This is a genomic window from Roseinatronobacter monicus (genome assembly GCF_006716865.1).
GTDB lineage: Bacteria > Pseudomonadota > Alphaproteobacteria > Rhodobacterales > Rhodobacteraceae > Roseinatronobacter > Roseinatronobacter monicus.
Genome location: NZ_VFPT01000003.1, coordinates 55,506 through 112,852, shown reverse-complemented (window position 1 = coordinate 112,852; position 57,347 = coordinate 55,506). Strand labels below are relative to the sequence as shown.

Below are 57,347 nucleotides of genomic sequence, written 5' to 3'. Positions count from 1 at the left end.
AGAGCGACCAATCGCATCGCCGCCATAGGCCGAGATCGTCACAGTTTGATTGTCCGGCAGGATGATGCGCTCCCAGGCGATCATGGCGCGGTATTGCCCGATGCTGACATTGGCGGAATAGCGACCCGTAAGACGGCTGCCGCGCGGGATCAGAATGCGCGTGCCATCATAGGAATGCACATCCTGCGTGACGACCGCGCGAATGGGTCCGGGCAGGCTGGAATCGATCGCAGTCTCCAGCGAGGCCTGGATCACGCTGCCTTGCGTGACAGTGTTGGCGGGATTCACGATCACGTTGGCGCGCTCGACAGGTGCGGGTCGACCGACATTGCGCACAAACTCTTCGTTGTCATCAAGACGGCTTGCGTCCTGCGCGCTCTCCGCCCCGCCACTACCGCCCTCGCGCCCGCCAATGGCCAGCATCGGCGAGTTGAGGCGCGCAAGGCGGGCCTCCTCGGCGGCCGCGCGGCGACGCTCCAACTCTTCGCGCTCCAGATCGCGGGTATCGCCTGCGATCTGGGCGGGCGGTTGCGAGAGCCGCGCCATCTGCAACTCGCTTTCCAGCCGGGTGATTTCGCGGTTGCGCTCGGAAAGCTCCCGATCAAGCCGGCGCGCGGCTTCTTGCGCCTCACGCCCGGCCTGATCTGCAGCGGCCTGCATGTCGCGGATCTGGCGCTGCAGATCGGACAGCTCACTGGCGCGCCCGTCATCTGCTGGCGCGGGTGTGTCCCGCAGGGCTGCCAATTCCGCCTGCATTGCAGAGAGTTGCTCCAGAAGGGCTGTCATTTCGCTTGGACGTTCTGGCGCGGGTTCTGGTGCCGTTGCAGTGGGCGGTGGCGCAACAGGCGGCGGGTCACGCCGCACCATATCCATATCGCCAAAAGCCGAGCCACCGATCTGGAAATCCCGCGCGCTTTGCGTGGCCATGCGCGGGGTGGTCTCGGGACCACTCAGGGCAAAATAGACGCCCGCGCCGACAATGGCCGCTGCGCCCAGAATGCCGAATATCAGCAAGGGCGAATTGGTCCTTGCCGCTTTGGGGGCTACAAAATCATCCTCGAGTGCCTTCAGGCGGGTGGAAAGGTCAGAAGGGTCGCTCATTGCCGCGCTCCCAGATTGGCGATGGCGGTCTCGATCTGGCCCAGCCGCAAGACCCAATAAGGGCTGGTGCCGCTCACGCGGACCGTGCCATCGCGCTGGACCTGGCCATTGGCGATCCGCTCCATCCCGTCGGAGATCACGAAGATCGTGGGCAGCTCGCGTGCGGTCGCAAAGCGGAAATAGGTGAAGGTCCCGTCATCCCAGACCTCTTCGGGCGTGATCGCGGTCATGGCATTGCCGCCATAGCGGGTGTTGATCACGCGGTGCTCGGGCACGCGCGCGCCGCGTTCGCGGGTCTGATCCGCAGGCACTGTGAAACGCACCGAATAAAAGGCCGTGTTCCGGGAGGCCGAGGCCACGAAATAATAGGTCCGCCGGTTGGTGAAGACAGTGATATTGGTGCGTGCGCCTGAGCGTTTGGGCTTGATGACAAAGGCCCTCCCCCCGGGGACCGCGTCGAAATCGAAGCTTTGCGTGTCACCGGCCACGACCGAGACGATCTCTTCGCCGCGCGGCAGCTCCACTGTGGTGACGCGCTCGAGCATCAGGACGAGGTTATAGACCTGCCCATCGACATAGATGGCATCGCGCACGCGGGCATCATGCGGGCCCGCGCGCGGGGTGATCTCGGCGGCCAGCGGGCCCATGAGGAGCAGAAGGCCAATGGCTGTGCCGGCCGCGAGTTTTATTGGCGCGCGCGTCGGGGCGCTCAGTGTCCGGGGTGCAAATCTCATATCAAAATCCTCATTCGAACCGGTCGGAGGTGATAGCGTATTCGCGGACCTTGAAGCCGAAGGGATTGGCCCAGACATCGGCGATCTCGCGGACTTCCGCGGGCTCGAACTCATAGGCCAGCGTGACGGTGAAATTCCCGATCTGATCGCCTTCCTTGGAGCGCAGGCGTTTGCGGAGCCGGATCTGTGCGCGGTTGCCCGAGAGGGGGGCAATCGAGATGATCTCGACATCCATGCGGGCAGACCCATAGCGCGTTGGCGGAAAATTCGGGTTTGCACTGCTCCAGAGGCTGCGCATGCTGGCCGCCGCATCACCGCTGGAGCGGCTCATCACCGAACGCACGCGCAGATCATTGTCGAGCTGATTAAAAGTCTCGCGGTCGCGCACGTAAGAAAAGATCATGGAATCAGTGACCGCGCGCTCTTCATGCAGCGATATCGCGCGCACCTCCGCCCAGGGCACGGCGGCGCCGGTTGCCGTGTCAAAGGGCACCAGTTGCGGCGCGGGCATCTCGTGCTTGATGGCGACCAGCATCATGCCAAGACCCATCACGGCACCAAAGCCTGTGGCGCTGAGTGCGATGACCTGCCAGAGCCGTTCGCGGCGCAGCGCCCCGAACACCAGCTCTTCGGTGACAGTCTCGCCGATATCGGGGAGTGCTGGCGCGCGGCGCGCAAACCCCCTCATGGCTGCACCTGCAAGGGCGGCATGGTCAGATCGGAAAACGCCTGTTCTTCGGCCTGCTGGGCGGCGGTTGCAACCCCCGCCACGCCATCGGCCATGGTCTGGGCGGCCTGCAGCTCGAGCATCTGCAACAGGATGATGCCAATCTCTGCTGTGACCAGCGTGTTGTGATCGACGGATTCCTTGATCCCTTGGGTATTGCCGATCTCGCCCACCATGATCTCGATGCGCCGGACGCTCGTGTTCGAGCGCTCATGCGCGCTTTGCGCCGCTGCACTCGACATCGCCGCGGCTGAGGCCTGCTGGCCCAATCTGCGCGCGCCCGTGACGTCGGATTGCGAGAGTTGCTGGACAATGGCAGGTGAGAGGCCTGTGCTGGTCAGTACCTGTTCGACGGAAGCGGCCATATCTCCACAGCCCGCCGAGAGCGCCCCAATGAAATCGCCTTGCGAGAGGCTGCTGACCACGCCGGTGAGGCTCGCGAAATCCTGCTGCAACAGGCAATCGAGATCGCCGCCCATCAGGAGCGACATCGGGTTCTGGCTGGTCAGAATGCCGTAGATGTCCTGCAACTGGGACAACTGGTCCCCGAGCAGGTTGACCTGTTCCAAAAGCGCGTCGAGCTGGTCAGTCTGAATGCCGAGATCATTGAGCATATGCTGAAGCTGGCGGATCTGGTTGGTCAGGCTTTGGGCATCGAATGTCGGCACGCCTTGGGCGAGAACAGCTGTGGGCGCGAGGGCTGTGAGGGGTGCAAGGGCAAGACCCAGCACCGCTGCCACAGCAAAACGGCTGGTTCGCGCGCGTGCGGTCATGGCCGTTCTCGGACGGGCTGCGATCAGGGATGACATATACGCAGGGCGCATCTCAGAACTCCTCAAGGGTCAAATCGGAAAAACGTTTCTCATCGGCCATCTGGGCGATGACCATCAGCTGCTGCGCGCTCAAAGGCTGGGCGCGCGCGGCCTGCATGCGCATGGAAAGAACCAGAAGCCGCCCGATCTCGGCGCGGGCATAGGTGTTGAGCGCCTGGGCCTCGGCCCAATCCTCCCCCTGCCCCACTTGTGTAACGATCGCGGCCAGCCGTTCGGCCGCATGCCGAATATTGGCGTGACCGAGTTCCGCGTAGCCGATGGCGGCCATGCCGCGCAGGCCCAGTTCGGCATTGGCCATATGCGCGGCCGAGATCGTGCCAAGCGCGTCTTCGCCGCCGATGAGGCGCAAGTATTCGTTGTATTTGCGCGGGATCACCTGGACGTAATTCTGCGTCTCGGCAAAGGGCGGCACACCGCCATATTGCTGCACGCGGCCCAGCCCCGCGTTATAGGCGGCCAGCGCCAGGATGATGTCGCCCCCGAGCTGATCGAGGCGGCGCGCGAGATAGCGCCCGCCGCCTTGCACCTGCAAGAGCGGATCCGTGCGGTAGGCCGGGTTGATGCCCAGATCACTGGCCGTACCGGGCATGATCTGGGTGAGCCCGTAGGCCCCGACAGGGCTTTGCGCGGCCGGGTTGAAGCGGCTTTCCTGCCAGATCAGCGCTTGCAAGAGCGCGCGCCATTGCACGGGTGAGAGCCCTGCGCGGGCCACTCCAGGGTGGTGATAGGTGTCACGCGCGCCTTGAATGATGATTTCCTCAACATTCTGGCGCGCATCGCCAAAGAGCTGCCGGGCGGGCAGGCTGGTCTCAGTGTCGGGAAAGACGCTGGTCGCGGCACTCTCTGCCCCCTGCCCGGCCTCAAGGCTCTGGATCGTGGTGCCCATGCTTTGCGCCGAGATCGTGGAGCTCTCGATAATCGCATCGAGCTGCGCCAGTTGCTGGCGCTTGATCTCCTCGATGCTGGCGCGCTGGTCGCCCTTGCCGATCTGCAGCGCCTCATCTTGCAGCCGCTCGGCAAACTGGCGGGCCTGTTCCATGGCCTGGGCGGCATCAAAGATCGGCACACCTTGCGCATGCGCGGGTTGACCCGCCCCTGCGCCCAAGCCCGCAATGAGGACAAGATGCGCGAGAGCTGCTGCGCGCGTGGAGGGCCTGTCACGCATCGCGCGCAGCCTCGCGCGCCCAAAGCTCGGGCAGCGGCGTGAACTTGCACCGCGCGGTGCCATCCGCGCGAAAGCACTCCGAGCGCACAGGCGCGGAAGGTGTGCTGGCACATCCTGCCAGGACCGAGGCAAGGATCAGCAAGAATACGGCAGCTTTCATGTCGCCCGTCTCCAGAATTCAGGGGTATTGCGGTAATCCGTGCCGACCACGGCCTCGCCGGATTTGAGGCCACCGAGCACGGCGAGATAATCGCCCAGCGGGGCGAGGCCTGCGTCGACGATATGTGCACCTTGATCATCGCGGATGAGTGCGAGATGCGAGGCGGGCAGCGCGTTCATCATCACATCGAGCTCTTTGTCGCTGAGCGCGAGAGGGCCGTAATCGCCAGGCTTGGCGCGGGAATTGGGCAAGAGGATCTGTGTCGGCAGCGCCTGAATGATCGTGCTGCCCACGCGCGACTTGTCGAGCTGCGAGGCGAACTGCGTCATCATCACGACGACCGTGTTCTGTTTGCGCGCGGTCACCAGCCAGTCTTCGAGCTTGTTCGCGAAATAGCTGTTGTCGAAGGCCTTCCAGGCCTCATCGATCAGCACGATGGTGGGGCGGCGATCCTCGATCTTGCGCTCGATGCGCCGGAAGATGTAACTCAGCACCGCCATGCGCGCGGTTTCGTTGTCGGCGTCCAGAAGCCCCGTGAGATCAAACCCCACCACATCGCCGTCCAATGTGAACCGGTCCTCTAGGGTTGTGCCAAAGACCCAGCCAAAGCGCCCCTGCGGGGTCCATTCCCGCACGCGCTCGGCCAGATCGCCACCATCATCGACCGAGCGGAACTGGCCTGCGAATTCCGTCCAGTTGCGAAGGGAGGGATCACTGGCCTCGGCATTGCGGCGCACGATGGCCTGCACGGCATGCGTCTGCTGGGGGGTGAGCTGCGCGCCGCGCGATTCAAGAAGGCTGATCAGCGCATCGGTCAGCCATTCGCGCCCTGCCGCATCGGTTTCCACCCAGAGCGGGTTCAGACCTGTGGCCTCGCCGGCCTTGATCGATTGATAGCTGCCCCCGAGCGCGCGCAGGCCCATCTCGAGCCCGTAGCGGTAATCGAACGCAAATATCCGCGCACCCGTGCGCCGGGCCTGCGCCATCAGAAACGTCGCCAGCACCGATTTGCCCGAGCCTGAGCGCCCGAGAATGATCGTATGTCCGCTGGTGGGTTCAGAGGCGGGGCTGCCCTTCTCATGAAACGAGAACCGATAGGCCGAGCGCTCGGGTGTGGGGAACATCGTGATCGGCGTGTCCCAGGGGGTGCGCGCGCGCGATTTGCCCAAATGCGTGCGGTGGAGTGCGGCCATATCGGCGAAATTGAGATTGGTGATCGTGGCGCGGCGCGCGCGGTAGCTGGCATTGCCGGGGCTTTGGGCAAAATAGCTCGCGCGGGCCGAGTATGCCTCCATCATCAGCTTCACGCCGACGGAGGCTGCGATATTGCGGATTTCGGCCGCGATACTGTCGAGTTTTTGCTCACTCTCGGCGAAGGTTGCCACACTCATATGGTGATCGCCAAAGATCAGGCGTTCAGAGGCCAGATCATCGGCGGCCTGCACCAGATCGTTTTGCAGCGAGATGGCAGCATCATCGCCTGCGCGCATCATCCGGATCTGGCGCTTGATGCGGTCGCCCATCACGCCCGAGTTCACCGGCGTGAAGCTGTGGGTCACGACCATGTCGATGGGCAGCGCCAGATCATCGAACATGGAGCACCAGGTCTGGCTGGGGTAGTTCTTGACCGTAAAAATCTGCCCGATGCGGTCTTCGCCCGAGCCCCCAGAGATCAGGAACTTGTCGCCGCGAAACGTGACGCGCCTGTTGGCGACATCATCGGCGATGGTGGAGGGAAACCCGCGCGGATAGGTCGGTGCCTCGATCCCCGTGTTCAGCGATTCCAGAAACCCCAGCAGCTCGCCCGAAGAGGCGGTCAAAAGCCGCGCTTCCATCTCGGTCAGGCTTTGGGTGAGAAACTCCACCACCTCTTTGAGCCGTGCGATCTGGCGGCGGCTTTGATCGCTCCCCTGCCCCGCGCGCGCTTTGCGCATGAGCGGCAGGCGCTCGAGCACTGTGGGGCGTTTGACCACCGTGATGGTCAGGGTGCGGTCGCGCAAGCCCGCCTCGCGCAGATGCGCTTGCCAGCGCGCGTCGAGTGCTTCGGCAAAACCGCCCCCATGGAAGGGCTTCAGCTCCACCGGCACGCGGGCCGAGACCTTGTGGACATAAAAGGAAAACCCCGCCCCGCTTTGCGCGATCACCGCCGCAATGATCGCGCGGGTCTTGTCGAGGCGGCCATCGGGGGCCGTGAAGCTGTTGGCCCCGCTGACCCGGATGCATTGCATGTATTCGCCGCCGCGCGTGAGGATCGTGTGATCATCGATGAGTTTGACGTAAGGCAGATGATGCGCAAGGCGGGCCTCGTCCCCGGCCCAAGCTGGCAGGATGTGCGTGGCGGCCGCGCCTGCGCAGAGATCACGGGGCATAGGAATCTCCGTTCCAGATTTTGCGGTTCTTTGTGGGCCGCGTGTGCTCAGAGACCACGCGAATGACCTCGACGAAGGCCGGGTCCCATTGCGCAGCCAACCAGAGTGCGGGATAGGCGGCAGCCGCGAGGGCAAAGGCCCAGAGCGACTGCGACCAGATGAGCATCAGCACTGAGCCAAAAATCCAGAGCACCGCATAGAGGATGGGCAAGCCCAGCATTTGCGCAGGCCGCACGAGACCCAGAAACAAGGTGGAGCGCTCACACATCATCTGCGCCCGTCACGTCTGCCAGATGGCGCTGACAATGGTCGCGGCACTGGCCACGATGGCGATGGCGATCACCACGAACATTGCTTGCCGAAAATCGATGATCCCGAAAAACCACGAGAGACCAATGCCCACCACGGCCAGTGTGGCGATCGCGATGCCCAGAGGGCCGGTGATCGTGTCGATGATGCCTTGCAGAAGGCTGGTCACCGGGTTGAGATCGATGGATTGCGCGAGTGCGGGGCTGGCTGCCAGCATCACGGCGATAATGCCGAGGCTTGCGGCAATGGCCCAGGGCCGGGTGGTCGGTGTCTTGGTCATAGTGTCTCTCCTTGGAGGCGGTCAAAAACAGCCATGACCTTGCGGACATGACCAATGGTCTCAGGGTAAGGGGGAATGCCGTCATGGCGGATCACGGCTGCCGCTCCGGCATTGTAGGCCGCAAGCGCCAGCTCTAGGCTGCCGAACTGCCCCAGTCGCATCAGCAGATAGCGCGCAGAGCCGTCGAGGTTCTGGGCGATGTCATGGGGATCGACGCCAAGGCTGCGCGCCGTGTCGGGCATCAGCTGCCCCAGCCCGATCGCGCCCGCATGCGAGAGGGCATTCGGGTTATAGGCGCTCTCGATTTCGATATTGGATTGAAACAGCGCGGCCCATTCGGAGGCGCTGAGGCCTGTTGCGCGCAAGGCCTCGTGGCCTGCATAGCGCGCCGCTGTCTCGGCAATCAGCGCGAGGATTTCTGGGCGGGCGCGCGGTGCGGCCCGTGCAGTCGTCCGATCAGAATGCGACCCCTCGCTTGTGTCCGGCATAAGTGCGGCCTCGCGCAAGGGCGCGATCAGCTCACCGCCTGAATAGTGCTTGGCAAAGCTGCGCGAGGTCTGGGACGGGCCAAAGCTGCCATCGTCTCCAAAGCGCAGGATCAGCCCGTCGCCCGCAAGTGCCGGGGTGGCGAGGCTCAAGGTCAGAGACAACGCTGCCGACATGATCGCGGGCAAGAGCACAGACGAAATCACGGGCCGGATCACAGTCGGGACCACTGCCCCGGGACTAGCTTTTACGCGCACCAAAATTCACACTCCACAACCTGCAGTTCGCAGGGGCAAAGCCGCGCATGATCCTGATGCTGCTCGACACCCCAGCGCCGCTATCGGCACAGCCGCTCTCCTGCCGCGCAACAGGGATTGCGCGGCCTTGGATCGAGGGGTGTTTCGCGTGCCGCACACCCGAAATCACCCGCCCTCTGACGACAGATTGTCTGAACAGCCCCTCAAGGATCACGGGGGCTCATGGATTGAAACAAAACACCTTCGGGTTGAACCCTTTGAGATGCAATTCGGGCAGCATGCAGACAGGCGAAACCCGCGCTGTCACGGCAGCACTGCAGTCTGATTATCGATGTATTCTAATACCTTATACCCTCTTTTGCACTTGCAGAAAAATCGCTCCTCCGACATAGGCAGGCGGGCATTTGATGCACGCTGTAGTCGATGGGGTGGGTTTACTGCTCCGCTATCAGTTGTGTCGGCGCGCTGTTTAGACACCTAATTATTGAGGGGCAACCCAGAAAATACAACCATGAGAAGATTTCTGTTTACCTTGTATTCTGGCCTGTTTCGCAGGGCTTCCGCACCAATGCAGCTGCAGCATTTTGCAGGGTTGGCGGGCCGTTGGGGCGACGCTGCAACGGCGCTTCACAAGCGGTATCCGCGCCGGTTTTGCGCCCGCGACTCACCCCCGAATCAGGTCGCCCGCGACGATATCGGGCGGGGGCGATTCGCGGCTCGCGTGTGGATCTGGTCCAGGCGGTCGGTCATCCGGGCGGGTTTTGGACTGGTGATGCTGTGCGCCGCCGCCTCCCCGCCCCTGGCCCAGAGCGATGCCGGGTTCTGCCTCCCGCTCTTCCCGCCGCTCTTGCCGAGCGACGCCCGGCTGATGCGGGAATTCGCCGATCTCCTGCGCGACGAGTTCGAGCAATACCTCTCGGAGGTGACCGGGTATTTCCGCTGCCTTGATGCAGAGCGCGACCGTGCCTGGCGCGAGGCGGCCGAGGTCACAGCGCAATATGGCGCGTTTCTCGAGGCGCTGCGCGCCGCACCGCCGTGAGGACAGCCCGCACATTCTTCGCAACGCCAGGCCTCATGCGCCCGGCACTTTCGTCACACTCACACCCAAGAACAGGAAGACTGATCATGTTCACATCGCGCGCGGCGACCCTGCTGTTTGCACTCACGGCCACCGCACTTCCTGCGCCCAAGGCGCAGGCCTATCCGATCGATTGTGCGATCCTTCTTTGCCTTGCGGGCGGGTTTCCTGCGAGCGCGGAATGCATGGCCGCCAAAGCCACGATGATCCGGCGCATCACGCCCTGGCCGGTCACACCGCCTTTGCAGCTTTGGAACTGCCCGCTTGGCTTGCCTGCAGGGTTTGTGCCCGCTCCCGGCACCCCGGACATCCGCCTTGGTCCGGACGGGTTGACCGATGAAGTGCGCGGCTACCGCGATGCGATCGAGATCTATCATATCCGCACATCACCGCCCATGAGCAGTGATGATCCGCCAGGGTCGTGGCGCGATCACACGCAGCGCGGCGTCTATCTGGAAGATGGCAGCCATCGCTGGGTCAATGCCAGCCTGCGTCATGGGCCGGAATGGCTGGCCGGTTCTGATCGCATCCGGCGTGTGCCGATCCAGGTCTGCGTGCGCGAGACCGATAATGGCTGCTGGGAGTGGCGCGTCTCGCATTATGAGAATTGGCCCGGTGGCGGGTTCTGGGGCGGATACGGGCGCGTGGTCGCCATCCGCTATGAGGACCATGAAGGCCGCAAGCACACCGAGTTCGTGAACTACTGAGCCCCGCAGGCCTGCGCGCATCCCCTGCCCGGGTCCGACACGCCCCACGAGAGAAGGCACCATCTCACCGAATACGTAAAACCCCCGCAGGAAACCTACGGGGGAGATACAGGCTCAACAAAATCCAAGGTGCCTGCCTTGGAAAGCGCAACAAAACCAGCGCCTTGTTAGCCTGACATCTCCTCAACCGCAAGTGGAAAAACGCATTTTGTGCGAACGATCCCCTGCGGCCGGTTTCTTGCCTCTCACCAGAAGCAAGACCCATGACCAACACCCCAAAGCCGCTCAAACCTTCATCCGCAAGTTTCCGCACCTATCTCGAGGAGGTCGTGCGCCCGCTGCTCGCCTCCCATGTCAGCCGCGCGCAAGTCTCGGTCCTGATCGATCTTCTGGGGTTTCTCGAACAGCAGCGCTATGATTTCTCGGCCGGGCGCGCGTTTCAGACCCGGCCCTTGGCGAATGCCGCACTGGCGGAACGCTTCAGCGTCACCGTGCGCTCGATCCGGCGCTGGTTGGCCGATCTCGAAGCCCTCGGCCTCATCGCCCGCGAATACCGCAAGAACCCACATCATCGGTACAAGAACCTGCTCAACCGGGTCCGGTTCTCGGGCTTCTGCGACTGGTTCAAGCGCAAGCTGCAAGCTGCCCCGGACAGCCCCTGTCCGCCCAAGAAGAAAGATTTACAAGATAAATCAATTACCCCTGAAAATCATCAAGATCAGAAGAGCGCACCGCCATTTCCGGCCTCTGGTGTCATCACCTACGACACCTTCTGGGCCGATCTGGCCCGCAGGCATCTCCCCAGCGGGCGATCGCGGCCCTGCATGAACCGAATTGCCGAGAAATTCAGGGGCAATCTCACCCGCTATGACGTTCGATTTGACCATCCGTCCGTCAAAAGCCGATGGGTGAATTTCTGCAAGGCCGCAAGGCCAGTTAGGTGAGAGGCGAGGCAGAGTATCGAGAGGGGGCTTTAGTTGGTGGCCATAAGCACCCGCTCTTGCGCAAGCTGGCCAGGGGCCGCATGGCGCTCGCACCCGCCTTCCTTCAGCGGAATGCTGGCTGTCGTGCAGCCCATTTCGGCCAGGAAGCTCACAAGACCGACAATCGTCTTGAACTCGCGGGTCTTGAGAATGCTGCGACTGGTCACAAGCCGCATGGCATGGCGTCCATCCTCCGTCACAGCGCGCGCCATCCAGACGCCATACCATGTGTTGTGACGCTTCTCGGCGGTTTGGGTGCAAGCCACCTCCAGCAAATACCCATTCGCCAAAACACCACGCAGCACTTCCTCGGTTACCACATTGGGCTGGTCATCGCGCGCCTCTATCATTTCGGATCCTTTCTTGACCGTGCAAAACTTATCGATGGTGGGGCATAGGGCATCTCGCAGGGCATAACAACAAGAATGATAACAAAGAGCCTTGATAGTGTCTTACATGTGGTATTGTATGCCGGTCAGCCTATGGACAAATCGGCATACCCAGCGGCACCTTGAGGTCATGATGACGGCCAAGCGTTGCGGTCGCACGCAGCCATCGCGCCCGCGATCAAATGCCTGCGCCTCTGGCACCTTTGCGATCCCGCCGCTATGGTCGACGGAACTATATTCCCCTCCGATCATGGCCAACGTCGCGCAGGCGAGGGCTGTGATTTCTTGTGAAAACATTTTTTTGGAGAGAGAAAATGCGCATTTTGACGATCATCGCCGCCCTGTTCTGGGCATCGCTGGCCCAAGCCGAGCCGCTGCGGATCGCAAGCTGGAACATCGAGCATCTGGTTGCCAGCACTGACAGCGGCTGTCGGCCGCGCAGCGAGGCGGATTTTCAGCGGGTGCGCGATGTCATCGCAGACGTCGATGCCGATATCTGGCTCTTGCAGGAAATCGAAGGAGAAGCCGCCCTTGCCCGGGTCTTTGACACAGATGACTGGGTTGTCCATGTCGAGGACCGCCGCCCGCGCCGCTCCTATCCCGAATGCCGGCACACACCTGGTCAGCACCTGTCCATGCAGGCCACCGCGATTGTGCTGCGCGCGGGCATCGCGCATCGCCGCCTGCCCGATCTCAAAGCACTCGATGTCTCAGGGCGCGGATCCCTGCGTCACGGTGTTCTGATCGAGCTGACAGGGCCCCGCCCTCTCACCATTCTCAACACCCATCTGAAATCCGGCTGCTTTGAAGGCGCAGGACGTCAAGCCTGCGGTGATCTGTTCGCGCAACTGCCAGTATTGCGTGACTGGTATGACGCGCAAAACGGGCCCGTCCTCATCGGCGGGGACCTGAACCGCCGCCTCGAGGTTCCAAATGATACCTTCTGGGCCGTTCTCAACGAATACAACGATCTGCACATCGCCGGAGCCGGTATCCGGCCCAACTGCCTGCCCCAGTACCGGGAGTTCATAGATTTTCTGATACTGAACGATGACGCGGTCGGTGCGAAGCTGCAGGGCTCGTTCGCCGAGACGACCTTCAGCGGGCCAATCGCCGACTACCCGTCGGATCACTGCCCGGTCGCGATCGATATCGACCTGGGAAAATTGTGATCGCATGAGCTTCAGTACTGATCAGAATGGGCGAGGGCGGAGCGGAATTTCAGACACTGTGACCATGTGACGTGCTCGTCGCGACTTGGTTTCGGAACCTGTGTGAACCATTGAAGCTGCGCGGATCTGATTGGTCTGATCGTGGATACGGAGTGCCTTTGCCTGGGAAACGGGGTAGCAGCTCCATTAGCTTTGGGGTGACGCCTTCGGCAGTGCCCCCAACTGCCGTTGCCCCGCCCGGGAAACCCACCAGCGCTGGATTCAGAACTCCGTGACCGTGAAAATCAACGGCGCGTGATCCGAATAGCGCGCGATCCAGTCGTCCTGCGCGGCCACATCATCCAGTTCCGCCCAGCCGGCGACACGCACCTCCGCCCCATCGCCCTGATCGGCAAATTGCATGTGCTGTGCGGCGATTACATGGTCCAGATCAGACGGCCCCAGCGACGAGCCCGACCCTTTGTTGAAACTTGCCGGATGGGACTTGCGCAACAACCGCATCCCCGATCGCTCGAACCGGCGGGCGGTGCGCGCGATCTCTTCTTCCTGGCTCACCCCGACTGGGCTGAACGACAGGTGCATCCCCATCAGGTTCAGGTCGCCCGCGATCACGAAAGGAACCTGCGCGTCCGGCTCAGTTCCTGTCGGCCCGCTTAGCAGCGCGCGCCACAGGCTGTTGGCGCGCTCGATCATGGCTGTGCGCAGCCCGAACCCCTCTGGGTCGGGCATGGATTTGAGATGATTGAACAGGATCGGCAGGTTGCGGCCTGGCTCGGGCGACAGCGTGACCAACATCCCCGGACGCAGCGCGGGATTGTTGCGCTTGAATTCGCTGCGCTGAGTAATAAAGCTGCGGAGCCCCGCGCGCACCCCGACCAGTATCTCCATGGTCTGGGGACCTTCGGTAATGGTGATATTGTAGTCAGGAAGCTTCTGGGAAAACGCCTCGAATACCGCGCGCCCAGTGACCTCCTGAATGGCGAAGACATCGGGCGACTCCTCGCGGATAACATCGGCAACGCGTCGCACCCTGTCGGCGCGCGGACCCTGCTGATGGGTGCCGCTGAAATGCTCGACGTTCCAGCAAAGCACCTTGATCGCCATTGCGACATCCGCCTTAAACCACAACCATAAGAAGAGCGTAGCAGGCGAGATCATCTACGTCAATTTTCTAGCCCGACCGCGCTGCTCAGCGCACCCGCCGCGAACTGCACAGAATCCAGACGATGAACCCGAAAACGGGAAAGGAGAACGCGCCGACGATCCAGAGCGTGGTGGGCCGAGAGATGATCACCAAAATGATGATGAGCACCACAGCAATCAGATGCCAGCCTGCCGGACGCGAGTACCACACCGCGCCCTCGCGGGAAGGGCTGGCGCGCTTTCCCATGATGCCGCAATGACGTGGACATCACCTATGGCGTGGATTGAGCCACCGCGGTTTTCAGTTCACAACACCTGCGCCCGAGGTCGTCGGAATTATATAACCTCTGTTTGCACCGAGAATACATGCGCGGCCGCTGCAGGAATCGGTGTATCGCTCCTATTGTCCAAACGGGCGACGCGCGTCGCAGACGGCCGGCTCATAGAACGGACCGTTGCCGGAAGGCAGATCAACATCGCACATGCACGGATAGACGTTTGCGTCAGCATGTCCGATGCGCCGAAGCGCATCAACCGCAGTGCGGGCGCGTACGAACCCGCGGGCGAGGTCTGGTTCGCGCTGGCTTACAGCTATGCAAAAGCTCCAAACATGCATAGTATCACCTTGACCGAAAAGGGTTAACGAAGGGTGAATGGAGCAAAGTCGATGGACGCGGACGATCCAGATACCGCCTTGCGCCTCGCCGCTTTTTCCCATGTTCGCAAGCTGGGAATGCTCCATGACGCTCTGACGTCAGAACATCTTTTGGCAGGTTTCACTTTCGAGGGCGAAAGGGTTCCACTGGTCAATCCGCAGCGCGGCATTTTCAAGCCGAAACGCATGCCGTACCTCCTCTCGATACGGACAGTCTTTCCGAGAGCCGGCCGCCGTGTGTGGTATGATGATCAGCGCGAAGTCCATGCACAGATCTACGGCGGCCATGAGGCGGTCGACTATGCATTCATGGGCGATAACCCTGATTCCGCCGACAACCAGTGGCTGCGAGAGGCCTGGGAGCGACAGATCCCCATTATCTATTTCCTGGGTATCGCCCCGAAGCGGTATCACGCCATCCTACCGGCTTTCATCGGAGGCTGGGACGCTCGGAGCCTCAAGGCCCAGGTGGTCTTCGGCGAGGCCGCGTCCAGTGAGATGGCTCCGCCAGAAAACGCCGCCGAACGGCGCTATGGGCTGCGCGTAGTCAAGCAGCGGCTGCATCAGGCTCAGTTCCGCGCCGCCGTCATTGCGGCTTATGGAGGTCGCTGCGCGCTGTCGCGCCTGCCCGAAGCTCGGCTTCTGGATGCCGCACATATCGTCGCTGATGCTGACGAGCGGTTCGGCCAGCCGGTCGTGCCCAACGGCTTGCCTCTCTCGAAGATCCACCATGCTGCCTTCGATGCCCATTTGATCGGCATCGATCCGGATTACCGCCTGTATGTGTCTGAACAACTCCTCTCCCAACAGGACGGCCCGGTCCTCGAGGCGTTAAAATCTCTCAACGGCGAGGTCATACACCTGCCGAGCCGGGAACGGGATCGCCCCGACAGAGACAGGCTCGCCTCACGTTTCGAGATATTCCGGTCGGTGGCGTGAGATTCATGGGAATGTCGACGCGGGGATATGAAGGAGAGGCCGGACGCGCCCTTGCTGAACGCTATGAGACCGTTGATCCAGCGGTGCTCCATCAGGCACTGGTTCCGCATTTGCCGCCGGCGCCTGCCGCCATCCTCGATGTGGGTGCCGGTTCAGGGCGCGACGCAGCCTGGCTGGCCAAGTTGGGACACAGCGTGCTTGCGGTTGAGCCCTCAGGCACGATGCGCGCAGAAGGCCAGCGACGACACCCGTTGCCTGGCATTGCTTGGGTGACCGACAGCCTGCCGGGGCTCGAATCGGTATTCCGTCTCAGCACAGCGTTTGATGTAATCCTTCTTTCGGCAGTCTGGATGCACATTCCGCCCTGTGACCGCCCCCGCGCTTTTCGCAAACTGGTCACGCTTCTCAAGCCCGGCGGCACGCTGACCATCACTCTCCGGCTCGGACCGCCAGCGCCCGACCGCGACATGCATCCAGTAGATGTCGCTGAGATCGAAGCGCTTTCGCGGGCCCACGGAGTGGCTGTCTTAAACGTGGATCATACCCCCGATCGCCTCGGAAGAGGCGAGGTCTCTTGGGCACAGTTGGTTTTGCGTCTTCCAGACGACGGGACGGGCGCGCTTCCTCTTCTGCGCCACGTCATTCTCAACGACGCCAAATCAGCAACCTACAAGCTTGCTCTGTTGCGTGCTGTGGCTCGTGCCGCCGATGGCGCCCAAGGTATGGCCCGGCCGATCGACGACAATACTATAGCCTTGCCGCTCGGGCTCATCGCACTGAACTGGTTGCGGCTTTATAAACCCCTGATCGACGCCGACCTTCCGCAAATGCCACGCAATCGCGGGCCCGTGGGGCTCGGGTTCATCAAGGACGGGTGGCACGGGATCGCTGAGCTCTCAGCATCCGATCTACGGGTGGGAGCGCAGTTTAGCGGCATGCGAGCTGCAGCGCTCCACGCTGCGCTACGCGACGCGGCTGTTACGATCGCGCGGATGCCGGCCACCTACATGACCTTCCCCGGATCGCAGGCACCGGTGCTGCCAACACGCACTGGACGTGCGGGTATAGCGCCTTCGCGGCTCTTCGTAGATGCCGGGTATCTCTGGGACTTCGGTGAACTTCGGGTGCCACTCCATCTATGGCGTGCAATGGTGCGTCATGACGCCTGGATCGAGCCGGCGCTGGTGGCAGAGTGGGTGCGCCTGATGGAAGGTTATGCCCGGGGCCAAGGACGCGATCTCGATCCAGCCTTGGTAGCCCGTTCTATGCGCTGGCACGAGCCCAGCCGGGACGTCGCTTTTGCCCGCAAAACTGCTGCACTGTTGATAAGTGACAGCGCCGTATTCTGTGTCTGGACGGGTCGGAAACTCACAGAAAGACGACTCGACATCGACCATTGCCTGCCCTGGGCGGCATGGCCCTGCGAGGACCTCTGGAACCTCCTGCCATCCGATCCGACCGTCAACCGCCATAGCAAGCGCGACCGGTTGCCTGCTGCCGAGGTGCTGGACAGCAGCATGGATCGAATCTTCGATTGGTGGGAACGAGCATGGCTGCACCAGCGCAACACCGCTGAGAGATTTCACGTCGAAGCGCGTGCTTCGCTACCGATCTGCGAGGACACAGCAGACGGCCCGGCGCCGATCTTCGCAGGTCTTCAGGCTCGTCGGTTTGCGTTGTGGGCTGACCAGCAAGTGCCAGAATGGCGGCCATAACGCCCCCTTTCTGCCGATCGCTACACCTGCGCAGAAATTCTTCGCACTTGCGGCATCACCGAAGTGGAGCGTGATGCGCGGACATTGAACTCTTATCGCAACGGCCGCAGAAAATGACGAAGCAGACGATCATAGTCGCCACTGTGTCCTGCTTTTATTAGGCTTTACGAAGTAGCGGCCACCATCTCTAAGGGCGCGCACTGTGCGCGCTGCCATCCACCGAGTAAGAGCGCCGCAGCCATGCATGTGGCCGCAGTCGGGTACAAAATTGAAAGAAAGCGGCTCGATCTACCCAGCTTCGAATATGCTCGCAACGGTGGACGACCTTGGCGTTGTTACAGAACTCCCGCCGCGCGGGATTCACATCACGAATCCATGCGGTTAGACGGGCGGCACAAGTAAGCCCAAGCCAGCCCACTACCGCACGACGAACTGGTCTGACTACAACACCCGCCGCTGCCACAGCGCCATTAGCGCGCGCGGCCGTACCGCGATCATCCCGACCCGCAAGAATGGTCGACCGTGGAAGGAGAATTGCCCGGCCGCCAAGGCACGCAACGAAACCCTGCGCGCCACGCGCCACTACGGCAGGGCGTTCTGGAAGAGGTGGACCGGATACCACACCCGCAGCCGCGCCGAGGCCAAGATGCGGGGCCTCAAGTCCTTCGGCGAGCGCATCGCCGCGAGAGACCCCGACCGCCAAACCGCCGAAATCCACATCCGCGTCGCGCTCATGAATCGCTTCAATGCCCTCGGCACCGCCGAGATCGTTCGCCTGGCATGAACCTCAGGGGAAAGGGAGCCCTCACGTCTCAGGCCGCCTTTCTGCAACAATACCGACGACCTTCAAGACACAAAACACTTGAACCGGAGGCCGATTCAGACGAACTTAACTTTGAAACAACTTGGCGCTTGGTGGGTGTCGGTTAATCCTGCTCAAATTTCGCGTACGAAACACCGGAGTCGAAATATTAGTGCCCAAAGAAACAACAGCCGTAGCAAGTGAGGTCAAATTATTGAGGGACGTTAAAATGCAACCTTGGATCGTTGATGCAAAAGATATTACCGACCTATCGACCATAACTCAGTTTGACAAAGGTCTACTTATCTCGTCACCTGCAATTCAATCGTTTCTTTCTCCCGCTGGAATGCAGACAAATATAGTCTCGGGCCCAAAAGGATTTGGCAAGACTCTTCTCCTTAAATTGAAGCGACAATCGCTTATTGAACGTGGTTACTCTTACATCCCAGAAGATCAGCTAGTCGATAAGCCAGTTGGTGTTCCAACTATTGTTTCCAGAAAATCTCTCGGGCCACTTCTGAATTCCACACAGTATTGGAAACAGGTTTGGGAGGTAGCCATATCTATTGCTGTTTTGAAGAAGGAAGGAACTTCGGTTTCAGGACTTAAGTGTTCTGTCTTAAGCGAAATATTTATAGACAATTTACTCACCAGTCCATGCGATATATTCGATTGTGTTCTATCTTTAACCAGAAAACAATTCTCTCTTGCTCTGGAGGATCTGAGACGAGTTCTCGTACCAAATATTAGAAATATATCCTCACAGTTTGCTTTGTTCATCGACAACGTTGATGAGTACTTTGAAAGCGCCGCAAGTTATGCGGAAACTGAAAGCTTGCTCGCCACCGGCGACATCCAACTCTGGGTGTTTGCGCAGTGCGGGCTTGTTTCGGCAGCAAGAGAAATAAACGGGGTAAATAACCACATAAAATGCTGGGTGAGCATCCGGTCCGAGGCGATGGAATACCTGATTGCTAACGACCCCATGGCGGCGCAAGTTGGGGGGTCGACGGTCTCACTTCGGTATAGCAAGACAGATCTTGTTAAAATTCTCCAGAAGAACATCGCAAATGAAGAGGATAATAGACTATTTCAAATTGGAACTGACGAATTTGAGAGATTCTTCGGTCTAGATGCTATGGAAATAGAAAATACTTATGTAGCGGAAAGTGAAGCGATTGTCGACTATGTGCTGCGGCACACCCTGTCACGGCCTAGAGACATCGCAATCATTGGGAAGGCGATCTCGGATATCCCGCCATCCCGCCGAACTGAAGAACACGTTTCTCAAACAATTAATGAGCGAGCGACATTTATTGCCCAAACCTACTTGGCAGAGGCGCGAGTTCATACGCCTGGATTCCGTCCAGATATCTTGTTCAGTCTAATTACATCGAATACGCTAACGCTGAAAGATTTATCTCGGATTTCCTACGAATATGATGCCGTACTTAACCAATTTTCAGGAGAAACCGTTCAAAGACATCCGTTCTGTACACTCTATCGGCTCGGTTTGCTCGGGATTGTAAAGAAGCTGGGAGGTAACCGTGCGGCCTACCAGTCCTTCCCAGCGCCTGGTGAGGTGGGCTTCCTGACAGAGAACGTGCTTCCATCTGCACCTTTTTATCTTGTTCATCCAGTTCTTGTGGGACTGATTTCACGGCGTAACAAGGACTTTCTAAACAACATCGATCCGCTAAACATTGTTGGAAACGATCGGAGGTGGCATGCGATAAATGATGTTGATTTCGTATTTAAGGGTGACGTGGTTGGCTATAGTAAAATCATGGCAGATCCTGATCTCGCACCGAGATTCCCCGATATTTTTTGCGAAGTAGTTGAGAGAGCCAAGTCAAATAATGGCGTTTTTGCAGAAATTAGCGGCGGAGATTCTATTTTACTACAGGGAAAAGTGCCGGAGAAACTCGTTTCAGCTGTTCACGACATCAGACACGACATGCTTAAAAGCTTATTCGAAGCCAAATTACGGTTCGCAGGCGACGCTGGCTTGATGCGCTTTCGTGATGATGGCACTGGGCCACAAATTTCTGGAGGAAAGAGTATTCGAGTAGCTGCTCGTTTGGAGCCGAAGGTAAAAGAAGACTGGGTGGTTGTTACGGATCGTTTCCAGTACTTTTGTGAGCAACAAAGACAATCACGCTTCAAGCGACCATTCAAGATGATCGAACTGGCGTCGACAGACTTACCAGAAGTGCCCTCGCAAGATGGCCAATTCAATTTAGCAAAGAACGATGTAGAGCCAGCTATACTTCACCGACTATATCGGCTCCGAAGGTAACTTCCGCTATCGCGGATTGCGTACTGGTATGTGCCTATTATCGCCTTGCCCTTAACGAGGCTCTGCCTCAATCTGTGTGGCGGAGGGGCAGCATTCGGGCTCTGAGGAGTTCTGGTCCGGAGCGGCCGTACATTGCGCGTTTCAGGGTCTTCAGGCGATTGATTTGGCCCTCCGCTTGATCGTTGCTCCACGGCAGTTCGATGGCATTGCGCACGGCATTGATGTCACGGTGCAGCGTCCTGGCAAACCGCATGAACGACGGAATACCCGTCTCGATGGCGTCGTCGATCCATCCGGCCAACGGGGCGGAGTGATCGCCCATTGGAACAAGAAGGCGGTCTATGGCCTGCTGTTCAAGGCATCAGCAGAAACGGTGATCCCAACTTCAACACTTGGAGCTCGAAATCCGTTGATTTCGGCTCCTTGGTTCCAATGATTTCAATTGGTTGGGCTCGAAGGTGGCGAAAGTCTTGTAGTTACATGCAAGGTTTATGAAACGCCTTGTATAAAACGACGGATCGCGATATTTGGCATTCCATGTTCACGCGCATCACGTCCAACGGCGGCCGCAGCTACCTGCAGATCATGGAATCCTTCCGTAATGCGGACGGAAAGCCGCGCCTGCGCGTCGTCGCCAACCTCGGGCGCGTCGACCAACTGGAGGACGGCAGCCTGGACGCCTTGATCCGCGGCCTCAGCCGTGTCGCGGGGCGTGAAGTCCAGGAAAAGGTTAAGGTTGAGTTCCAGAGCGCCCTTTCCTACGGCGACGTCTTTGCGCTGCATGAGATCTGGAAGGATCTTGGTTTTGACCGCGCGCTCGGACGGGCGCTGCGCTCCGGCAAGCGGCAGATCGATGTTGAGGCCCTCGTGCGGGCCATGGTCTTCAACCGGCTCTGCGCCCCCAACAGCAAGTTGGGCGTCTTGCGCTGGCTGGGCACGGTCGCGATGCCAGCCATGCCGGAAAAGGTGGAGCATCACCATCTCCTGCGTGCCATGGACGCGCTCATGGACCATGCTGATCGGGTGGAGAGCGAACTCGCCAAACAGATCCGGCCCTTGGTGGATCGCAACCTCACGGTCGTCTTCTACGACCTGACCACCGTCCGCATCCACGGGGAAGGTGAGGTCGAGGAGGACCTGCGCGCCTATGGCATGAACAAGGAAACCGGGGGCATCGCCCGCCAGTTCGTCATGGGTGTGGTGCAAACCGCCGAGGGCCTACCGCTGATGCACACCGTCCATCCCGGCAACGTTGCAGAGACCAAGACCCTGCAGGCCATGCTGGCCACGGTGCTGCAGCGCTTTCCCATCGAGCGGGTCATTCTGGTCGCGGATCGCGGGCTGCTCAGCCTCGACAATATCGGCGCCCTCACCGCACTGGCACAGGAAGGTGGGCGCACGCTTGAGTTCATCCTCGCCGTGCCGGCACGGCGCTATGGTGAACTGGTCGAGACTTTCCGTGGTCTTGCCTTCGATGGGGATGGTCTGGCCGAGGCGACCTTCGCGGGCCATCGCTTGATTGTTGCCCATGACCCTCTGCGCGCCGCCGAGCAGGGGGAGGCTCGCCGCGCTCGCATCACTGAGCTCGAGGCCATGGCCGAGAAGATGGTGGGCAAGCTGGACGCCCAGGACGGAGGGGCCACACCCCAAGGGCGCCGCGCCTCCGACCGCGGGGCCTACAGCCGCTTCACCCGTGCGGTTGCCGATGCTGAAATGACGCGCTTCCTCAAGGCCGACCTGACCGCCGATCGCTTCTCCTGGTCGGTGGAGGAAGAGGCTGTGGCCAAAGCGCAGCTCTTCGACGGCACGCTCGCGCTGATCACCAACACCACGGACATCAGTCCCGCTGAGGCCGTCGCCCGCTACAAGGGCCTCGCCGATATCGAGCGTGGCTTTCGAGTCCTCAAATCCGACATTGAGATCGCCCCAGTTCACCATCGCCTGCCTGATCGCATCCGCGCCCATGCGCTCATCTGCTTCCTGGCGCTGACCCTCTACCGCGTCATGCGCATGCGCCTGAAAGCCAAGGGCCACGCCGCAAGCCCTAAAGCCGCCTTGGAACTTCTCGCCAAGGTCCAGCGCCACAACGCAAAAATCGCCGACCGGGCGGTCGCCGGAATCTCCTCGCCAACCCCTTCCCAACTGGACCTCTTTGAAGCACTGAACGTGCCCCAAATCGCCTGAACCTCACCGCGGTAGTTACATAAACGACCCTTCGGGTCTAATAGAAACAATCACTTAGACGTTTTGCTGTTGAAGTTGGGGGTGATGACCATCGCGGCCGATCCCAAGCGCATGGGTGCCCGGGTGGGCATGACCAGCGTCCTTCACACTTGGGGCTCGGCGCTGACCCATCATCCGCACATCCACATGATCGTCCCCGGCGGCGGCCTGTCGCCTGATGGCACCAAGTGGGTCGCCTGCCGCCCAGGTTTCTTCTTGCATGTGCGGGTTCTGTCGCGCCTGTTTCGGCGCCTGTTTCTGGGTAAGCGGCGGCTACGCCCCATTGGGTTCGGGCTTGCGCGTTGCTGTGATGATGCGGAGCGACGAGCGTCTGGTAGCTCGTCATGTACCACACGACGAGGTCCCTATGCATCCTTGTCCTGCTGGGCGTAGGCCCAGGGCATCAGCGCATCGATGTCCTTGTCGAGGTGGCCATTGGCCAGCTTGGTGAACAGATCGCGCAGATAAGCATAGGGTTCGACGCCGTTCACCTTGCATGTGCCGATCAGGCTGGCGAAGCGGGCCCAGTTGCGGCCACCCTCGTCGGAAGCAGCGTCATGATGCCGGGAGTCTGGGTTTTGATGCGGTTGTCACGTACCCTTTTCACCCGCTTTGTGGCCAGACAGTGGAAGTTGTCGGATCGGTCGAGCACGACTTTTGCCGCCACCTTCTGATCCGTCAATTGCGTGGCGGAGCCTTTTATCTTCCAGCGTGGATGATTGCCCCCGAAGCAAAGTTGATCAAGGTTGTTGACACACCCCGGCTTCCGCTTGAGCGATTAAACGATCTTCGTGCGCTGCTGGATCAGCTTCTACACTCCTGTTTGGACGAAACGGCCAGCACAGGAGATGTCGATGACCCGCCCCACATATCAACAACCCGATCTGTTCGCGCATCTGGCGCCCAAAGTTCACTGGACGCAAGGCGACCGTCAGAAGGCCATAATGCTTCTTCGGAATTTGCTGCAAGAGGCGATGAGCGAACCACTCCTACCAAATCAGCCACTGATCGAACAGGAGGCCGGCAATGACCAAGATCACGCCTGAGCATCTGGGGCGCAGCGCCTATATTTATATCCGCCAGTCTTCCACATATCAGGTGGCCAACAACTTGGAGAGCCAACGTCGGCAATATGGGTTGGTCGAGCGAGCACGCCAGTTGGGGTGGGAAAGCATCGAGGTCATTGATGAAGACCTTGGCAAATCCGGCAGCGGGGGTACGGAGCGACCGGGATTTCAGAAGCTTCTGGCCGCGATCTGCGAGGGCCGTGTTGGCGCAGTGCTTTCCCTTGAAGCGTCAAGATTGGCGCGCAACGGGCGAGATTGGCACAGCCTGCTGGAATTTTGCGCTGTGCTGGGGACACTGATCGTGGACGAGGACGGTCTTTATGACCCGCGTCTGATAAATGACCGCCTGCTTCTGGGCATGAAAGGCACGATGAGTGAGATGGAGGTGTCGGTATTCCGGCAGCGCTCGGCTGAAGCCATCAAACAAAAGGCTCGCCGGGGCGAATTACTGACAACCTTGGCGATCGGCTACGTCAAGACCGATGACAACCGGATCGAAAAGGACCCCGACCGCCGCGTTCAGGAAGCCATCGCTCTGGTGTTCCGGAAATTTGCCGAATTGCAGTCAATCCGTCAGGTTCTTCTCTGGTTTCGGGACGAGGAAGTGGTTCTGCCGCGCGCAATCTACGGCGGTGGGGCACCGCGTATCACATGGACGTTGCCGGTCTATCCCACGCTGCACCACATGCTGACCAATCCCGTCTATGCCGGGGTCTATGCGTTCGGGCGCCGTGGCAGTCGGACCATCATCAAGGATGGACAAAAACGCCAAAGCCGTGAAAGCTTCAAGCGCAACTGGAACGACTGGGATGTTCTGATCCGGGACCACCACTCTGGCTACATTTCCTGGGAAACTTTTAAAAAGACGCAAAGCATGATTGCTGAGAACGCAAATCGCAGTGGCTATGCCGGGCGCGGCGCGATCCGCCGAGGCGAAGCATTGTTACCCGGACTATTGCGATGTGCGCGCTGTGGTCGACGTTTGCGAGTGGCCTATTCCGGGAAAGGCGGCAACACGCAGCGCTATGTCTGTCATGGCACCTTTGGTAACAACGCGCGGCCCAACTGTATCGTGTTTGGCGGCATGCGAATTGATCGCGCGGTTGCGACGGAGGTTCTGGACCGCCTGCAACCCATGGGGATAGAGGCCGCCCTGTCCGCGGTCATTGCGCATGAAGAAAAGCAACACGACAAGCTTCAGCAGATGGAGAACGCACTGCAGCAGGCGCGTTTCGAAGCCAAGCGCGCGCAGCGCCGGTATGATGCGGTCGACCCGGATAACAGGCTGGTAGCAGACGAACTGGAACTGCGCTGGAACGACACGCTGCATCGGGTGCGCGATCTCGAAATTGATATAGACAGGCTCAAGGCGGAAACGCCCGTCACCGTATCCGTGCCGGATCGAGAGCGATTGATGAGCCTGGGGGCTGATCTGACGCAGGCGTGGAGCAGCCCCGGCGTCACACCGGAGACCCAAAAGCGGATTTTGCGGCTTATGATACGCGAAATCATCGTCGACATGACCGAAGATAGCTTGGCGCTGATCATCCATTGGCAGGGCGGTGATCACACGCGCCTAAGCGTCAAGAAAAACAAGGCGGGCCAAACACGCTGGACGATTTCCGGTGAAACACTGGATCTTGTCCGTGTCTTGGCACGTCAGATGCCTGATGAGCATATCGCATCGATACTGAACCGCGCAGGCCGCATGACGGGGAAAGGCCTCACCTGGAACCGAAGCCGTGTCTGCAGCTTGCGCAGCAGGCATGATATCCCCACGTATCGTGAAGGCGAACGTCAAGAGCGCGGAGAGCTCACCTTGGATGAAGCGGCCGCTATCCTTGACGTTAGTCCATCGACGGTGCGAAGGTTGATCGAAGCTGGAGATCTGTCGGCCGACCAGACCTGCAAAGGTGCCCCTTGGATCATCAGGCAACACGCTGTTGAGACAGACAGCGTTCGAAAAGCAGCCGATGCACGCCGCGGAAGACGCCCGGCGCCTGACGATCCACTTCAAATAACCATGAAATTACAGAGGCATACGTAGATGTGTAGTATAAAGCACCCTCGTCATGTCCGGCGAACAGCGCATTGCGGCGGTTCATTGCCGGGCTGCGGATGGCGTTTTCGACAAGGTTGGAGTCGATGTCGACACGGCCATCGTCGAGGAACAGCCTGAAGCCGTCCTGACGTTTCAGCATATAGGCCATGGCCTCACCGAGGTCGGATTTGCGCGAGACGCGGGCGGCCTGCGCCTTCAGCCAGGTGAAGAATTCATCGACCAGCGGACGGGACATTTCCTGCCGGACAGCGTGGCGGTGGTCCGGGTCGGACCCTCGGATGGCGTTCTCGACCTTGTAAAGCGCCGCGATCCGCAACAGCGCCTCGTCCACGATGGGCGATCCCTTCTTCGGCTTGGCCTTGATCAGCTTGCGTCGGCCATGCGCCCAGCAGAAGGCCAGTCGCAGCGGATCGCCACCGGTGCGCTTTGGCGTGGCAAGATGGGTATAGGCGCCATAGGCATCGACCTGGATCGTGCCGTTAAAGCCCTTGAGGATTTCGGCGGCATATTCGCCCTTTCGCCCCGGCCGGTAATGAAACACCACGCCAGGTGGCGCGGTGCCGTTCCAGCCCCGGTCATCGCGCAACACCGCCCAGAGATAGCTCGTCTTGGTCTTGCCCCGCCCGGGATCGAGAACAGGCGCGGTGGTTTCATCAACATAGAGCCGGGTGCTGTCGGACAGCAGTTGTTCAGCCATGTGATCGACAACAGGCGCGATGGCAGCCCCCGTGCGGCCCATCCAATCCGCCAACACAGATCGGTCGATCGGCACACCATGGCGGGCCATCACCACGGACTGGCGATTGAGCGGCATATACTCTGAATGCTTGGACACGGCGACCTGTGCCAGCAGTGCCTCGGTCGGCCAGCTGCCCTCCAATAGATGCGCAGGTGCCTTTGCCTGGACCACACCTGTGCGCCCCTTGGGACAGGCATATCGGGGACGCACGGTGACGATGACCTGATAGCGCGCGGGGATGTAATCCAACCGCTCGGTCCGGTCCTCGCCGATCCGGACCATGTCACCGCATCCACAGGGGCAGACGATACTGTCGGGTTCGACCACCCTCTCGACGCGGGGCAGGCTTTCGGGCAGCGCCCTTGCCTTGCGGGGCGCCCGCGGCTTACGCTTGTCAGGGTCTGGTTCGCTGGCCGCGATCCTGTCTTCAACAGCTGCGATCTGCGCCTGCGTCTTTGCGATGGCAGTTTCCAGGTCTTCCAGCGCCAGTTCCAGCTGGGCGGGGTCCAGCTTCTCGGATTTCGGCCCGAACTTGGTGCGCCGGTAATCCTGAACCTGACCTTCCAGCTTCTCGATCAGCGCCTCAAGCTCTGCGATGAAGGCCTCCTTCTCCGCGACCACAGCCTGTTCGTGCTGGCGCGCAGCACGCTCGACGGAGGCTTCAAATCTCGCATGTTCCAGCGCCTTCTGCTGCGCCGCAAAGGCCTTCACCACCTCGGGTGGCAGGTCCGGAAACTGGCTGAGATCGAAGGGCTGCGACATGCGCATTTCTACCCAAAACGGGACAGAAAGGCCAATAAATCAACGTCAAAAACAGCTGCCTGAGTCATCCTGCCGCAGTCGGTGCCAGCACTCTTTGCGCCACCACCCGCCGCCAATCCAGACCTTCGAATAGAGCTTCCGCCTGCGCCCGGGACAGCCGCATAACCCCGTCCTGAATCTTCGGCCAGGCGAAGCTGCCCTGTTCCAGAACCTTGTAAATCAGGACCATGCCGGTGCCATCCCATAACAGGATCTTCAACCTGTCCCCGCGTTTTGATCGAAACACCACCGTCACCCCGGAATGCGGGTCGAGCTTCAGCTCCGTCTGCACAATCAGCGCCAGAGCGTTATGCCCACAGCGGAAATCCACGGGCTTCGTCGCGATCAGGATCGGCAGCCGCTGGCCGGCGACAATCATGTCGCCCCGCGCAATGCACGCACCAGCGCCGCCGCGCGCTCCACTGTAACATCACCGGGAATACGCAAGCGCAGATCGGACCCGATCTCAATCGTCATCACGCCGATGCCACCCTGCGCGGCCTCGACCGTGGAAGACACCGGCTGATCCATGGGCTCAGGCAGAATGGACAGCGGCACAAAGGCAAGCTCCGCCGCTGGCGATCCGTTCTGCGTATCCATCAGGTCACCCGGCAAAGCCAGCCGACCCTGCCGGGCATGGCGACGCCAATCTGACAGGTGATGTGGGAGCAAATCGTATTTGCGAGCCACATCCACGACCCGAGCCCCAGGCTGATAGCTCTCCGCGACGATCTTCGCTTTCACTTCCGCTGGCCATCGGCGATTGCGCCGTCGCGCTTCAACAATTTCACACCGGCCCATAAATCCGTCGCCACCATCCGCCATGCGCTACCTCCATCTGCTCGCGCAGACCTTCTCGCAGGCATGTCACGCGCCAGGAACAGGACAAATCAATGGGGCGTGGCCGTCGCTTACGTTTCTGGAAGGGCTGATGGATCTGCATCGGACTGGGCAACTGACCTTCTTCGGCGATCTCGAACGGCTGGCGAAGGCTGATGCCTTCGCGCAGTGGCTCGCCCCATTCCGCAAATCCGAATGGGTGGTCATCGTGCCAGAGGCGCGTCTTCGACACGACGCCAAGCCACCCTTCGGCGGGCCCGAGGCCGTGCTGGCCCATCTCAGCCGCTACACCCACCGCGTCGCCATCTCGAACGCGCACCTGGTCAGCACCGATGCCCAGACCGTCGCCTTTCGCTGGAAGGACTACCGCATCAAATCCGGCGACCGCCAAAAGGTCATGCGGCTGGCCACGCCCGAGTTCATCCGCCGATTTCTGATCCATGTCTTGCCTGACGGCTTCCATCGCATTCGGCACTACGGCCTTCTGGCCAGTGCGACCCGCAAGGTCAACATCACAAAGATCCGCGCCTTGCTCTGCGTCCAGCGCCCCGAACAGCCCGCCGCATCAGGACCCGACGCCGAAATCATCCCACTCACCCTGCGCGAACCATGCCCCTGCTGCGGTGGCCCCATGCGCATCATCGAGGTCTTCCGCCGCGGGCAAAAACCAATGTCGCGCGCGCCACCACAGGAGCGGGCCGCATGACACACCGCCTGTCAGATGACGCGGAACGCCACCGGCTGCACCCCGCAGACCCGGCTCAACCCACATACGCCAATCGTTCCTCAGCGCGAAAACCGACGGCAGGCACGGCAGTATGCAAAGCGATACCAGGATGTTCGACCGCTTCAGTGACCAGCTCAGCCGTGATGCGAACCTTCAGCCGAACGCCTGACACAGCCGTCGCCCCAACCGTCCGCGCACTTTCACCATAGGTCGATCCAAGACCCCCGCGGCTTCCTCCTTCCGAGGTTTGTCAACGTGGGCCGCTAGCTCTTGGCCGCCAATGTCGTGCCGCGGCCCACATCGAAAAACCTTCAGGGAAGCCGTCATTTTCTGCGATCGCGAGGGGGCCTGAATTTGTCGCGGAAGCAGACAATCAGATGATGTCTCGGTAGGTAGTGTAGTTCGCTTCGGGCCTCGCTGAACTGCTGTTTGCGAACATGGTGCATACCGCTTAGGGTGACGCCACAACCTGCTGTCGCGTTGCCATTAACGAGGCTCTGCCTCAATCTGTGTGGCGGAACGGTAGCATTCTCGCCCGCAACAATTCTGGACCGGCGCGGCCGTACATGGCGCGTTTGAGGGTCTTCAGGCGATTGATCTGACCTTCTGCTTGGCCGTTGCTCCATGGCATCTCGATGGCGTTTTTGACCGCATCGAAGTCCCGGTTCAATGTGCGGGCAAAGCGCACGAGTGGCGCCAGGTCGGTTTCGATCGCGTCGTCGATCCATGCAGGGAGCGGGTCTGCTTCGCGGCCGCGCAGGATGCCGTTGAACCGCATGGCGAAACGGCGCATCGTTGCGAAGGCGGGAGAGCCGGTTTTGAGCGCGTCAACTTTCCGCGCCTGATCCGGGGTGAGCTTTCCGCGGGGTTTGATGCACAGCGCGGCCGCGATGACCGGGGAAATCGCGTGCCCAGTTTCCGGGTCCCGGACTGGCTTAAGGATTTCGTGCTCTACCTTGGAGTCGCTTGCTTGCTGTTCGGCTCTGCGCCAACCCGCCAGCAACCGCTGCAGATGCGTTAGACTCCCCTCGTAACCACGCTCTTGGATCAGACGGAACAGGGCGCTTCCAGTTCGAATGCCGTCCTTCCAGCTTTGGCGCAGGAACTCTTCAAAGTACCACGGCGAAGTCCGCTTCAAAGCTGCCCGCCTGCGGTCCGGTGGTGTCTCGAACTGCAGCCATTTCGCGATGCTGCGACGCGGGAACCCTGTTCGGCGCCCGATTTCGCTGCAGGTAAGCCCCTGATTTCGGAGCCCATGGATGGTCGTGAAAATCTCCTCTCGAGACGTCCTGTGCGCAAGGCGTGACTTCAGAAGGTTACCGGCCGCGGCGATGTTGTCGGCGTCGGACAGCAGCGCCCTGCCGGTCGCACGGCCGTGAAGGTTCATTTGCTCCTCGATGGCCTGCCGCAGGTTTTGCACGATATGGAACCGGTCCGCGACCTGCTTTGCCTGCGGTGCCCCTTGCCGTGCAGCCTGGGCGTAGAGACCGCAGCGATCTCTGCTGATCACTTCCACCTCGGGGTGTCGCTTCAGCCAGTTGGTGCAGGTGACGGCATCCCGATCCTCAAGAATGTCGATCACCACGCGACGCTCCAGGTCCACAATAATCGTGCCGTAGGTTTGCGACTTCCGCCAGCTCCAGTCGTCGATCCCGATGACCGTTGGCGCCTCGGCGGCGCCTTGAGCACACTTCTTCAGCTGCCTGAGCACCGTGTCATCGCTGACCCCAAGGCCCAAACGATGCAACAACCGCTCGGCAGGCCGTCCGCCGGTCGCATGCCCAAGATGGCTGACAATCTCCCCGACACGCGAAGTACGACGTGCAAATGGACGCGCAATCGAGACGACCTGGTCCGAGAAAGTCCGGCGCGGGCAAGCGGACGCCAAACATCGCCAACGGCAAACCGCGAGATCAACCGTAACCCCATCTCCATGGGCGGGATAATCCTGCAGTCGCCGACGCCGCCAGCCGTGACGTCGTCGTGAATGCAATCCACAGTCTGGGCAAATGCCGTTGGGTGCCAAGACGCCAGATACAATCCACCCGCCGGATTCACTTCGCTCAACGCTTTGAACGGCAACATCGCTCCCGGGCGACCAGTGCTTCTTCGAACTCACGACTATCCCTCCTGAATTTTCCAGTTTCAGGATAGTTGCGCCACACAAAGTGAGGCAGAGCCGATTTAACGGCAACGCGACATCAGGCGAACATGTGGTCTAGGTCGCATCTTGCAGCGTCTCATAGTGGTCGGCGACGTAGGTTTGCAGGCGTTGCATTTCATTCGTGACAGGTACCTCGACCTGAACATCGAAGCTTTCCAAAACCCGAACTTTAATGCAGCCTGTGCCTGGAAACACGCGGCGACGCGGCATCAGCTCATATGCGCCAAAGATGCAAATGGGCTGGATTGATTTCTCAAGCTCCTGTGCAATCCGCATAGAGCCCGCTTTGAACTTACCAAGCGCGGGGCCATCAACACGCGTGCCTTCAGGAAACAACACAAGAGAAACACGCGGGTCAGCGCGGGAGTACCCATCTATCAGGCTTTGCAGTGCCGTCTTTCCGTTTTTCCGGTCGACCACAAGTATCCCTGAACCTTTAAAGCCGCCCTTGAAAAAAGGTATCTTCGTAAGCTCAATTTTCGCACCGAATGTCACCCAGCGATCATCGGGAATCACCGACACCAACGCCAAAACATCAAGGTTACTTTTGTGGTTCGCAATGATCAGACCGCCGTCGTTTTTTGATAGCTTTGCCTGGCTTTCTGCATCAATGTCGACAAAAATATCGAGGAACCAAAGCAGCATCTGGATCTGTTTTCTGGCCGCGCGCCAATACCAGTTCCGAAAGCCATTCTTCCGACCACAAAAGATCGGGGCCAGCGCGATATACATGAATGCAATGGGGCCATATATAACAAGGATCAGGCGCTTGATCAGAACAAGCCAGCCGGGTTTGCGCTTAGTAGTGTTCACGTATCCCCCAACAGACGGGCTTCATTTCTTCGCATCGACCCGCAATCGTGATGCACCGCACTTTGTTACCGCAGATCCAGCGCATAAGATCGGAACCCAACCGGGCCTTGGTCACTTATGACACAAACGCACAAAGAATCCAGACACAACCAGATCACGCTGAAACCTCTCAACGCGTCCATGACAGATTGCGCGATCTGGGCCGACTGCGTCACGAAAGCGGACTAGGCTTACAGCTTTTCACCATTCTTGGCCCACCGCTCACGTGACATTCATGATGTCACCCGCCACATCCGAAACCGCCCCTGCCCTGTCACTTCCCGGATAAGCCCGCATGCTTCCATCCACTCCAGATTCCGCTGAACCGCAGCGCGGCTGGCACCTGTCAGTTCTTCGGCCATCGGTGCCGTGATCAGAGGCCATTCGGTCAACACGCAGCGCAGCGCTGGCGGTGTGCGGCCTGACAGCTTAGCCATCGCAGCTTGCGCGCGTTGGTCCCAAGCTTCGATGTCATCAAGCTGACGCATCGCGGTCAGAATAGCAGCCTCCATCCCATCGAGCCAACGATTAAGGCGTTCGCAAGCTGTGCCACTCGCGCGTAGCCCCCCTGCCCCGCCCATGGCAAGCGGCGCAAAAACTGCGCCTCTACTCTGCCCCATTGCAAAGCGGGCGGCGGTGATGGCGGACTCAGTCCGGCCCCCCTGCCCGTCCAGTCCCGCGAGTGACCAGAGGTGATACCCCATGCAAGCCCGGCTGATCGGATGTAGTAAATGCGCAGCCTCCATCAGCTCTGACCAAGCCTGGGCGTGATCAGAGAATTGCGTATCCCCTTCATTCTTGTTGTCCGGTTCATTACGGCCGAGGAATTCGGCCAACCCTGCCTCGGGCCCCGGCCCACTGGTCAGTCTGCGCACCGACCAACCCGCGCGGGCAAGAGCTGCCGCATCATCTTGCACACCAGACAGGCGCAGCCCGACCCACAGTGCCAGTCGATCCGCGCCAATCCGGTCCCCCGCAAACCAACTCAATTCCGCAGCCTCGATCAATGCCAGGCGATGCCGCCACCCCTTAGGGCCGCGCAGCAGCCGATCATCCAAAGCCCCAAGCTTGCCCGCAACATGCGCAAGCCGTGCGGCCAATCCGGCCTCGGCCTGTTTCCAGTCATCGACGAGCGTGGCCTCTGATGGATCGGACCTTGGGCCAGGCGGCAGAAAATCCGGCTCATCCTCAAGCGGTCCCGGCAAAAACCACAAATCTTCTTCAGGGGCAGATATGGCCTCGTCAGAAGGGTCAGGGCTTTCGCTCAACATGTCATACAGGATTGGGCTTTCGCGCTTCATATGCGCAAAATATACTTATTTTGCAAACTACCCAAGTGTTTTGTACGAGTGCATCAGATCTACATATATAGCATGGCTACACGAGGTTGCACAGCTTCGCTCTGATTGCACTCAGTGCAAGGAAACCAAGCGGTTTTACGACAGCGTGGCCACAGAGAGAGCCCTTGCATTCGTTTACAAACGGTCGTTTATTGGCCGTATCCGTAACTGCAAAAGGCAGGATTTGATGCCGTTGATAGGCTATGCGCGAGTATCGACCGAGGATCAGACCCCCCTGCCCCAGTCGCAGGCGCTGAAATCAGCGGGCTGTGCTGAGATTCATGAAGAACACGCTTCTGGCGGTGATCGTGCGCGGCCGGTGCTGGCGCGGGTGCTGGAACGCGTTGGCAAGGGCGATACGCTGGTGGTTGTGCGGATCGACCGGCTGGCGCGGTCGCTGTCGCATTTGCTGGAGGTGATCGAACGGCTGGAGGGTAAGGGCGCGTTCTTCCGGTCCATTCAGGACCCGATCGACACCGCATCGCCGCAGGGAAAGTTCACGCTTCAGGTGCTGGGCGCAGCGGCGGAATTTGAACGCGCGCTGATCCGGGAACGCACCAAGGCCGGCCTCGCCAGCGCGCGAACAAAGGGGCGGGTCGGCGGAAACCCTGGCCTGCGCGCGCGGGATCCGGCAGCGCTGCGCAAGGTCCGACTGGCACGACAGGACGGCTACATGGAACGCCTGAACGAAACCGCGCAGGACTGGGTGCCGCATGTGCGCCGCTTGCGCCCCGATCTGGCTTGGGAAGACGTGGTCCGCATTATCAACGGCCCCCTGCCCGAGGCCCGGCGCTGGACGCAAAGCCGTCTGCTGCGCGCTGTGAACGCCTATGTCCGCGATGGGTTCCTCCCTGCGACGGTGCTTGAACGCGCTGGCCCGCGTGCGCGAGATGATCGACTGCCCGCCATCGTCGCGGGCATCAAGGGCGCAGACCCAGACATCACGTTGCAAGCCATCTGCGCCCGCTTAGAGAAAATGCGTGAACGCACACCGCGGGGGCGGACAAGCTGGCAGCCGTCATCTGTGAAGATGCTGCTGGAGCGGGCAAAGCGGCTGGGGATGTTATAGTTGGTAACGCATTTCGATGCTAATCGAGAAGAGAAGCATTGTTACGACGGGCTTGGAAGAAGAATCGTTTGCTTAGCTCGCCCGGACACGATTGCTGCAGCTGTGTCTGCAAAGGCGTTACTTCGCATGCACAAAGATTGTCCATCCATAGCTCGTAGATTCAGGAGCTTCGCGTTCTGTGGATAAGTTTGCGACGAAAATCTTCCGTTTTTCAATGGCATATGATTGACCTCTAACAGGTCACTTTAACTCTTTCGCTTGATTTGGTGGCTCATTCCGCACGAGGCACAAGATAGCTGAAGAAAATTTACCTTGAGTTTCTTCCAGACAAGCGCCATACCTGTAACGCGAAAACAAAGAACACGATGTCCACTGCGTTCCTGTCAGAACCGATCATATGCTGATCACGAGTAACGCTCAAGAGACGTCTAGAGACAGGCAAATACGATGCACCCAGTGTTGCATGACAAGCTCAAGGCAGACGCAGAGCGGCTTTCAGAGGCCCTTGAGCATATGTCGAAGCTCTTTCTGGCACCAAAGGAACAGAAGACCCTCCGGTCATTTACAAGCGCAGAAGTCAGTGAGCTGCTGCGGGTGAGCGACGGATATCTGCGCAAGGCGCATTTTGACGGCAGAATTCCAGAGGTCGAACAAGGACCGAATAACAAGCGCCTGTACTCCGCCGAGAAAATCCTCGAGATTCGCAACATTCTAGCGCAGAACGCAAAGGATCCGTTTCAGTTCCTTCCCGGTCGGCGACAAGATGACAAGCTTCAGATTTGGTCTACCGTAAATTTTAAAGGCGGGTCCAGCAAAACGACGACCACAGTGACGCTCGGGATGCGGCTCGCCCTGCGTGGCTACCGTGTGTGTCTTGTCGATGCAGACCCTCAAGCTTCACTGACCACTTTCTTCGGATACCAGCCAGAGATTGACTTTCGTCATGGCGGAACGCTGTACGATGCGATCCGCTACAACGATGGAGAGACATCCCGGGTTCCTATCGTGGAAGTTCTGCGCAAGACCTACTTCCCAAACCTGGATCTCGTGCCGGGCGGGATCATGCTTTCGGAATTTGAGACCGAAACCCCAACCGCGTTGAGCCGCGGAGAACAGCCTGTGTTCTTCAATCGAATCCGCGACTCGCTACGTCAAGTCGAAGACGATTATGACATCGTACTAATCGACTGCCCGCCACAGCTAGGCTATCTCACGATGGGCGCAGTTTGCGCATCGACATCTCTGCTCATGACCATTATTCCAGAGCGTGTCGATTTGGCCTCTGCCAGCCAGTTCCTGACGATGGCTTCGGGGGTACTAGAAGTACTCCACTCCAACGGTGGCATCGGTACGTATGACAATTTCGCTTACCTCCTGACACGCTTCGACACCGCGATTAGCACGCAGCAGGACTTATCTGAATGGCTTAAACAGTTGCTCGGCGACAGCGTGATTAAGACGCCTTTTGTAAAGTCTTCGGCAGTCAGCGAAGCTGGCCTCTCGCAGAAAACAATCTTCGAGGTGGACTTGGCTACAACCAAAAACCGAAAGACCTATGAGCGAGCCCTAGAGTCGGTGACGAGCTTTTCAAATGACATTGAAAAGATGATCCAAGCAGCCTGGGGCAGAGGGGGCGCCGATGAAACGTGATCTTCTTGCCAAGAGCCTGGCGAAAATGGGCTCAAAACCTTTGATCACCACCGAGGCTGAGCCGAAAGTGGATGCAAGTTCGCCTCGTTCCCTGAAGAGTATGTCAGATGTGCTTTCTCAGGTTTCAGCACAGGCGGCTCAAGATGTGGATGTCAGCGAGATCGGCGATTCAGAAATCGCGGATCGCTTTGACGTCTCCGAAGGACTTAATGATCTAATCGAGTCCATCAAGGCATCAGGACAACAGCTACCTGCCCTGCTCCGCTATCGCCGAGGCGCTGGCCCTCGCTATGAGGTGGTCTATGGACGCCGCAGAATTGCCGCCTGCCGCGCACTTGGGATCAAGGTCAAGGCTTATGTCAAGGAAATGGATCAGCGCGAGGCGCTTGTTTCCCAGGCACTGGAAAATTCGGCGCGTCTAGAACGGAGCTTCATTGAACAAGCCATTTTCGCCGCCAAGTTGGAAGATCAAGGCTTCTCCCGAGCAGAGATCGGGGACGTTCTGGCTGTCGACAAGGGAACGCTTAGCAAACTGATTGGCGTTGCGCGAGACGTGCCTGACGCGGTGATCTACAAGATTGGCGCTGCGCATGAAGCAGGCCGGCGCCCATGGCTAGAACTACGGCGTTTGGTCAAAACAGAAAACGCCTCTTCAGACAGTTCTCTCCTTTCACTTGTTCCGGAAGAAGGCAGTGCAGCCGAAAAACTCGCCGCTGTCATAGATGCCCTGCAGAAGGTCATAGATGCTCAGCACGGCGCAGCGGGGCCTTCGACCAAAGGCCGCTCCCCTGCCCCGCTCAACAAGATGCCAGCAACTTCGGTGGCTTTCAGGTCCAAAGGTCAGCGCCTTTTGATCGAGGTCTCCGACAAAAAGGAACGCGGATTCATCAGCTTCATGGAAACCCAGCTTGAGCGTCTCTACAAGGAGTGGAAGGAAAAATCGTGATGCCTAAATTGATAAGTGATTGATATTTAAGAGGTTGGCCATGGTCAACCATGGTCAAGCAGGTACGAAACAATCAAAAAGGAGGCAGACGTAGCGCAAAAGAAACCCCCCGAAGGCGGTGAAGCACTCCAGAGGGTCCCGATTTACTCGCAATCTATTGGTACCCAAAAAATCGAATCACTGCAACACCGATTTCGGTGACCGGTATCTTTTTGCTGTCTGAAAACAGATGGAACACGAAGAAGTCACGGCCATTGAGGTCGAGGCACAGTCGAGCTGTGCGTCTACACTCATCAATTCTTTCACTGGTATCGGCACGATCGAACACCAGCCACATTTCGCGCCTGTTACGAGGCGTGCTCTAATGGCGGCCGTTAACACAACAGGCCGCACGCTCGGGCTGCGGCCGTCTTCGGTAGTTGTGCTTGACGCACTCTTAAGCTGCCTCCCCTGTAGCGACCCAAAAACTGGGCACGACAGCCCAATCACGCCACTAACCCTGCTAACCGTGTTCGCTTGCAACGACACTTTGTGTTTCCGTGCAAAAGGAATATCAGACAGACAACTCCGGCGACACCTTGAAAAACTTGAAGCAGCCAATCTGATCCTGCGTCGTGACAGCGCAAACGGCAAACGATTCCCCATTATGCGTAACGGTAAAGTCATCGGAGCGTTCGGCATCGACCTTTCACCCCTACTCGCTCGATCTGGGGAAATCCTTAGACTGTCTCAGAAACATCGTCATGAAGCCGATGAACTTCGAGGCATGAAGGCCTACATCCAAAAGTTGCGCGTTGAATGCCTCAGGCTCGGCCTTCAGGGCGAAACGCTTAACTTCGTGGAAGCTACCGGAAACAGTATGCGCCGTGCCGGAGTCACTGTACTACAAGCAAGCAGCATCATCACCAGACTTAAATTAATTCTCCAAAATGCGAACGCAGTGGAAAACGCCGCGCCTTTGCAGGAGTTGGCCGTGGCCAACAGCTCCGAACCCCAACAGCCCCGAGACCACATGCGGTCACCTTGTTCAAGCAAGGTGACCGCCTCAGACGGACAAAATGTCCGGCACAAAGAGACTCCAAAATCAAATACAAGAAAACTGTTGCCAAACTCGGTAGCAGAACTTTGGGCTCGCTTAACTGAAATACCTGCTTTCTATCCAAACCAACCGACATCGGAGCATGGACTCCTACAGGTGCTGTTTGAATTCGGAAAAATGCTGAGAATAAATAGTGGGCTTATGGGAAAGGCCGTATCTCTTCTTGGTGTAACCGAAGCAATTCAGATAGCAGATCAGATTGCATGTAAAATCGATCTAATCAAAAACCCTGATAACTACCTATCAAAAATCTTAACTAGCAGCTGCAACACAAGAGTTGGCCATGGCCAACTTCGCCTTCATGCACAAATCAATTGATAGATCAAAACGTCCTAGCGCACTGAGGTTGACACAGCCATGCGGCATTCGAGAGGGAAAGGTTTGTTGGTTTGAGGGTGACGGGAAGTGAGATCGGGAGAGTGGCTTCCGACGCCCGTTGTGGAGATGATCTGATGGCGAAATCTGCTATGAGAATTACCCTGTCCGCATCCAAGGACATTCCTTTCGACAAGCTGATGCTGAGCCAGTCCAATGTCCGGCGCATCAAGGCCGGTGTATCGGTGGAGGAACTGGCCGAGGATATTGCACGGCGTGGCCTGTTGCAGGGTTTGAGCGTGCGGGCGGTGTTGAATGACCATGGCACCGAGACCGGCATGTATGAAATTCCTGCAGGCGGTCGGCGGTTTCAGGCGCTGGCTTTGCTGGTAAAGCAGAAGCGGTTGGCCAGGAAAGCCCCCATCCCCTGCATCCTGCGTGAGGCTGGGTCTGACATTCTGGCGGAAGATGATTCACTGGCCGAGAATATGCAACGTGTCGCTCTGCACCCGCTTGACCAGTTCCGTGCCTTTGTTGCGCTGCGTGAGAAAGGCCAGGGCGATGAAGCGATCGCCGCGGCCTTCTTTGTCACGCCGCAAGTGGTGAAGCAGCGGCTGAAGCTGGCCTCTGTGGCCCCTGCCCTTTTGGATGTTTATGCCGAGGATGGCATGACGCTCGAGCAGCTCATGGCCTTTACCGTCAATCCGGATCACGACCGCCAGATGCAGGTCTGGGATGTGATCTCATCCTCGTGGAACAAGGAGCCATTTCAGATCCGGCGCATGCTGACCGAGACCTCGGTGCGCGCCTCGGATCGTCGTGCCGTGTTTGTTGGTGCTGATGTCTATGAGGCCGCTGGTGGCATTATCCTGCGCGATCTGTTTCAGGGCGATGATGGCGGCTGGCTTGAAGATGTGGCGCTGCTCGATCGTCTTGTCGCGGATCGGCTGCAGGCTGAGGCCGAAGCAATCGCTACCGAGGGCTGGAAGTGGATCGAGGTCGCGCTCGACCTGCCCTATGGCTACAGCCACGGACTGCAGCGGTTGTCCGGTGATCCTGCGCCACTGAGCGATGAGGAGAGCACGTCCCATGCTGCGCTGCTGGCTGAGTATCGCGCGCTTGAGGGTGAGTATGCCGGTCAGGATGAAATCCCCGAAGAGGTTGATGCCAGGCTGGGGGAACTCGAGCAAGCCATGGAAGCCATCGAGGCGCGGCCGCTGATCTTCGATCCGGACGAGGTCACGCGGGCAGGGGCCTTCGTGACCCTTGACCGTTCGGGTCAGCTGTCAGTTTACCGCGGCTATGTCCGTCCCGAGGATGAGCCGCGTGCGGAGACCGCGGTCCAGGAAGACGCCAATCATGCGACTGCGGGGCAGGGGGGTGATACTGGGCTTTCGGACTTGGATCATCATGGCAGTGATGCCGGGTCGCATGTCGGGACCATCATCACCTCTGGCGGGCAGCTGCTTGGGGCCGGTCTGCCGGAGGACGAGGATGATGGTGCCCTGAAGCCTTTGCCTGAGCGACTGGTTCAGGAACTGACCGCGCATTGCACCTTGGCTCTGCGCGAGGCCCTTGGCCGGTCTCCCGATGTTGCACTCACGCTGCTCTTGATGAAGCTGGTGGGTGACACCTTCCACAGCGCGGGGGCGGCGTCCGGTGGTTGTCTCGAGGCCTCGGTCCGGCAGGTCTACTTGCCTGCGCAGGCGCCGGATCTGAAAGACAGTGCCGTGGCGCTTGCCGTCGATGATCGCCACGCCGCATGGGAAGCCGATCTGCCGCTTGGCGATGAGGGTGTGCTCTGGGACTATCTGTCAGTGCTCGACCAGAGCAACCGCTTGTCGTTGCTGGCCCATTGCCTCAGCTTCGGGATCAATGCGCTCCATGAAAAGGTCAACCCTTATGGCGCGGGCATTTCGGCCTCTGGCCTGACACGCCGCATGGCGCAGGCAGACAGGTTGGCCCAAGCTGTCGATCTCGACATGGTCGCGGCTGGCTGGGAGCCGACAGTCGACACCTATCTCAACCGTGTGCCCAAGGCGCGTATCATTGAGGCCGTGCGCGAGGCGAAAGGCGAGGGGACAGCCCAACTCCTCGATCACCTCAAGAAGGGCGAAATGGCGACCGAGGCCGAGCGGCTGCTCAAAGGCTCCGGCTGGTTGCCCGAGGTCCTGCGCCGCGCTGATCTGGCAGTACTGGACGGCGAAGATGTCGCGGAAAGGCAGGGGGCCGATATCGGCTCTGAGGCTTTGGAAAGCGTCAGTGATGCTGACCTTCCAGCTTTCCTGACCGATGATCTGCCGGATGCGGCTGAGGCCATGATGGCTGCGGAATAGGCAAAGCCACCCGAGGGCGGGGAAACCCGCCCTCAATTCCCCTTTATGTCACAATATCAACAGGATGCAGTGCAATGCTCGCATTCGGGATGAGGAACCATGTCTGCAACAACCATTCTCAACACAGCCCCCCTGGGGGCGCTGATCCGCTATACCGACCACACCCCCAAACCGCCTGCACGCTTTACCCGCAAGCTCGCGGCCTGGGAGCGCTCCAACGGTGTCGGGCGTCTGGTCAAGAAAGAACCGCCCCGCGTCTATCGGACCTGGACTGCTCCGGCGAGTTTTACACTGCATGAGGGGAATTTCGCCTCGGACGGGGTGATCCTCGTCACCATCATGCGCAGCCACTCGGCGGAGAGCCAGCTTACATTCGAAGTGGCGCAGGAGCCCAAGCCGGGGCAGGTGCGCGTGCTTCTGGATTTCGGTGGCAACACGGAACTGCTGTATCTGGCGGAATCCATCACCGCCGCCGAGCTGTGGATCGCCAAGGAAGGCTATAGCAATGCCCGCCTCGAGATCGTCGCCGAGGACAGCGATGGGGCAGGGGGCGTGGATCGCGCCGCCTGAGACGTTCACAAAACCCGAGGGGTCCGCAGGTGCGGGCCTCTCCCACAAGATGACCTGTCGCAATGGCTCACAGGCAAACGCGCGCCCGAGGCGCCATCCCCAAGGAAGACATCCGCACCCATATCCGGTCAGCAAGGCTGGCGAAAACCCATGCATCTTCGGGACAAACGGCTCCTGCCGTCAAGGCACCATCCCCCGCTCGCCATGCCCTTCCTTGGCCCAAATCCAGGCATCAAAATCAACCCGCAAGGGGTCGGACTACGGGCAAGCCCGTGCCGCCGGCCGGATTCGGAGCAAGTCCGAACGCACCCGGTGATGTCAGCCAGTCTTTGGCCCTGCGGGGTCCTGTCGCGCGGGGGATGGTCCCTCGCCTCCAAAGACAGGAGCCAAAAAGATGTCCCGCAAAGATGCATACGCCTTCGCCACTTCACTCGCCGCCACGCTCATGGTCTCAATCGTCGTCTTCCAGGCAGGGGATGGCACCTATGGCGCGGTCCCCGCCGATGACATCGACGGCGACGAGGTCGCTCTCCTGGCCGAGATCGACCCGTGGGAGTAATCCCCACGGGTTTTGCGAAAGCCCCGGGCATGGCGCATGGCGCCCCCGGGCCCATCGCCGTCCCGCGCCAAAACGCGGGCGCGACATAAGGGGCCAATGTGATTGGCCTGCGATCCATACGCCGACTTGAACGCCGCACGTCAACAAAACAGAGCGCGCCGTTTCGGATGCGCGCCAAAAGCGGCCGGTCGATCTGATCGCGCGCGGCTTGTTGCAGCGACTCGAGCAGGGATGCGCGATCCGCCCTCGCGCGGCTGGGCCGACGACGTTCCCGGCCCTTGGACGAAGCCGCTTCGCGGCATTGGTGCTTGCCGCTGATGGCGTGCGACGCCCAGAACGCTGCGCATTTTGCGATCTGAGCGAACTGTTTGACGATTGGGGTCTTCTCAATCATCAGACAGGAGGTTTCCATGACAGAGGAGAGAGTAACCCCGCTGCGCCAGCGGATGATCGAAGACATGCGCATCCGCGGGATGGGCGACAAGGCGCAGAAGTCCCACATCCGGGCAATCAAGGATTTTGCGGCCTTCCTTGGTCGCTCGCCTGATACCGCGACGCCGGAGGATCTGCGCGCCTATCAGCTGCATATGACAGATACGGGGATTACGCCGTCAACCTTCAACACGCGGATCGTGGCGCTGCGGTTCTTTTTCGGCATGACCTGCGGGCGCGAAGAGATGAAGCGCTACATGCAATTCCGTACCGAGCCGCGCAAACTGCCTGTTGTCTTCAGCGTCGAGGAGGTGTCCGACATCCTGATGGCCGCACCCGGACCAGGGCTCAAGTATCGCGCCGCGCTCAGCATTTCCTATGGTACCGGGCTCAGGGCCGCCGAGGTCTGTAACCTCAAGGTCAGTGATATCGACAGTGACCGGATGCTGATCCATGTCGAGCTGGGCAAGGGTCAGAAGGACCGCAAGGTCATGCTGTCACCCGGCTTGCTGGAGTTGCTACGGGCCTGGTGGCGCGAGGCACGTCCTGAAGGCTGGCTGTTCCCGGGCCTGCCGAAGATCAGCCCGATCTCACCGCGTCAACTGAACCGCGCTTTCACCTCTGCCAAACATATGGCCGGAGTCAAGAAGCCTGCCACATTGCACACGCTGCGCCACAGCTTTGCGACACACCTACTGGAAGCCAACACCGATATACGTGTGATCCAGGTGCTGCTCGGCCACGCCAAGCTGACGACCACTGCAAGATACACCCATGTGGCCACCAAGACGATCCGCGACACCGTCAGCCCCTATGAGATGCTGGCCAAGTTGCAAGATCAGACGGTGAAGCGAAGTCTGGAGTGAGCGGGCGCCGGGATGTCCCGGCCGAAGCTGGAGATCGCTGACATCTTCCGTGCCCATGGTCCTGCGTGGCGGCAGGCCAATGCGGGGCATGTCAGTCTCTCCCAGCTCAAGGTGATGTCAGCGATAGAGGCCTGCCGGACCGAAGCGCTCGGCGGGCATGTGGCCGGTTGCACCAAATGCGGCCACCATCACATCAGCTTCAACTCCTGCAAAAATAGGCACTGCCCCAAGTGCCAGGGGCCAGCGGCGCGCGACTGGATGGAAGCGCGCGCCGAGGATCTGTTGCCGGTGGGATATTTCCACGTCGTCTTCACGATGCCAGCCGAGATCGCGCAAATCGCTTACTGGAACAAGAAGGCGGTCTATGGCCTGCTGTTCCGGGCATCTGCGGAAACGGTCATGACCATTGCGGCCGATCCCAAGCGCATGGGCGCGCGGGTAGGCATGACCAGCGTGTTGCACACCTGGGGATCGGCGCTGACCCATCATCCGCACATCCACATGATCGTGCCCGGCGGTGGCCTGTCGCCCGACGGCACCAAGTGGGTCGCTTGCCGCCCGGGGTTCTTTTTGCATGTGCGGGTGCTGTCGCGGCTGTTCAGGCGCCTGTTTCTGGAGGGGCTGATGGATTTGCACCGGGCCGGTCAGCTGACCTTCTTCGGCGATCTCGAACAGCTAGCGCAGGCTGATGCCTTCACCGCTTGGCTCGCCCCGTTCCGCAAATCAGAATGGGTGGTCTACGCCAAGCCGCCTTTCGGCGGGCCCGAGGCCGTGCTGGCCTATCTGAGCCGATACACCCACCGCGTCGCCATCTCGAATGCGCGCCTGGTCAGCGCTGACGCCCAAACTGTCGCCTTTCGCTGGAAGGATTACCGCATCAAATCCGGCGACCGCCAAAAGGTCATGCGGCTGGCCACGCCCGAGTTCATCCGCCGCTTTCTTATCCATGTGCTGCCTGACGGCTTTCATCGCATCCGGCATTATGGCCTGCTGGCCAGTTCAACCCGCAAGGTCAACATCACAAAGATCCGCGCCTTGCTCTGCGTCCAGCGCCCCGAACAGCCCGCCACTCCAGAGCCCGAGGTCATCCCACTCACCCTGCGCGAACCATGCCCCTGCTGCGGTGGCCCCATGCGCATCATCGAGATCTTCCGTCGCGGACAAAAACCGATGTCGCGCGCGCCACCACGGGAGCAGGTCGCATGACACACCGCCAGTCAGATGACGCAGAACGCCACCGGCTGCATCACGCCGACCCGGTCACGAAGGGCTGTGCCCGTCCTCCTTCGACGCGCAACACGATAGCTTTCATCCCAAATTGTTCAGTGGTTCCGGGATCATCAGGCCTGATTGTCCCAGTCGTGGGCGCAATGCACACCTTCAGCCGCACCCTTGACGCAGCCGTCGCCCCAATCGTGCGCGCACTTTCCCCATAGGTTGATCCAAGACCCCCGCGGCTTCCTCCTTGGGAGGTTTTCCAACGCGGGTCGTGGTCGCGCCAGTGCGCAGCGGATCGCCGCGACCCGCATCAGAAAACCTTCACCTAAGCCGCCGGTCGGCCTTCTACATAGTCGTTCATCAAAGCGGTCGCTCAGGAATTGCGCTGCATGTGACAACACCAGCCTCATTGTGGATGGTCACACGGTATGCGGCATGAAGCGAGTGGTCGACGTTGATGTTAGGGGAACAAATTGCTGCGCCGCTACATTTAGAAGAAGCGGCCGGTCGCTATGCCCCATGGACGGGCATAAGAAGCAAGGAATCGAATCTGGAAGCGCGGCGAGTCGAGGACATTGCTCTTGACGTACTTGGTGCAGGCCAAGGGGCTGGTTCATTCGCCTCGTTGCGCAGGGTTACTGCTGGCGCCACTTTGAGCTGCCGTCACCATTTGAACCGACGGCCCAGAACATCGAGCACGGTTTCGGGCGCGGCGAAGGCCTTGTTAATCCCATCGGCCGCATAGGCGGATTGCCCGCGCTCTGGCCCGCTGACCAGCGGCAACGCAGCCCAGACTCCTGCCAGGCAATTGGCCAGTTGCACATTGGGTGTCGCGTGGTCGAAAAAACCGCATTGATGCATCAGGAAGCGCGCCAGATAGGTCTGCACCTCGCCATCAAAGACCAGACTGTCCGAAATCCCGTGGGTCTCGACCAGATCGCGCAATGTCAGATAGATGAACTGATAAGGGTGCGGGACCTTGGCGAGGACGGTCTTCTCGTTCTGGAGACGAAGTTCAGGAAGAGTCGACTCGTCCCGATCCACCAGAGCACGCGCGACGCGCTCAACGTCTGGCTCGACGCACACCCGGCCTGCGCGGACGCACCGCTCCTGCGCTCGACGGCCGGAACCAGCCCGTCCTACAACACGGTTGGAGCCGTCTTTCGCGAGTTGACCCGATCCGTCGGCATCCGCCCTCCGGCGGGCAAACCTGGGCCGCGCCTCCATGATCTGAGACACACTTTCGCCGTTCGGTCTCTGGAGCGATGCGGAAGCGACCGCGCCGCGATCGACCGACACATGGTCGCCCTGAGCACCTATCTCGGCCACGCCCATGTCACCGATACCTATTGGTATCTGCAGGCGACGCCGACCTTGATGACCGCCATCGCCGAAGCCGGCGAAGCGCTACACCGGGGAGGCGCGACATGACCCTGCTTGGACCCCATCTCGCCGCGTTCCTGCGCGAACATCTGCCGCGGGACCGGCGCGCCAGCGCGCATACATGCGACGCCTACGCCACCTGCTTCCAGCTCCTCGTTGTCTTTGCGGCCGGGCGACTTCGAAAGAACCCCTGCGAACTCGAAGTCGAGGCGATCGACGCGGAGCTCGTCCTCGACTTTCTAGAGCATCTCGAAGTCGAGCGCGGCAACAGCGCCCGCTCGCGCAACGCGCGCCTGGCGGCGATCAACGCATTTTTCCGCTTCCTCGAATACCGCCTGCCGCATTGCCTAGATCAGGCCGGGCGCATCCATGCCATTCCGATGAAGAAGACCGACGAGGCATTGGTGACCCACCTGTCGCGCGACGAGATGAAGGCGCTTCTCGACGCGCCCGATCCACGAACTGCGTCGGGAACCAGGGATAGGGCCATGCTGCATCTCGCCTTCGCCGCCGGCCTGCGCGTCTCCGAGTTGACCGGCCTGAAGCTCGAGCAGATCGATCAGCGGGATTGGGCGAGCGTCCACGTGATGGGAAAGGGACGACGGGAGCGCGTGCTGCCCCTCTGGAAGGAGACCGCCACTGCCATCAAGGCCTGGGTTGCCATCCGGCCGAAGGTCCGAGCTGCCGAACTCTTCCTCAACAGCGGCGGCCGGGCCATGACTCGATCCGGCTTCGAATATATCCTCGCCAAACACGTGAAGCGTGCCGCCGCCGCCATGCCCTCGATCCTCGAAAAGCGCGTCACGCCCCACGTCCTGCGTCACACTTGCGCCATGCACACGCTCCACGCCACCCACGACGTGCGGAAGGTCTCCCTCTGGCTTGGCCATGCCACGCTCCAGAGCACCGAGATATATCTGCGCGCCGATCCCACTGAGAAACTCGAGGCCCTCGCGGCGATGCAGCCTCCAACCCTCACACCCGGCAGATTCAAGGCGCCGGACAAGGTCATCGCCATGCTCCAGGATGTGCGGCACCGTAAGGATTATGCGCAGTAAAACCGCCATAAGGCGCTGGCGATTCAATAGAACCGCCAGCCGCTCTACATAATCATGCGCTGCGCATAATTACGCTTATGCAGAGCTCTGCATAACCGCAAGGGGATCGCAGGTCTGGCGGCGCTGGCGCAGGACGTGTTGCGCCAGAAGCCGACGGGCGGCGCGGTGTTTGCGTTTCGGGGCCGCAAGGGTGACCGGTTGAAGCTCCTTTATTGGGATGGCCAGGGGTTTTGCCTGTATTACAAGGTGCTCCAGCGCGGGCGTTTCCCTTGGCCGAACACGGTCTCCGGGGCTACGCGCCTGACATCGGCACAACTTGCCATGCTTTGGGAGGGGATCGACTGGCGGCGGCCGGATTGGGGTGCGCCACCAGCGCGAGTGGGGTGATTTATCCACCTGAAATGCCTTGTTTTTATGGCATATCCTGATCAACTATGATAGCCAGCGACATGCAAAACGATGCCGCAATCCTGCCTGAAGATCCCGCGCTTTTGAAGGCGATGATCGCTGCATTGCAGGCAGAGAATGCGCGGATGTCAGCGACAATCCGGGCCCACGATCAGCTGATCCAAACCCTTCGGCTGCGTATCGCAAAGCTGAAGAAGCAGGCTTTTGGCAAATCCTCGGAGAAGGTCGAGCGAGAGATCGAACAGCTCGAACTGGCGCTGGAAGACCTGCTGATCGCAGCCGCCGAAAGCGCCACCGCGGATGAGGATGCCGCAGATGACGCGTCTGCAGATGCCAGTAAAGATACCGCTGAGCACAAGCCCCGCCGTCGCCCTCGCGTGTCTGACACCACGCCACGCGAGCGCCGTGAACTTGATCCTGGCACCTGCTGCCCGGATTGCGGTGGGGATCTGCGTCTTGTTGGCGAGGATGTCAGCGAAATGCTGGATCTGGTGGCGGCACAGCTCAAGGTCCTGCAGATCGCGCGACTGAAGAAGTCCTGCCGCCGTTGCGAGAAGATGGTGCAGGAACCTGCCCCCAGCAGACCGATCCCTGGCAGCATGGCAAGCGCGGCGCTGCTGGCCTACATTCTGGTCTCGAAATTCGACGATCATATCCCGCTCTATCGCCTGAACGAAATCTTCGCGCGCATGGGCGCGGATATTCCCGACAGCACGCTGGTCGACTGGTGCGGGCGCGCGATGAAGGTTCTGGCCCCGCTGATCGAGAGGATCGAGGCGGATGTCATGGCCAGTGATCTGCTGCATGCCGATGACACCCCGATCCGCGTTCTGGACAAATCCTTGCGCGACAGGGGCTTGGGAAAGGGCGTGAAGAAGGGCCGGATCTGGGCCTATATCCGCGACCAGCGGCCTTGGGCAGGTGCCTCACCCCCGGGCGCAGTCTACACCTTCGCCCCCGATTGGAAAGAAGAACACGTCCATCGACATCTGGCCAATACCCGCGGCATTCTGCAAGCGGACGCTTACAAGGGCTATGCCAAACTCTACGCTCCAGACCCTGACGGGACGCCCCGCCTGCGCGAGGCGGCATGCTGGGCGCATCTGCGCCGCGACTTCCATGATGAATGGAGCAAGACGAAATCTGCCATCGCCCGCGAGGCGCTGGACCGTATCGGCGCGCTTTATGACATTGAGCGCGAAATCACTGGTCAGACCGCCGATATCCGCCTTGCCGCACGCCAGAAACACAGCGCGCCGAAGGTCGACGCTTTCTTCGCCTGGGCCGAGAGTCAGCTCGCGCTGATCCCCGGCAAGGGCGATCTGGCGAAAGCCTTCCGCTATGGCCTCAGCCGACGCGCCGCGTTCAGCCTGTTTCTTGAGGATGGGCGGGTTGCCATTGATAACAATCCGGCCGAGCGCGCCCTCAGACCTATTGGAATCGGAAGAAAGAATTGGTTATTCGCGGGGTATCCGTCCGGTCTGACTGCCCTGCCTGCGCGAAGGAGTGGGTGATAGTGTCCACCATCGATAGTGGACATCTTGAGGTCGGTGATGGCAGGGAAAAAGGGTTTGAAGAAGCGGAACTGGTCTGATGACGAGAAGCGCACGATTTGCGCTCAGACGTTGACGCCAGGCGTTTCGGTTGCACAAGTTGCGCGGCGCTATTCGATGAACGCGAACCTGATTTTCAAATGGCTGAAGGATCCCCGGTTCGCGCCTGCGGAGGGTGGGTCGTCGCCGGAGGAGAGCATCGCTCTTGAAGGCGTTTTCCTGCCAGTCGAGATTGAAACGCCCGCGCTGGAAAGGCCCCTCACTCCTGCACGAATGAATGACGTGGCGGCTGATCCTGGCCCTGCTGTTTTGGCGCAGCGCGTGGATATCGCGCTGTCGGACGGGCGGCGCATTCTGGTGGAAGGCCCGACGTCGCTGGCATCGGTCGTGGGCTTGGTGCAGGGGCTGACGGCATGATCCCGGTGCCGAACAACACGCGGGTTTGGCTGGCAGCGGGTGTCACGGATATGCGCCGAGGTTTCAACACGCTGGCTGCACAAACGGAGAAACTGCTGGCCGAAGACCCTTATTCTGGCCACCTGTTCGTGTTCCGTGGCCGTCGGGGTGACCTGTTGAAAATCATCTGGTGGGACACGCAGGGCGCATGCCTGTTCATGAAACGCCTCGAGAAAGGGCGGTTTGTCTGGCCTTCGGCCAAGGACGGTAAAATCTGTGTCTCAGCAGCGCAATTGTCGATGCTGCTGGAAGGCATTGACTGGCGGATGCCTGCGCGGACATGGCGACCATTGCAGGCTGGATGAGCCAGTAAAACAAGGGTTTATGCGCATTTTGTGTTCCGTTCAGGAGGCTGTTCGGATATAAAATACGCATGCGCGCGACGTTCAAATCCCTGCCCGAAGACCCCACTGAGCTGCGTGCAGTCAGCGAGTTGATGGCGGCCGAAATCAAGGCGCAGGCCTATCAGATCGAGAAGCTGAAGAAGGAACTGGCGGGACATCGCAAGGCCCGTTTTGGCAGCAAATCCGAGGCCATGGATCAGCTGGCCTTCGACCTTCAGGAAGATACCGAAATTGCGGCGGCTTCCGAGGCGCAAAAGACAGCCCCCGAGACGGATGCTGATCAAGAGGCTCCTGCCAAACGCACCCACAATCGCGCACCGCTGCCCGATCACCTTGAGCGACAGGAAGAAATCCTGTCGCCGGGCGATAGCTGCGGCGATTGTGGTGGTGCGCTCAAGCAACTCGGCGAGGACGTGACAGAAGAGCTGGAATACGTCCCCGGGCATTTTGTGGTGAAACGGATCGTGCGGCCTCGAATGGCCTGCACCTGTTGCGAGGCATTTGCTCAGGCCGAACTGCCCTCACGCCCGATCACCCGCGGGCGTCCTGGTCCGGGTCTGTTGGCCCATGTGCTGGTCGGCAAATATTGCGATCACCTTCCGCTCTATCGCCAGTCCGAAATCTATGCTCGTGACAAGGTCGACCTGCACCGCTCCACGCTGACCGATTGGGTGGGGCGATCAACAGCACTTCTGGAACCCTTGGCGGCCCATATCGGCAAGCTGGTTCGGGCCGGACCTGCCCTGTTTGCCGATGACACGCCCGTCAAGATGCAGGCCAAAGGCAAGGCGCAAACAGCACGCCTGTGGAGCTATGTGCGCGATGAGCGTCCGTGGTGCGGACAAGCCCCGCCCTGCGTCTGGTATCAGTTCAGTGTGGATCGCAAGGGCGAGCACCCCTCATCCCACCTCAAGGGATATAAGGGTGTGATCCATGCCGATGGAGCTATTGTCAAATCTGGTGTTTGGGGCTTGTCATGCGGCGGCCTGATCTGGGGTTGATGGCTTGACGCCGTTGATGAAATCGACGCCTTCGATGACGTCGGCGAGGTGGGCGAAGCCGCGCAGCTTGCGCCAGCTTGTCTCTGCGCATTGCGCGAGCTTGAACATCATGTGCAGCATTCCGGGACGGGTCAGACAGCCCTTTGCGCGTTTGGTCCGGTGACGGATGGTGGCGAAGGTGCTCTCGATAGGGTTGGTGGTGCGGATGCTCTGCCAGTGCTGCGCTGGAAAATCGTAGAAAGATAGCAGCTCTTCCCGGTCCTTGATCAGGCAGGTGGCAGCCTTGGGATATTTCGGCTCATAGGTCTCGATGAACAGATCGAAGGCAGCCTCGGCGTCTTTCCTGGTCTCAGCCTGCCAGATGTCATGCAGCATTTTCTTGGCCTTGGGCTGCGAGCGTTTGGGCAGGCAATTGAGCACATTCGCCGTCTTGTGAACCCAGCATCGCTGTTGGCGGGTTTTGGGGAAGACCTCCTCCAGCGCGGCCCAGAACCCCATGGCACCGTCCCCGATGGCCAGCTTCGGCGCCTTCAGACCCCGTGCCTTCAGCGCAAGCAACACCTCGCGCCAGCTTTGCGTGGACTCGCGCACACCATCCTCGATGGCGAGGAAGTGCTTTTCGCCACGGGCATTTACGCCGATCACGACCAGCGCACAGAGCCTGTCCTCGGCCGCGCGCAGCCCGCTATAGATGCCATCGACCCACAGATAGGCCCAGTCATCCCGGCCCAGATCGGCCATGCACCAGTCGCTGTATTCAGCGGCCCATTTCGACTTGAGCCGCGCGACGGTGTTTGCCGAGAACCCCGCGGCGTCCGGGCCGAGCAGGGCTTTCAGGGCCCCATCCATCTCGCCGGTGGAAATACCCTTGAGATATAGCCAGGGCAGTGCCGCCTCCAGTGACTTGGCCTTGCGCACATAGGGCGGGACCAGCGCGGAGTGGAAGGTGACGGGCTTGCCAGTCTTTGAACGCACCTTGGGAACCTTCACCGTGACAGGCCCGATACCGGTCTGCACGGCCCGTTCCGGATGATGGCCGTTGCGGACAACCGCAGCATGGCCATCGGCTGTCTTCCGGTCCTGAAATTGGGCCATGAAAGTTTCAAGCTCGGCTTCCACCGCAGATTGCAGCAATTCCCGCGCGCCCTTGCGCAGAAGTTCCGTCAATGGGTCCGCGATCGCATCTCGACCGGCAAATTCAACAATGTTACTCTCGTCCATGGTGGTGCGTCCTCTTCGGTTGGCGGGTTGTGTCGCAACGACAATCCAACCAGATGCACCGCCAGCTTTCAAATCCCCAAAACACCAGATTCAGTCATAGCTCATGCCGATGGCTTCACCGGGTTCAATGATCTGTTCGGGGCGGGGCTCGCCAGCGAGCAGGCCTGCATGGTTCATGTCCGCCGCAAGTTCGTCGATATCTATGAAAGCGAAGGTTCTGCCATCGCCGAAGAAGCAATCAAGCGCATCGCCGCCCTCTATGCCGTGGAAAAAGAGGCGCGCTACAAACCCTCTGAAGAACGTGTGGTCCTGCGGCAGGCAAAGGCGAAGCCGATCTTTGATGACCTCGAGGCATGGCTTTCGCTGCAATTGCCCAAGATTTCCGGCAAGTCGAACCTGGCAGCAGCCATACGCTATGCGCTCGGCCGCATGCCCAAGGCCCGGGCATATCTCGAGAACGGAAAGCTGGAACTGGACAACAATATCTGCGAGCGATCAATCAGACCGGTGACTCTCGGGCGCAAGAATTATCTGTTCATGGGATCAAAGGGCGGCGGCGACGCTGCCGCAATCGCCTATACGCTCATTGAAACCTGTCGCATGAACAATGTCGATCCCGAAGCCTGGCTGCGCTGGGTCCTCGCCCGCGTCGCAGATCACAAAATGCCCCATATCGACGAGCTGATGCCCTGGAACTGGACTGCTCAATAAGTCAACGCCAGTCAGACCGGACGGATACTTCGCGGGGGCTGACACCGGAGCTGAAACGCTTGCGCGGGCAATGACAGTAATCGAAACCGCGAAGCTGAACGGCCTCGATCCGCAGGCCTACCTGGCTGACATCCTGGCCCGCATACACGATCACAAGATCAATCGCCTCGACGAACTGCTGCCATGGAATTGGTCGCCACTCGCCGTCCCAAACGCAGAGGCCGCTTGATGGCTGCCATCACCCACATCTACGCCCTCGAATACGCCGCCAAGATGATGGACGAAGACCTGGAGCTTCTCGAGGCCATCGTCTGGAACGATGATAACCTGACCTACGGATTAATCGTCACCGTCCATACCGGCCCGGACGAAGCCATTACCGCACTGACCGACGACGGCATCGAAGAACTGACCGACATGCTCAGGGATGCCCGTATTACAACCGAAAGCTGGCACGAATTCCTCGACGACTTCGTCCACGACGCAGAACTCGTCGCCCGCATCAAGGCCCAATCACTGCGGTAACAACCGGCCGGTTACGATTTAACCGCAAAACCTCAACCCAAAAAGACGGCCCCCGCCGGATGAATACTGTCGACCTCCTATCCGCCAATCAGTATGAACTATAATTTAAGCCCGATTTGGATCTCAAAGATTCAACGTAATCGTGTTCGACCCGAGCCATTATTTCTTGACATTCAGATTGCTGAGTAGCCCGTCTGCATTAATGATAGCGTTCGCAATCTCAATGGTTGACGTGCGGCGCGACATCGCATGGCTTCGGATAATTTTATAAGCGTCTTGATCGTTTATGGTATGAAGCCGCATGAGGATAAACTTTGCCTCTGTGATCTTTTGGATATTTTCAAGTTTCAGTTTGAGCTTTTCTTCGGTTTTGAAAGAATCGATCTGCGTCTGCCATACCCGACGAGCCAAAAGTATACAGCTTAGCACCCCAAAAGCACGTAACGGCTTACTGATCACCGCATGGACGTCCAGATTGAGCATACATTGCATGACTGAAGGATTTTCGTAGCCAATGATCCCAATAACTGTCGGGCGTCTCTCGAGACGCTGCAGGAAAAGTCTTGCCAATGCAGGCGAGATCGCCTCGCGGATTTCGATAAAGACCACATCCACATTCGTCGGCAGGCTTTCAGGGACGGGCCATAGTGTCTCCACCTTACATCCAATCCGAACGACCTGCTGCATCAGGTCGTCACAATCAGAGTCCCGCGGATGCAGAACAAGAACATTGAGCGTACGAACTTCCGCAATCATGTTTGTCATGCTGTTTTCACAATGCGGGGTGCCTATTCGGTTTACACGTCATGTTCAGTCAGACAGAGCATAATGATCAGGACGCTTGCTGCAGACGAAACCTTCGATCATTCAAATCCGGTGTTACAAGGTATGGATCGGGCTTTATCGAACGGCGAACCTCTCTTTCGACAATAAAATCCCCCTTGCTATCCACTTTTGCGATACGCGCATGAAGGTATGTGTGGTTGTTGTCAGGGTCGATCTTGATTTTACCTTGAGGAGCGTCCCATGTGCTTCCCAGTAATTGCTCGCGCAGGCATTCGATATCAAGTGATTTCTCGCGCTCCAACGCCTCTGCCAACATGTGTACTTGAAAATATGCACTTTCACAGCAACTTGTTACTAGCTCATCCGACCCAAACATGTTCGCATAGCTTTGAAGAAATCTGCGACTTTTAGCCGTGTTAATAGTGCGGAAATAAGGCGCAGCAGTTATGTGACCAACGGCAGCCTTTGCGCCAATAGCAGAAATCTCAGCTTCATTTGTTGTTAGACTGGCAATGGGCACCTTGCGCGCGTCATGGCCTGCTTCATAATAGGCTTGGTAGAAATTAATCGTTCCTTCGCCGACAACCGTCGAGAAAATCACATCGGGCTTCGTGCGCTCTATATCCAGTAAAATATCCGCAAAACCCTCCTTGCCCACCGTCACAGGTAGATAGTGCTCGCCAATCACCTCACCACCGCCTTGACGCAATATATTGCGCATCACGCGGTTAGACTCGCGGGGGTAGATGTAATCGGAGCCCACAAAATAGAAGCGCGTACCGTAATTTTCTAACAGGTAGCTGGCTAGCGGTACGCTGTTCTGATTTGGACACGCGCCGCCGTAGATTACATTTGGCGAATACTCGAAGCCCTCATAGAGCGTGGGGTAAAAGAACAGTGCATTGCGCCTCTCGATCACAGGAAGCACTTCCTTGCGTGCTGAGGACATGTAGCATCCAATCAACAGCCTTACGCCATCTTCAGAAATTAGTTTTTCAGCCAGACGACCATATTCTTCAGGAATCGAACGTGGATCATAAATTACCGGCTCCAGGGGCCGCCCTCCCACGCCGCCCTTTGAATTTATCTCTCCGATCGCCAACAGGGCACCATTCCTCTGTGACTTTTCTATAACCGACGTGACACCCGTCTCTGAAAACAAGACGCCAAGCTTCCAGGAACCATTATCTTCGCGAGAATTCATCATACTCTTTTCCAGCCTCATCCGAACGCAGGATAACAGCCTCGCCCGCAACTAGGTCCGCGGTGAAGGATTTCCCAGCCACATCAGCCGTACTGGCTGCTTCGCTTCCGAGCAGAAAGCGCGCGAATGGCACTTCCACAAACCTCCTCACAGCCCGCCTCAAGGAGCGCGCTCCAAATTGGCGGTCAAATCCGTTTAAGGCGATATGGTCACGCAGTTTTTGTGAAATTTCAAGTAGGCAGTCGTGTTTGTTCAGGCGGCGATTGAGTTTTTCCATCTCTAAGGCAATCAAAACCTCAACATTCTCGTGATCGATCCAATTGAATACCTCTATCTGGTCAATACGATTGACAAACTCCGGTGGGAAACTTTCCAGAAGCACATCTTGAGCGATTGTATGCAGACGCTGTTTGCGGGTCTTGCCGGCGTTCAGCAGCGTTGCCCAAGGCTTCGTCTGTCGGATAGCCTCTCGACGCAGATGTTCGGTGCCAAGGTTGGATGTCATGAAGATTATTGCATTGCGGAAGGAATAGACGCGCTCGCCAGATGCTACGGTCAAAATGCCGTTGTCAAAGACGTTGAGGAGTGACAGCACAACTTCGGCGCTGGCTTTTTCGAACTCGTCAAACAGTACTATTCCAGGCTTCCCGGCGGAGCCTTCGATTTTCTCTTGATCTAGGATGGTTCGACCCTCTTTTGATCCCACATAACCAGGTGGCGCGCCAGAAATCGCTGCGGCGTAGTGCTCTTGCGACAGCGTATTCATGTCGACTCGGCACAGGGCGTCTGCATCGCCATGCATCGCCTTGGCCAGAACCCGCACCATCTCTGTCTTGCCGACCCCAGTCGGACCCAGCAAGAGACTTGTGTAAAGTGGCCGTCGCGGATCTGCGATATCCGCGCGAACGATGCTAAGCATATCAATAATACCTGCTAAAGCATCATCCTGGCCAATAATCTCATGCTCAAGATGTTGACGGATCACATCGATATCGAATCGGAAACGGCTGTTGATTGCACCCGAAGCCAGATGCGCACCGACGACATCTTTTGATGACAGTGTTTCGGCTTGTAAGGCTAGAGCATCGCGTCGGCGACGTTCAGTGTCCTCGAGCATATCATTCAAAAAAGGCATCAGTCGCACTCCTAAATCGTGCGAACCACGATTTTAAGTCAATTTGAGTGAAGCTGCAGTTAGAGACAGTCACTATGCTGAAGGGGCTTGGGGGCGGAACGGTGCCGCCCCCAGACCACAAGCTATCTCAGGCTTCCTGTTCTTTTGCTTTGTTCGGTAGCGAACCGACCGGACACTGGGCAACGCCAACAGTTGTGCGGGTAAAGGCCTGAACCTGTTCACGGGCTTTCTGGGCGTCATTTACCCAAGTCTTGTAGAAGTCGAAGGGACAATCCGCAATCCCATGGTCACCGTCACCGGCGGCATGAACGCCAGTATATCCGCGATGCAGGAGCTTGAAGAGATGATTTTGCGACTGGTCATTGGCGCGGGCATCACGGATCTCGGGGATCGAGAGTTGCGCATACTGGATGCCCATTTCCTCTTCGCCGCATTCACCTAGCGTGCGACCATCGAAACCGATAATGGCTGAGTGTCCAAAGTAACTGTAGACCCCATCAAAACCCGCAGCATTGGCCACCGCAACGTAGCAGTTATTGGCCCATGCCATTGACTTCGACATGATCACCTGCTGTTCTTTTGCGGGATACATATAACCCTGACAGCGAACGATCAGTTCGGCACCCTTCATGGCACAATCACGCCAGATTTCGGGGTAGTTGCCGTCATCGCAGATTATCATGCTGACCTTGAGCCCTTTGGGCCCCTCGCAGACGTAGGTGGCACCACCCGGATACCAGCCCTCGATCGGGCACCATGGAATAACCTTGCGGTACTTTTGAACAATTTCACCCTTATTGTTCATCAGGATAAGCGTGTTGTAAGGGTTCTTGCGCGGGTGATCTTCATGCTTCTCGCCGGTTAAAGAGAAGACACCCCATGTATTGGCTGTGCGGCAGGCGCGGGCGAATATCTCGGTTTCATCACCGGGAATGGAAACGGCCGTCTCCATCATCTCTTCTGGATCATACATGATGCCTTGCAGGCTGTATTCGGGAAAGATCACAAGATCCATACCCGGTAAACCCTTCTTCATTCCAACAACCATGTCTGCGATCTTCTGCGCGTTTTCCATGACTTCAGCCTTAGTGTGCAACCGAGGCATCTTATAATTTACAACTGCAACGCCGACAGTTGTGTCGCTGCTAGAGATATCTCCGTGTCTCATTGGTTTGGTCTCCTCTTGTTTTCCCGTAGTTGGGTTGGTGCGACTGTCGAGAGTTTCTGGCAGACTGCATTAGAAAGTCAGATGACGATCAATAAGTTCGTCCGTCAGGTCTTGGCTGGTGCCCACAGCGGCCACTCGGCCCTTGTCGATTACGATGAACTGGTCAGATACCTCGCGCACAAACGGCACGTTCTGTTCGACCAGCACGATCGTGAG

The 57,347-nt window shown here is 59.2% G+C and carries 49 protein-coding genes and 10 pseudogenes (2 of these 59 cut by a window edge); 32 read left to right on the top strand and 27 right to left on the bottom strand.

The features are described 5' to 3' along the window. The 10 genes in view from BD293_RS19705 to BD293_RS19665 are tightly spaced (at most 10 nt apart) and all read right to left on the bottom strand, a layout consistent with a single transcriptional unit that may run on beyond the window. Positions 1 to 1,101, bottom strand: partial view of a TraB/TrbI/VirB10 family type IV secretion system protein gene (locus BD293_RS19705; RefSeq protein WP_142085254.1) — the 5' portion only. Its footprint begins 264 nt before the window's first position; only the first 1,101 of its 1,365 coding nucleotides appear in the window; the start codon lies at positions 1,099 to 1,101; the stop codon falls past the left edge of the window. Continuing rightward, the gene (locus BD293_RS19700; RefSeq protein WP_142085253.1) at positions 1,098 to 1,835 is read right to left on the bottom strand and encodes a TrbG/VirB9 family P-type conjugative transfer protein; all 738 of its coding nucleotides are present in this window, start codon (positions 1,833 to 1,835) and stop codon (positions 1,098 to 1,100) included. The genes BD293_RS19705 and BD293_RS19700 overlap by 4 nt, the downstream gene beginning before the upstream one ends. Positions 1,836 to 1,845: 10 nt before the next feature. Continuing rightward, positions 1,846 to 2,523 (bottom strand): VirB8 family type IV secretion system protein, encoded by a 678-nt coding sequence (locus tag BD293_RS19695; RefSeq protein WP_142085251.1) that lies wholly within the window; start codon positions 2,521 to 2,523, stop codon positions 1,846 to 1,848. Next, a complete protein-coding gene (locus BD293_RS19690; protein WP_142085249.1) occupies positions 2,520 to 3,386 on the bottom strand; it encodes a type IV secretion system protein in 867 nt (288 codons plus the stop codon). The genes BD293_RS19695 and BD293_RS19690 overlap by 4 nt, the downstream gene beginning before the upstream one ends. 1 nt (position 3,387) lies before the next feature. Beyond that, a complete protein-coding gene (locus tag BD293_RS19685) occupies positions 3,388 to 4,560 on the bottom strand; it encodes a lytic transglycosylase domain-containing protein (RefSeq protein WP_170207243.1) in 1,173 nt (390 codons plus the stop codon). Next, positions 4,553 to 4,720: a hypothetical protein gene (locus tag BD293_RS22845; protein WP_170207242.1), complete on the bottom strand. Its 168-nt coding sequence runs from the start codon at positions 4,718 to 4,720 to the stop codon at positions 4,553 to 4,555. The genes BD293_RS19685 and BD293_RS22845 overlap by 8 nt, the downstream gene beginning before the upstream one ends. Continuing rightward, on the bottom strand, positions 4,717 to 7,089 hold the full coding sequence (locus BD293_RS19680; RefSeq protein WP_142085245.1) for a VirB4 family type IV secretion/conjugal transfer ATPase: 2,373 nt from the start codon (positions 7,087 to 7,089) through the stop codon (positions 4,717 to 4,719). Before BD293_RS19680 ends, BD293_RS22845 begins: the two co-directional genes overlap by 4 nt. Next, on the bottom strand, positions 7,079 to 7,360 hold the full coding sequence (locus tag BD293_RS19675) for a VirB3 family type IV secretion system protein (protein ID WP_246086412.1): 282 nt from the start codon (positions 7,358 to 7,360) through the stop codon (positions 7,079 to 7,081). The genes BD293_RS19680 and BD293_RS19675 overlap by 11 nt, the downstream gene beginning before the upstream one ends. A gap of 9 nt (positions 7,361 to 7,369) precedes the next feature. Then, complete coding sequence (locus BD293_RS19670; RefSeq protein WP_142085243.1) at positions 7,370 to 7,678, bottom strand: TrbC/VirB2 family protein; 309 nt, start codon at positions 7,676 to 7,678, stop codon at positions 7,370 to 7,372. Further along, positions 7,675 to 8,280, bottom strand: coding sequence for a lytic transglycosylase domain-containing protein (locus BD293_RS19665; protein WP_425467957.1), 606 nt, complete (start codon positions 8,278 to 8,280; stop codon positions 7,675 to 7,677). Before BD293_RS19665 ends, BD293_RS19670 begins: the two co-directional genes overlap by 4 nt. Positions 8,281 to 8,932: 652 nt before the next feature. On the opposite strand from BD293_RS19665, the gene BD293_RS19660 reads away from it, so the two are divergent. The 3 genes from BD293_RS19660 to BD293_RS19650 all read left to right on the top strand — a co-directional run bounded on the left by BD293_RS19660 (position 8,933) and on the right by BD293_RS19650 (position 11,150). Next, a complete protein-coding gene (locus BD293_RS19660) occupies positions 8,933 to 9,460 on the top strand; it encodes a hypothetical protein (protein WP_142085241.1) in 528 nt (175 codons plus the stop codon). An 86-nt stretch (positions 9,461 to 9,546) separates the two neighbouring features. Beyond that, a complete protein-coding gene (locus tag BD293_RS23210; protein ID WP_142085239.1) occupies positions 9,547 to 10,206 on the top strand; it encodes a hypothetical protein in 660 nt (219 codons plus the stop codon). Between the two features lie 263 nt (positions 10,207 to 10,469). Next, positions 10,470 to 11,150, top strand: coding sequence for a helix-turn-helix domain-containing protein (locus BD293_RS19650; protein ID WP_142085237.1), 681 nt, complete (start codon positions 10,470 to 10,472; stop codon positions 11,148 to 11,150). Positions 11,151 to 11,179: 29 nt separating this feature from the next. Here BD293_RS19650 and BD293_RS19645 read toward each other — a convergent pair whose 3' ends face one another. After that, positions 11,180 to 11,539, bottom strand: a complete 360-nt coding sequence (locus BD293_RS19645) for a hypothetical protein (protein WP_142085235.1) — start codon at positions 11,537 to 11,539, stop codon at positions 11,180 to 11,182. A gap of 353 nt (positions 11,540 to 11,892) precedes the next feature. On the opposite strand from BD293_RS19645, the gene BD293_RS19640 reads away from it, so the two are divergent. Then, positions 11,893 to 12,750 carry an endonuclease/exonuclease/phosphatase family protein gene (locus BD293_RS19640; RefSeq protein ID WP_142085233.1) on the top strand — a complete coding sequence of 286 codons (858 nt, stop codon included), beginning with the start codon at positions 11,893 to 11,895 and terminating at the stop codon, positions 12,748 to 12,750. Between the two features lie 261 nt (positions 12,751 to 13,011). Here BD293_RS19640 and BD293_RS19635 read toward each other — a convergent pair whose 3' ends face one another. Both BD293_RS19635 and BD293_RS19630 read right to left on the bottom strand, forming a co-directional pair. After that, a complete protein-coding gene (locus BD293_RS19635; protein WP_170207241.1) occupies positions 13,012 to 13,854 on the bottom strand; it encodes an endonuclease/exonuclease/phosphatase family protein in 843 nt (280 codons plus the stop codon). Positions 13,855 to 13,939: 85 nt separating this feature from the next. Continuing rightward, a complete protein-coding gene (locus BD293_RS19630) occupies positions 13,940 to 14,140 on the bottom strand; it encodes a hypothetical protein (protein WP_142085229.1) in 201 nt (66 codons plus the stop codon). 420 nt (positions 14,141 to 14,560) lie between these two features. Here BD293_RS19630 and BD293_RS19625 point away from each other — a divergent pair, with 420 nt between their 5' ends. The 4 genes and pseudogenes from BD293_RS19625 (at position 14,561) to BD293_RS19610 (ending at position 20,303) form a co-directional block, all read left to right on the top strand. Continuing rightward, complete coding sequence (locus BD293_RS19625) at positions 14,561 to 15,487, top strand: HNH endonuclease (protein WP_142085227.1); 927 nt, start codon at positions 14,561 to 14,563, stop codon at positions 15,485 to 15,487. 5 nt (positions 15,488 to 15,492) lie between these two features. After that, the gene (locus BD293_RS19620; RefSeq protein WP_142085225.1) at positions 15,493 to 17,202 is read left to right on the top strand and encodes a class I SAM-dependent methyltransferase; all 1,710 of its coding nucleotides are present in this window, start codon (positions 15,493 to 15,495) and stop codon (positions 17,200 to 17,202) included. Positions 17,203 to 17,644: 442 nt separating this feature from the next. Next, positions 17,645 to 17,986: pseudogene (locus tag BD293_RS19615) on the top strand (transposase); the annotation flags it as partial. 190 nt (positions 17,987 to 18,176) lie between these two features. Next, positions 18,177 to 20,303, top strand: a complete 2,127-nt coding sequence (locus BD293_RS19610; protein WP_142085223.1) for a P-loop ATPase, Sll1717 family — start codon at positions 18,177 to 18,179, stop codon at positions 20,301 to 20,303. A 67-nt stretch (positions 20,304 to 20,370) separates the two neighbouring features. Here BD293_RS19610 and BD293_RS19605 read toward each other — a convergent pair. Continuing rightward, positions 20,371 to 20,622 (bottom strand): annotated as a pseudogene (locus tag BD293_RS19605) (transposase); the annotation flags it as partial. A gap of 218 nt (positions 20,623 to 20,840) precedes the next feature. Between BD293_RS19605 and BD293_RS19600 the strand changes: the two are divergent. Together BD293_RS19600 and BD293_RS19595 are read left to right on the top strand one after the other, a co-directional pair. Continuing rightward, on the top strand, positions 20,841 to 22,487 hold the full coding sequence (locus BD293_RS19600) for an IS1634 family transposase (RefSeq protein WP_142085220.1): 1,647 nt from the start codon (positions 20,841 to 20,843) through the stop codon (positions 22,485 to 22,487). Between the two features lie 81 nt (positions 22,488 to 22,568). Beyond that, a pseudogene (locus BD293_RS19595) lies at positions 22,569 to 22,793 on the top strand (transposase); the annotation flags it as partial. A 98-nt stretch (positions 22,794 to 22,891) separates the two neighbouring features. Here the strand turns inward: BD293_RS19595 and BD293_RS19590 are convergent. After that, positions 22,892 to 23,080: pseudogene (locus tag BD293_RS19590) on the bottom strand (transposase domain-containing protein); the annotation flags it as partial. 300 nt (positions 23,081 to 23,380) lie between these two features. Here BD293_RS19590 and BD293_RS19585 point away from each other — a divergent pair. Beyond that, entirely contained in the window at positions 23,381 to 23,572 is a 192-nt protein-coding gene (locus BD293_RS19585) for a hypothetical protein (RefSeq protein ID WP_142085218.1), read from the top strand. After that, positions 23,553 to 25,640 (top strand): recombinase family protein, encoded by a 2,088-nt coding sequence (locus BD293_RS19580; RefSeq protein ID WP_142085216.1) that lies wholly within the window; start codon positions 23,553 to 23,555, stop codon positions 25,638 to 25,640. Before BD293_RS19585 ends, BD293_RS19580 begins: the two co-directional genes overlap by 20 nt. On the opposite strand, the pseudogene tnpC (BD293_RS19575) reads toward BD293_RS19580, so the two are convergent. The 3 genes and pseudogenes from tnpC (BD293_RS19575) to tnpA (BD293_RS19565) form a co-directional block, all read right to left on the bottom strand. Beyond that, positions 25,621 to 27,156 (bottom strand): annotated as a pseudogene (gene tnpC, locus BD293_RS19575) (IS66 family transposase); the annotation flags it as partial. The gene BD293_RS19580 and the pseudogene tnpC (BD293_RS19575) sit on opposite strands and share 20 nt — an antisense overlap. 64 nt (positions 27,157 to 27,220) lie before the next feature. Next, positions 27,221 to 27,574, bottom strand: coding sequence for an IS66 family insertion sequence element accessory protein TnpB (gene tnpB, locus BD293_RS19570; RefSeq protein ID WP_142085215.1), 354 nt, complete (start codon positions 27,572 to 27,574; stop codon positions 27,221 to 27,223). After that, positions 27,571 to 28,020: an IS66-like element accessory protein TnpA gene (gene tnpA, locus BD293_RS19565; protein WP_142085213.1), complete on the bottom strand. Its 450-nt coding sequence runs from the start codon at positions 28,018 to 28,020 to the stop codon at positions 27,571 to 27,573. Before tnpA (BD293_RS19565) ends, tnpB (BD293_RS19570) begins: the two co-directional genes overlap by 4 nt. Positions 28,021 to 28,111: 91 nt before the next feature. Here tnpA (BD293_RS19565) and BD293_RS19560 point away from each other — a divergent pair. Beyond that, a pseudogene (locus BD293_RS19560) lies at positions 28,112 to 28,741 on the top strand (IS91 family transposase); the annotation flags it as partial. Positions 28,742 to 29,264: 523 nt separating this feature from the next. On the opposite strand, the gene BD293_RS19555 reads toward BD293_RS19560, so the two are convergent. From BD293_RS19555 to BD293_RS19545, 3 genes are all read right to left on the bottom strand, one after another. Then, positions 29,265 to 30,881 (bottom strand): ISL3 family transposase, encoded by a 1,617-nt coding sequence (locus BD293_RS19555; protein ID WP_425467954.1) that lies wholly within the window; start codon positions 30,879 to 30,881, stop codon positions 29,265 to 29,267. 99 nt (positions 30,882 to 30,980) lie between these two features. Next, positions 30,981 to 31,739: a lysophospholipid acyltransferase family protein gene (locus BD293_RS19550; protein ID WP_142085211.1), complete on the bottom strand. Its 759-nt coding sequence runs from the start codon at positions 31,737 to 31,739 to the stop codon at positions 30,981 to 30,983. Positions 31,740 to 32,011: 272 nt separating this feature from the next. Next, positions 32,012 to 33,079 (bottom strand): hypothetical protein, encoded by a 1,068-nt coding sequence (locus BD293_RS19545; protein ID WP_425467953.1) that lies wholly within the window; start codon positions 33,077 to 33,079, stop codon positions 32,012 to 32,014. Positions 33,080 to 33,305: 226 nt separating this feature from the next. Here BD293_RS19545 and BD293_RS19540 point away from each other — a divergent pair, with 226 nt between their 5' ends. The 16 genes and pseudogenes from BD293_RS19540 to tnpC (BD293_RS19470) all read left to right on the top strand — a co-directional run. Continuing rightward, positions 33,306 to 34,187 (top strand): recombinase family protein, encoded by an 882-nt coding sequence (locus tag BD293_RS19540; RefSeq protein ID WP_142085209.1) that lies wholly within the window; start codon positions 33,306 to 33,308, stop codon positions 34,185 to 34,187. A 447-nt stretch (positions 34,188 to 34,634) separates the two neighbouring features. Then, positions 34,635 to 35,837, top strand: a complete 1,203-nt coding sequence (gene repA / locus BD293_RS19535) for a plasmid partitioning protein RepA (protein WP_142085207.1) — start codon at positions 34,635 to 34,637, stop codon at positions 35,835 to 35,837. Beyond that, on the top strand, positions 35,827 to 36,783 hold the full coding sequence (repB, locus tag BD293_RS19530) for a plasmid partitioning protein RepB (RefSeq protein ID WP_142085205.1): 957 nt from the start codon (positions 35,827 to 35,829) through the stop codon (positions 36,781 to 36,783). The genes repA and repB overlap by 11 nt, the downstream gene beginning before the upstream one ends. 229 nt (positions 36,784 to 37,012) lie before the next feature. Further along, complete coding sequence (locus BD293_RS19525; RefSeq protein WP_142085203.1) at positions 37,013 to 38,200, top strand: helix-turn-helix domain-containing protein; 1,188 nt, start codon at positions 37,013 to 37,015, stop codon at positions 38,198 to 38,200. A 134-nt stretch (positions 38,201 to 38,334) separates the two neighbouring features. Then, complete coding sequence (locus tag BD293_RS19520; RefSeq protein ID WP_142085201.1) at positions 38,335 to 40,533, top strand: ParB/RepB/Spo0J family partition protein; 2,199 nt, start codon at positions 38,335 to 38,337, stop codon at positions 40,531 to 40,533. A 99-nt stretch (positions 40,534 to 40,632) separates the two neighbouring features. Then, the gene (locus BD293_RS19515) at positions 40,633 to 41,103 is read left to right on the top strand and encodes a hypothetical protein (protein ID WP_142085199.1); all 471 of its coding nucleotides are present in this window, start codon (positions 40,633 to 40,635) and stop codon (positions 41,101 to 41,103) included. A gap of 394 nt (positions 41,104 to 41,497) precedes the next feature. Then, positions 41,498 to 41,662, top strand: coding sequence for a hypothetical protein (locus tag BD293_RS22840; protein ID WP_170207239.1), 165 nt, complete (start codon positions 41,498 to 41,500; stop codon positions 41,660 to 41,662). A gap of 410 nt (positions 41,663 to 42,072) precedes the next feature. Beyond that, positions 42,073 to 42,960 carry a tyrosine-type recombinase/integrase gene (locus BD293_RS19510; protein WP_142085197.1) on the top strand — a complete coding sequence of 296 codons (888 nt, stop codon included), beginning with the start codon at positions 42,073 to 42,075 and terminating at the stop codon, positions 42,958 to 42,960. Between the two features lie 12 nt (positions 42,961 to 42,972). Then, complete coding sequence (locus BD293_RS19505) at positions 42,973 to 44,166, top strand: IS91 family transposase (protein WP_142085195.1); 1,194 nt, start codon at positions 42,973 to 42,975, stop codon at positions 44,164 to 44,166. Positions 44,167 to 45,033: 867 nt separating this feature from the next. Beyond that, entirely contained in the window at positions 45,034 to 45,609 is a 576-nt protein-coding gene (locus BD293_RS23635) for a tyrosine-type recombinase/integrase (protein WP_425467956.1), read from the top strand. Continuing rightward, positions 45,606 to 46,619, top strand: a complete 1,014-nt coding sequence (locus tag BD293_RS19495; RefSeq protein ID WP_142085191.1) for a tyrosine-type recombinase/integrase — start codon at positions 45,606 to 45,608, stop codon at positions 46,617 to 46,619. Before BD293_RS23635 ends, BD293_RS19495 begins: the two co-directional genes overlap by 4 nt. A gap of 87 nt (positions 46,620 to 46,706) precedes the next feature. Then, positions 46,707 to 47,006 (top strand): IS66 family insertion sequence element accessory protein TnpB, encoded by a 300-nt coding sequence (tnpB, locus tag BD293_RS19490; RefSeq protein ID WP_142085319.1) that lies wholly within the window; start codon positions 46,707 to 46,709, stop codon positions 47,004 to 47,006. A gap of 62 nt (positions 47,007 to 47,068) precedes the next feature. After that, positions 47,069 to 48,520: pseudogene (gene tnpC / locus BD293_RS19485) on the top strand (IS66 family transposase); the annotation flags it as partial. A 60-nt stretch (positions 48,521 to 48,580) separates the two neighbouring features. Then, a complete protein-coding gene (tnpA, locus tag BD293_RS19480) occupies positions 48,581 to 48,997 on the top strand; it encodes an IS66-like element accessory protein TnpA (protein ID WP_142085189.1) in 417 nt (138 codons plus the stop codon). Next, positions 48,994 to 49,341, top strand: coding sequence for an IS66 family insertion sequence element accessory protein TnpB (gene tnpB, locus BD293_RS19475; protein ID WP_142085187.1), 348 nt, complete (start codon positions 48,994 to 48,996; stop codon positions 49,339 to 49,341). Before tnpA (BD293_RS19480) ends, tnpB (BD293_RS19475) begins: the two co-directional genes overlap by 4 nt. A 68-nt stretch (positions 49,342 to 49,409) precedes the next feature. Then, positions 49,410 to 50,351: pseudogene (tnpC, locus tag BD293_RS19470) on the top strand (IS66 family transposase); the annotation flags it as partial. Positions 50,352 to 50,354: 3 nt separating this feature from the next. Here the strand turns inward: tnpC (BD293_RS19470) and BD293_RS19465 are convergent. Continuing rightward, positions 50,355 to 51,602: an IS256 family transposase gene (locus tag BD293_RS19465; protein WP_142085185.1), complete on the bottom strand. Its 1,248-nt coding sequence runs from the start codon at positions 51,600 to 51,602 to the stop codon at positions 50,355 to 50,357. Between the two features lie 102 nt (positions 51,603 to 51,704). On the opposite strand from BD293_RS19465, the pseudogene tnpC (BD293_RS19460) reads away from it, so the two are divergent. The 3 genes and pseudogenes from tnpC (BD293_RS19460) to BD293_RS19450 form a co-directional block, all read left to right on the top strand. Further along, positions 51,705 to 52,313 (top strand): annotated as a pseudogene (gene tnpC / locus BD293_RS19460) (IS66 family transposase); the annotation flags it as partial. 13 nt (positions 52,314 to 52,326) lie between these two features. Continuing rightward, positions 52,327 to 52,542 (top strand): annotated as a pseudogene (locus tag BD293_RS19455) (transposase domain-containing protein); the annotation flags it as partial. Then, positions 52,542 to 52,838 carry a hypothetical protein gene (locus BD293_RS19450; protein WP_142085183.1) on the top strand — a complete coding sequence of 99 codons (297 nt, stop codon included), beginning with the start codon at positions 52,542 to 52,544 and terminating at the stop codon, positions 52,836 to 52,838. The pseudogene BD293_RS19455 and the gene BD293_RS19450, both read left to right, overlap by 1 nt. Before the next feature lie 159 nt (positions 52,839 to 52,997). Here the strand turns inward: BD293_RS19450 and BD293_RS19445 are convergent, their stop codons facing one another. The 5 genes from BD293_RS19445 to urtE form a co-directional block, all read right to left on the bottom strand. Further along, entirely contained in the window at positions 52,998 to 53,603 is a 606-nt protein-coding gene (locus BD293_RS19445; protein WP_142085181.1) for an ANTAR domain-containing response regulator, read from the bottom strand. A 67-nt stretch (positions 53,604 to 53,670) separates the two neighbouring features. Beyond that, positions 53,671 to 54,831, bottom strand: coding sequence for a transporter substrate-binding domain-containing protein (locus tag BD293_RS19440; protein ID WP_246086409.1), 1,161 nt, complete (start codon positions 54,829 to 54,831; stop codon positions 53,671 to 53,673). Then, positions 54,809 to 55,963 carry an AAA family ATPase gene (locus BD293_RS19435; protein WP_142085179.1) on the bottom strand — a complete coding sequence of 385 codons (1,155 nt, stop codon included), beginning with the start codon at positions 55,961 to 55,963 and terminating at the stop codon, positions 54,809 to 54,811. The genes BD293_RS19440 and BD293_RS19435 overlap by 23 nt, the downstream gene beginning before the upstream one ends. 127 nt (positions 55,964 to 56,090) lie before the next feature. Continuing rightward, on the bottom strand, positions 56,091 to 57,131 hold the full coding sequence (locus BD293_RS19430; RefSeq protein ID WP_142085177.1) for an aliphatic amidase: 1,041 nt from the start codon (positions 57,129 to 57,131) through the stop codon (positions 56,091 to 56,093). Positions 57,132 to 57,200: 69 nt separating this feature from the next. Further along, positions 57,201 to 57,347: the end of an urea ABC transporter ATP-binding subunit UrtE gene (gene urtE / locus BD293_RS19425; protein ID WP_142085174.1), read on the bottom strand. The gene runs 549 nt beyond the window's last position; 147 of the gene's 696 nt are visible here — the last part of the coding sequence; the start codon falls outside the window, past its right edge; its stop codon occupies positions 57,201 to 57,203.

Coding starts and splice junctions, on each gene's coding strand:
- repA (WP_142085207.1), top strand. CDS start 34,635: ATGCACCCAGTGTTGCATGACAAGCTCAAGGCAGACGCAGAGCGGCTT.
- BD293_RS19695 (WP_142085251.1), bottom strand. CDS start 2,523: ATGAGGGGGTTTGCGCGCCGCGCGCCAGCACTCCCCGATATCGGCGAG.
- BD293_RS19520 (WP_142085201.1), top strand. CDS start 38,335: ATGGCGAAATCTGCTATGAGAATTACCCTGTCCGCATCCAAGGACATT.
- BD293_RS19690 (WP_142085249.1), bottom strand. CDS start 3,386: ATGCGCCCTGCGTATATGTCATCCCTGATCGCAGCCCGTCCGAGAACG.
- BD293_RS19525 (WP_142085203.1), top strand. CDS start 37,013: ATGGAACACGAAGAAGTCACGGCCATTGAGGTCGAGGCACAGTCGAGC.
- BD293_RS19510 (WP_142085197.1), top strand. CDS start 42,073: ATGACAGAGGAGAGAGTAACCCCGCTGCGCCAGCGGATGATCGAAGAC.
- tnpA (WP_142085213.1), bottom strand. CDS start 28,020: ATGGCGGATGGTGGCGACGGATTTATGGGCCGGTGTGAAATTGTTGAA.
- tnpB (WP_142085215.1), bottom strand. CDS start 27,574: ATGATTGTCGCCGGCCAGCGGCTGCCGATCCTGATCGCGACGAAGCCC.
- BD293_RS19430 (WP_142085177.1), bottom strand. CDS start 57,131: ATGAGACACGGAGATATCTCTAGCAGCGACACAACTGTCGGCGTTGCA.
- repB (WP_142085205.1), top strand. CDS start 35,827: ATGAAACGTGATCTTCTTGCCAAGAGCCTGGCGAAAATGGGCTCAAAA.
- BD293_RS19635 (WP_170207241.1), bottom strand. CDS start 13,854: ATGGCGATCAAGGTGCTTTGCTGGAACGTCGAGCATTTCAGCGGCACC.
- BD293_RS19495 (WP_142085191.1), top strand. CDS start 45,606: ATGACCCTGCTTGGACCCCATCTCGCCGCGTTCCTGCGCGAACATCTG.
- BD293_RS19505 (WP_142085195.1), top strand. CDS start 42,973: ATGTCCCGGCCGAAGCTGGAGATCGCTGACATCTTCCGTGCCCATGGT.
- BD293_RS19630 (WP_142085229.1), bottom strand. CDS start 14,140: ATGGGAAAGCGCGCCAGCCCTTCCCGCGAGGGCGCGGTGTGGTACTCG.
- BD293_RS19640 (WP_142085233.1), top strand. CDS start 11,893: ATGCGCATTTTGACGATCATCGCCGCCCTGTTCTGGGCATCGCTGGCC.
- BD293_RS19515 (WP_142085199.1), top strand. CDS start 40,633: ATGTCTGCAACAACCATTCTCAACACAGCCCCCCTGGGGGCGCTGATC.
- BD293_RS19600 (WP_142085220.1), top strand. CDS start 20,841: ATGTTCACGCGCATCACGTCCAACGGCGGCCGCAGCTACCTGCAGATC.
- BD293_RS23210 (WP_142085239.1), top strand. CDS start 9,547: ATGTTCACATCGCGCGCGGCGACCCTGCTGTTTGCACTCACGGCCACC.
- BD293_RS19585 (WP_142085218.1), top strand. CDS start 23,381: ATGACCCGCCCCACATATCAACAACCCGATCTGTTCGCGCATCTGGCG.
- BD293_RS19620 (WP_142085225.1), top strand. CDS start 15,493: ATGGGAATGTCGACGCGGGGATATGAAGGAGAGGCCGGACGCGCCCTT.
- BD293_RS19645 (WP_142085235.1), bottom strand. CDS start 11,539: ATGATAGAGGCGCGCGATGACCAGCCCAATGTGGTAACCGAGGAAGTG.
- tnpB (WP_142085187.1), top strand. CDS start 48,994: ATGATCCCGGTGCCGAACAACACGCGGGTTTGGCTGGCAGCGGGTGTC.
- BD293_RS19540 (WP_142085209.1), top strand. CDS start 33,306: ATGCCGTTGATAGGCTATGCGCGAGTATCGACCGAGGATCAGACCCCC.
- BD293_RS19685 (WP_170207243.1), bottom strand. CDS start 4,560: ATGCGTGACAGGCCCTCCACGCGCGCAGCAGCTCTCGCGCATCTTGTC.
- tnpA (WP_142085189.1), top strand. CDS start 48,581: ATGGCAGGGAAAAAGGGTTTGAAGAAGCGGAACTGGTCTGATGACGAG.
- BD293_RS19450 (WP_142085183.1), top strand. CDS start 52,542: ATGGCTGCCATCACCCACATCTACGCCCTCGAATACGCCGCCAAGATG.
- BD293_RS22840 (WP_170207239.1), top strand. CDS start 41,498: ATGTCCCGCAAAGATGCATACGCCTTCGCCACTTCACTCGCCGCCACG.
- BD293_RS19660 (WP_142085241.1), top strand. CDS start 8,933: ATGAGAAGATTTCTGTTTACCTTGTATTCTGGCCTGTTTCGCAGGGCT.
- BD293_RS19670 (WP_142085243.1), bottom strand. CDS start 7,678: ATGACCAAGACACCGACCACCCGGCCCTGGGCCATTGCCGCAAGCCTC.
- BD293_RS22845 (WP_170207242.1), bottom strand. CDS start 4,720: ATGAAAGCTGCCGTATTCTTGCTGATCCTTGCCTCGGTCCTGGCAGGA.
- BD293_RS19650 (WP_142085237.1), top strand. CDS start 10,470: ATGACCAACACCCCAAAGCCGCTCAAACCTTCATCCGCAAGTTTCCGC.
- BD293_RS19435 (WP_142085179.1), bottom strand. CDS start 55,963: ATGCCTTTTTTGAATGATATGCTCGAGGACACTGAACGTCGCCGACGC.
- BD293_RS19580 (WP_142085216.1), top strand. CDS start 23,553: ATGACCAAGATCACGCCTGAGCATCTGGGGCGCAGCGCCTATATTTAT.
- BD293_RS19680 (WP_142085245.1), bottom strand. CDS start 7,089: ATGCCCCGTGATCTCTGCGCAGGCGCGGCCGCCACGCACATCCTGCCA.
- BD293_RS19465 (WP_142085185.1), bottom strand. CDS start 51,602: ATGGACGAGAGTAACATTGTTGAATTTGCCGGTCGAGATGCGATCGCG.
- BD293_RS19545 (WP_425467953.1), bottom strand. CDS start 33,079: ATGAAGCGCGAAAGCCCAATCCTGTATGACATGTTGAGCGAAAGCCCT.
- BD293_RS19700 (WP_142085253.1), bottom strand. CDS start 1,835: ATGAGATTTGCACCCCGGACACTGAGCGCCCCGACGCGCGCGCCAATA.
- BD293_RS19675 (WP_246086412.1), bottom strand. CDS start 7,360: ATGATGTGTGAGCGCTCCACCTTGTTTCTGGGTCTCGTGCGGCCTGCG.
- BD293_RS19440 (WP_246086409.1), bottom strand. CDS start 54,831: ATGATGAATTCTCGCGAAGATAATGGTTCCTGGAAGCTTGGCGTCTTG.
- BD293_RS19445 (WP_142085181.1), bottom strand. CDS start 53,603: ATGACAAACATGATTGCGGAAGTTCGTACGCTCAATGTTCTTGTTCTG.
- BD293_RS19625 (WP_142085227.1), top strand. CDS start 14,561: ATGGACGCGGACGATCCAGATACCGCCTTGCGCCTCGCCGCTTTTTCC.
- BD293_RS23635 (WP_425467956.1), top strand. CDS start 45,034: ATGCATCAGGAAGCGCGCCAGATAGGTCTGCACCTCGCCATCAAAGAC.